This window comes from Streptomyces sp. NPDC031225 (assembly GCF_055570355.1).
Genome location: NZ_JBVIHJ010000029.1, coordinates 1 through 55,367 on the forward strand (window position 1 = coordinate 1; position 55,367 = coordinate 55,367).

Annotated in this window: 54 protein-coding genes and 2 pseudogenes (1 of these 56 running past the window's edge); 32 read left to right on the top strand and 24 right to left on the bottom strand. The window is 70.3% G+C overall.

Annotated elements, in window-relative coordinates; all coding sequences use genetic code 11:
* Nucleotides 1-144 precede the first annotated feature (144 nt).
* Nucleotides 145-558, bottom strand: coding sequence for a pyridoxamine 5'-phosphate oxidase family protein (locus tag ACZ48Z_RS37055; RefSeq protein ID WP_468740296.1), 414 nt, complete (start codon nt 556-558; stop codon nt 145-147).
* A gap of 117 nt (nt 559-675) precedes the next feature.
* Here ACZ48Z_RS37055 and clpB point away from each other — a divergent pair, with 117 nt between their 5' ends.
* Entirely contained in the window at nt 676-3,285 is a 2,610-nt protein-coding gene (gene clpB / locus ACZ48Z_RS37060) for an ATP-dependent chaperone ClpB (RefSeq protein WP_468740297.1), read from the top strand.
* A gap of 39 nt (nt 3,286-3,324) precedes the next feature.
* On the opposite strand, the gene ACZ48Z_RS37065 is transcribed toward clpB, so the two are convergent.
* Complete coding sequence (locus tag ACZ48Z_RS37065) at nt 3,325-3,813, bottom strand: hypothetical protein (protein ID WP_468740298.1); 489 nt, start codon at nt 3,811-3,813, stop codon at nt 3,325-3,327.
* Nucleotides 3,814-3,953: 140 nt separating this feature from the next.
* Between ACZ48Z_RS37065 and ACZ48Z_RS37070 the strand changes: the two genes are divergently transcribed.
* Nucleotides 3,954-4,478 carry a YbjN domain-containing protein gene (locus tag ACZ48Z_RS37070; RefSeq protein ID WP_468740299.1) on the top strand — a complete coding sequence of 175 codons (525 nt, stop codon included), beginning with the start codon at nt 3,954-3,956 and terminating at the stop codon, nt 4,476-4,478.
* Nucleotides 4,479-4,491: 13 nt separating this feature from the next.
* Here ACZ48Z_RS37070 and ACZ48Z_RS37075 read toward each other — a convergent pair whose 3' ends face one another.
* Together ACZ48Z_RS37075 and ACZ48Z_RS37080 are read right to left on the bottom strand one after the other, a co-directional pair.
* Nucleotides 4,492-5,685 (bottom strand): hypothetical protein, encoded by a 1,194-nt coding sequence (locus tag ACZ48Z_RS37075; protein WP_468740300.1) that lies wholly within the window; start codon nt 5,683-5,685, stop codon nt 4,492-4,494.
* Between the two features lie 99 nt (nt 5,686-5,784).
* Nucleotides 5,785-5,892: pseudogene (locus tag ACZ48Z_RS37080) on the bottom strand (ATP-binding protein); the annotation flags it as partial.
* Here ACZ48Z_RS37080 and ACZ48Z_RS37085 point away from each other — a divergent pair.
* The 4 genes and pseudogenes from ACZ48Z_RS37085 to ACZ48Z_RS37100 all read left to right on the top strand — a co-directional run.
* A pseudogene (locus tag ACZ48Z_RS37085) lies at nt 5,888-6,097 on the top strand (Scr1 family TA system antitoxin-like transcriptional regulator); the annotation flags it as partial. The pseudogenes ACZ48Z_RS37080 and ACZ48Z_RS37085 overlap by 5 nt on opposite strands.
* The gene (locus tag ACZ48Z_RS37090) at nt 6,043-6,225 is read left to right on the top strand and encodes a DUF397 domain-containing protein (protein ID WP_468740418.1); all 183 of its coding nucleotides are present in this window, start codon (nt 6,043-6,045) and stop codon (nt 6,223-6,225) included. The pseudogene ACZ48Z_RS37085 and the gene ACZ48Z_RS37090, both read left to right, overlap by 55 nt.
* Before the next feature lie 282 nt (nt 6,226-6,507).
* A complete protein-coding gene (locus tag ACZ48Z_RS37095) occupies nt 6,508-7,404 on the top strand; it encodes a hypothetical protein (RefSeq protein WP_468740301.1) in 897 nt (298 codons plus the stop codon).
* Nucleotides 7,405-7,795: 391 nt separating this feature from the next.
* Nucleotides 7,796-8,152 carry a hypothetical protein gene (locus tag ACZ48Z_RS37100; protein WP_468740302.1) on the top strand — a complete coding sequence of 119 codons (357 nt, stop codon included), beginning with the start codon at nt 7,796-7,798 and terminating at the stop codon, nt 8,150-8,152.
* Between the two features lie 163 nt (nt 8,153-8,315).
* Here ACZ48Z_RS37100 and ACZ48Z_RS37105 read toward each other — a convergent pair whose 3' ends face one another.
* The 11 genes from ACZ48Z_RS37105 to ACZ48Z_RS37155 form a co-directional block, all read right to left on the bottom strand.
* Nucleotides 8,316-9,272, bottom strand: coding sequence for an ATP-grasp domain-containing protein (locus tag ACZ48Z_RS37105; RefSeq protein WP_468740303.1), 957 nt, complete (start codon nt 9,270-9,272; stop codon nt 8,316-8,318).
* Nucleotides 9,273-9,284: 12 nt separating this feature from the next.
* Nucleotides 9,285-10,571: an MFS transporter gene (locus ACZ48Z_RS37110; protein ID WP_468740304.1), complete on the bottom strand. Its 1,287-nt coding sequence runs from the start codon at nt 10,569-10,571 to the stop codon at nt 9,285-9,287.
* Nucleotides 10,568-11,872 carry an ATP-grasp domain-containing protein gene (locus ACZ48Z_RS37115; protein ID WP_468740305.1) on the bottom strand — a complete coding sequence of 435 codons (1,305 nt, stop codon included), beginning with the start codon at nt 11,870-11,872 and terminating at the stop codon, nt 10,568-10,570. The genes ACZ48Z_RS37110 and ACZ48Z_RS37115 overlap by 4 nt, the downstream gene beginning before the upstream one ends.
* The gene (locus tag ACZ48Z_RS37120; protein WP_468740306.1) at nt 11,787-13,193 is read right to left on the bottom strand and encodes a diaminopimelate decarboxylase family protein; all 1,407 of its coding nucleotides are present in this window, start codon (nt 13,191-13,193) and stop codon (nt 11,787-11,789) included. Before ACZ48Z_RS37120 ends, ACZ48Z_RS37115 begins: the two co-directional genes overlap by 86 nt.
* Before the next feature lie 44 nt (nt 13,194-13,237).
* A complete protein-coding gene (locus tag ACZ48Z_RS37125; RefSeq protein WP_468740307.1) occupies nt 13,238-14,440 on the bottom strand; it encodes a hypothetical protein in 1,203 nt (400 codons plus the stop codon).
* Nucleotides 14,430-14,939: a hypothetical protein gene (locus tag ACZ48Z_RS37130; protein ID WP_468740308.1), complete on the bottom strand. Its 510-nt coding sequence runs from the start codon at nt 14,937-14,939 to the stop codon at nt 14,430-14,432. Before ACZ48Z_RS37130 ends, ACZ48Z_RS37125 begins: the two co-directional genes overlap by 11 nt.
* A complete protein-coding gene (locus tag ACZ48Z_RS37135) occupies nt 14,936-15,964 on the bottom strand; it encodes a S66 peptidase family protein (RefSeq protein ID WP_468740309.1) in 1,029 nt (342 codons plus the stop codon). Before ACZ48Z_RS37135 ends, ACZ48Z_RS37130 begins: the two co-directional genes overlap by 4 nt.
* Nucleotides 15,961-16,650: a GNAT family N-acetyltransferase gene (locus ACZ48Z_RS37140; RefSeq protein WP_468740310.1), complete on the bottom strand. Its 690-nt coding sequence runs from the start codon at nt 16,648-16,650 to the stop codon at nt 15,961-15,963. Before ACZ48Z_RS37140 ends, ACZ48Z_RS37135 begins: the two co-directional genes overlap by 4 nt.
* Nucleotides 16,647-17,510: a class I SAM-dependent methyltransferase gene (locus ACZ48Z_RS37145; RefSeq protein WP_468740311.1), complete on the bottom strand. Its 864-nt coding sequence runs from the start codon at nt 17,508-17,510 to the stop codon at nt 16,647-16,649. The genes ACZ48Z_RS37140 and ACZ48Z_RS37145 overlap by 4 nt, the downstream gene beginning before the upstream one ends.
* A gap of 65 nt (nt 17,511-17,575) precedes the next feature.
* Nucleotides 17,576-18,580: an asparagine synthetase A gene (locus ACZ48Z_RS37150; protein WP_468740312.1), complete on the bottom strand. Its 1,005-nt coding sequence runs from the start codon at nt 18,578-18,580 to the stop codon at nt 17,576-17,578.
* 360 nt (nt 18,581-18,940) lie between these two features.
* Entirely contained in the window at nt 18,941-19,273 is a 333-nt protein-coding gene (locus ACZ48Z_RS37155; protein ID WP_468740313.1) for a hypothetical protein, read from the bottom strand.
* Between the two features lie 188 nt (nt 19,274-19,461).
* On the opposite strand from ACZ48Z_RS37155, the gene leuS reads away from it, so the two are divergent.
* A complete protein-coding gene (gene leuS / locus ACZ48Z_RS37160) occupies nt 19,462-21,927 on the top strand; it encodes a leucine--tRNA ligase (RefSeq protein ID WP_468740314.1) in 2,466 nt (821 codons plus the stop codon).
* Between the two features lie 77 nt (nt 21,928-22,004).
* Here leuS and ACZ48Z_RS37165 read toward each other — a convergent pair whose 3' ends face one another.
* Together ACZ48Z_RS37165 and ACZ48Z_RS37170 are read right to left on the bottom strand one after the other, a co-directional pair.
* Nucleotides 22,005-22,931, bottom strand: coding sequence for a helix-turn-helix transcriptional regulator (locus tag ACZ48Z_RS37165; protein ID WP_468740315.1), 927 nt, complete (start codon nt 22,929-22,931; stop codon nt 22,005-22,007).
* A 291-nt stretch (nt 22,932-23,222) separates the two neighbouring features.
* Complete coding sequence (locus ACZ48Z_RS37170; protein ID WP_468740316.1) at nt 23,223-24,413, bottom strand: pyridoxal phosphate-dependent aminotransferase; 1,191 nt, start codon at nt 24,411-24,413, stop codon at nt 23,223-23,225.
* A 129-nt stretch (nt 24,414-24,542) separates the two neighbouring features.
* On the opposite strand from ACZ48Z_RS37170, the gene ACZ48Z_RS37175 reads away from it, so the two are divergent.
* The 8 genes from ACZ48Z_RS37175 (at nt 24,543) to ACZ48Z_RS37210 (ending at nt 32,567) form a co-directional block, all read left to right on the top strand.
* Nucleotides 24,543-24,893: a hypothetical protein gene (locus tag ACZ48Z_RS37175; RefSeq protein WP_468740317.1), complete on the top strand. Its 351-nt coding sequence runs from the start codon at nt 24,543-24,545 to the stop codon at nt 24,891-24,893.
* Nucleotides 24,894-25,310: 417 nt separating this feature from the next.
* A complete protein-coding gene (locus tag ACZ48Z_RS37180; protein ID WP_468740318.1) occupies nt 25,311-25,841 on the top strand; it encodes a DUF2617 family protein in 531 nt (176 codons plus the stop codon).
* A gap of 84 nt (nt 25,842-25,925) precedes the next feature.
* The gene (locus ACZ48Z_RS37185) at nt 25,926-27,566 is read left to right on the top strand and encodes a polyamine aminopropyltransferase (protein ID WP_468740319.1); all 1,641 of its coding nucleotides are present in this window, start codon (nt 25,926-25,928) and stop codon (nt 27,564-27,566) included.
* A 70-nt stretch (nt 27,567-27,636) separates the two neighbouring features.
* Nucleotides 27,637-28,455, top strand: a complete 819-nt coding sequence (locus ACZ48Z_RS37190; RefSeq protein ID WP_468740320.1) for an SRPBCC domain-containing protein — start codon at nt 27,637-27,639, stop codon at nt 28,453-28,455.
* Between the two features lie 62 nt (nt 28,456-28,517).
* Nucleotides 28,518-29,309 (top strand): aldose epimerase family protein, encoded by a 792-nt coding sequence (locus tag ACZ48Z_RS37195; RefSeq protein ID WP_468740321.1) that lies wholly within the window; start codon nt 28,518-28,520, stop codon nt 29,307-29,309.
* Between the two features lie 10 nt (nt 29,310-29,319).
* Nucleotides 29,320-29,868 carry an orotate phosphoribosyltransferase gene (gene pyrE / locus ACZ48Z_RS37200; RefSeq protein WP_468740322.1) on the top strand — a complete coding sequence of 183 codons (549 nt, stop codon included), beginning with the start codon at nt 29,320-29,322 and terminating at the stop codon, nt 29,866-29,868.
* Nucleotides 29,869-30,007: 139 nt separating this feature from the next.
* Entirely contained in the window at nt 30,008-31,039 is a 1,032-nt protein-coding gene (gene fbaA / locus ACZ48Z_RS37205) for a class II fructose-bisphosphate aldolase (RefSeq protein ID WP_468740323.1), read from the top strand.
* Between the two features lie 58 nt (nt 31,040-31,097).
* Nucleotides 31,098-32,567 (top strand): MFS transporter, encoded by a 1,470-nt coding sequence (locus ACZ48Z_RS37210; RefSeq protein ID WP_468740324.1) that lies wholly within the window; start codon nt 31,098-31,100, stop codon nt 32,565-32,567.
* Nucleotides 32,568-32,723: 156 nt separating this feature from the next.
* Here ACZ48Z_RS37210 and ACZ48Z_RS37215 read toward each other — a convergent pair whose 3' ends face one another.
* Together ACZ48Z_RS37215 and ACZ48Z_RS37220 are read right to left on the bottom strand one after the other, a co-directional pair.
* The gene (locus ACZ48Z_RS37215; RefSeq protein ID WP_468740325.1) at nt 32,724-33,143 is read right to left on the bottom strand and encodes a DUF3151 domain-containing protein; all 420 of its coding nucleotides are present in this window, start codon (nt 33,141-33,143) and stop codon (nt 32,724-32,726) included.
* A 557-nt stretch (nt 33,144-33,700) separates the two neighbouring features.
* Nucleotides 33,701-34,120, bottom strand: a complete 420-nt coding sequence (locus ACZ48Z_RS37220; protein WP_468740326.1) for an STAS domain-containing protein — start codon at nt 34,118-34,120, stop codon at nt 33,701-33,703.
* Nucleotides 34,121-34,414: 294 nt separating this feature from the next.
* Here ACZ48Z_RS37220 and ACZ48Z_RS37225 point away from each other — a divergent pair, with 294 nt between their 5' ends.
* The 6 genes from ACZ48Z_RS37225 to kynU all read left to right on the top strand — a co-directional run bounded on the left by ACZ48Z_RS37225 (nt 34,415) and on the right by kynU (nt 40,735).
* Nucleotides 34,415-35,011, top strand: a complete 597-nt coding sequence (locus ACZ48Z_RS37225) for a chemotaxis protein CheB (RefSeq protein WP_468740327.1) — start codon at nt 34,415-34,417, stop codon at nt 35,009-35,011.
* Nucleotides 35,011-36,876 (top strand): CheR family methyltransferase, encoded by a 1,866-nt coding sequence (locus ACZ48Z_RS37230; RefSeq protein WP_468740328.1) that lies wholly within the window; start codon nt 35,011-35,013, stop codon nt 36,874-36,876. The genes ACZ48Z_RS37225 and ACZ48Z_RS37230 overlap by 1 nt, the downstream gene beginning before the upstream one ends.
* A gap of 25 nt (nt 36,877-36,901) precedes the next feature.
* A complete protein-coding gene (locus ACZ48Z_RS37235) occupies nt 36,902-37,756 on the top strand; it encodes a GAF and ANTAR domain-containing protein (RefSeq protein WP_468740329.1) in 855 nt (284 codons plus the stop codon).
* A 12-nt stretch (nt 37,757-37,768) separates the two neighbouring features.
* Entirely contained in the window at nt 37,769-38,503 is a 735-nt protein-coding gene (locus ACZ48Z_RS37240; RefSeq protein ID WP_468740330.1) for a GAF and ANTAR domain-containing protein, read from the top strand.
* A 182-nt stretch (nt 38,504-38,685) separates the two neighbouring features.
* Nucleotides 38,686-39,528 (top strand): tryptophan 2,3-dioxygenase family protein, encoded by an 843-nt coding sequence (locus ACZ48Z_RS37245; protein WP_468740331.1) that lies wholly within the window; start codon nt 38,686-38,688, stop codon nt 39,526-39,528.
* Entirely contained in the window at nt 39,521-40,735 is a 1,215-nt protein-coding gene (gene kynU / locus ACZ48Z_RS37250) for a kynureninase (protein WP_468740332.1), read from the top strand. The genes ACZ48Z_RS37245 and kynU overlap by 8 nt, the downstream gene beginning before the upstream one ends.
* A gap of 24 nt (nt 40,736-40,759) precedes the next feature.
* Here the strand turns inward: kynU and ACZ48Z_RS37255 are convergent, their stop codons facing one another.
* Nucleotides 40,760-41,368, bottom strand: a complete 609-nt coding sequence (locus ACZ48Z_RS37255; RefSeq protein ID WP_468740333.1) for a TetR/AcrR family transcriptional regulator — start codon at nt 41,366-41,368, stop codon at nt 40,760-40,762.
* Nucleotides 41,369-41,575: 207 nt separating this feature from the next.
* On the opposite strand from ACZ48Z_RS37255, the gene ACZ48Z_RS37260 reads away from it, so the two are divergent.
* From ACZ48Z_RS37260 to ACZ48Z_RS37290, 7 genes are all read left to right on the top strand, one after another.
* Nucleotides 41,576-42,517: an alpha/beta hydrolase gene (locus tag ACZ48Z_RS37260; protein WP_468740334.1), complete on the top strand. Its 942-nt coding sequence runs from the start codon at nt 41,576-41,578 to the stop codon at nt 42,515-42,517.
* Nucleotides 42,518-42,949: 432 nt separating this feature from the next.
* Nucleotides 42,950-43,855: an alpha/beta hydrolase gene (locus ACZ48Z_RS37265; protein WP_468740335.1), complete on the top strand. Its 906-nt coding sequence runs from the start codon at nt 42,950-42,952 to the stop codon at nt 43,853-43,855.
* A gap of 1 nt (nt 43,856) precedes the next feature.
* The gene (locus tag ACZ48Z_RS37270; RefSeq protein ID WP_468740419.1) at nt 43,857-45,095 is read left to right on the top strand and encodes an acyltransferase family protein; all 1,239 of its coding nucleotides are present in this window, start codon (nt 43,857-43,859) and stop codon (nt 45,093-45,095) included.
* A gap of 10 nt (nt 45,096-45,105) precedes the next feature.
* Entirely contained in the window at nt 45,106-46,458 is a 1,353-nt protein-coding gene (locus ACZ48Z_RS37275) for a sensor histidine kinase (protein ID WP_468740336.1), read from the top strand.
* Entirely contained in the window at nt 46,455-47,129 is a 675-nt protein-coding gene (locus ACZ48Z_RS37280) for a response regulator (RefSeq protein ID WP_468740337.1), read from the top strand. The genes ACZ48Z_RS37275 and ACZ48Z_RS37280 overlap by 4 nt, the downstream gene beginning before the upstream one ends.
* Nucleotides 47,130-47,220: 91 nt before the next feature.
* Nucleotides 47,221-48,591 (top strand): histidine kinase, encoded by a 1,371-nt coding sequence (locus tag ACZ48Z_RS37285; RefSeq protein ID WP_468740338.1) that lies wholly within the window; start codon nt 47,221-47,223, stop codon nt 48,589-48,591.
* Nucleotides 48,588-49,253, top strand: a complete 666-nt coding sequence (locus ACZ48Z_RS37290; RefSeq protein ID WP_468740339.1) for a response regulator transcription factor — start codon at nt 48,588-48,590, stop codon at nt 49,251-49,253. Before ACZ48Z_RS37285 ends, ACZ48Z_RS37290 begins: the two co-directional genes overlap by 4 nt.
* Nucleotides 49,254-49,405: 152 nt before the next feature.
* On the opposite strand, the gene ACZ48Z_RS37295 is transcribed toward ACZ48Z_RS37290, so the two are convergent.
* The gene (locus tag ACZ48Z_RS37295; protein WP_468740340.1) at nt 49,406-49,810 is read right to left on the bottom strand and encodes an ATP-binding protein; all 405 of its coding nucleotides are present in this window, start codon (nt 49,808-49,810) and stop codon (nt 49,406-49,408) included.
* A gap of 218 nt (nt 49,811-50,028) precedes the next feature.
* Here ACZ48Z_RS37295 and ACZ48Z_RS37300 point away from each other — a divergent pair, with 218 nt between their 5' ends.
* The 4 genes from ACZ48Z_RS37300 (at nt 50,029) to ACZ48Z_RS37315 (ending at nt 52,913) form a co-directional block, all read left to right on the top strand.
* Nucleotides 50,029-50,880, top strand: coding sequence for a helix-turn-helix domain-containing protein (locus ACZ48Z_RS37300; protein WP_468740341.1), 852 nt, complete (start codon nt 50,029-50,031; stop codon nt 50,878-50,880).
* The gene (locus tag ACZ48Z_RS37305; protein WP_468740342.1) at nt 50,880-51,080 is read left to right on the top strand and encodes a DUF397 domain-containing protein; all 201 of its coding nucleotides are present in this window, start codon (nt 50,880-50,882) and stop codon (nt 51,078-51,080) included. The genes ACZ48Z_RS37300 and ACZ48Z_RS37305 overlap by 1 nt, the downstream gene beginning before the upstream one ends.
* Before the next feature lie 9 nt (nt 51,081-51,089).
* The gene (locus ACZ48Z_RS37310) at nt 51,090-52,304 is read left to right on the top strand and encodes a cytochrome P450 (protein ID WP_468740343.1); all 1,215 of its coding nucleotides are present in this window, start codon (nt 51,090-51,092) and stop codon (nt 52,302-52,304) included.
* Between the two features lie 156 nt (nt 52,305-52,460).
* A complete protein-coding gene (locus ACZ48Z_RS37315; protein WP_468740344.1) occupies nt 52,461-52,913 on the top strand; it encodes a DUF5707 domain-containing protein in 453 nt (150 codons plus the stop codon).
* Nucleotides 52,914-52,935: 22 nt separating this feature from the next.
* On the opposite strand, the gene ACZ48Z_RS37320 is transcribed toward ACZ48Z_RS37315, so the two are convergent.
* The 3 genes in view from ACZ48Z_RS37320 to ACZ48Z_RS37330 are tightly spaced (at most 33 nt apart) and all read right to left on the bottom strand, a layout consistent with a single transcriptional unit that may run on beyond the window.
* Nucleotides 52,936-53,193, bottom strand: coding sequence for a hypothetical protein (locus tag ACZ48Z_RS37320; RefSeq protein WP_468740345.1), 258 nt, complete (start codon nt 53,191-53,193; stop codon nt 52,936-52,938).
* Between the two features lie 33 nt (nt 53,194-53,226).
* Complete coding sequence (locus ACZ48Z_RS37325) at nt 53,227-54,825, bottom strand: ABC transporter permease (protein WP_468740346.1); 1,599 nt, start codon at nt 54,823-54,825, stop codon at nt 53,227-53,229.
* Nucleotides 54,822-55,367, bottom strand: the 3' portion of a protein-coding gene (locus ACZ48Z_RS37330; RefSeq protein ID WP_468740347.1) for an ABC transporter ATP-binding protein. The gene runs 351 nt beyond the window's last position; 546 of the gene's 897 nt are visible here — the last part of the coding sequence; the start codon falls outside the window, past its right edge; its stop codon occupies nt 54,822-54,824. Before ACZ48Z_RS37330 ends, ACZ48Z_RS37325 begins: the two co-directional genes overlap by 4 nt.

Sequence of the window (55,367 nt, forward strand, 5' to 3'; positions counted from 1 at the left end):
CCCCCTCCCCCCCCCCCCCCCCCCCCCCCCCCCCCCCCCCCCCCCCCCCCCCCCCCCCCCCCCCCCCCCCCCCCCCCCCCCCCCCCCCCCCCCCCGCTGCAGTTTTGGGCGACATTTACGGCTATCGGGCGATCGCGGCGCGGCTCAGAAGCGTCCCATCGCCCCGGTCAGCGAGATCTCGATGACCACCCGCAACGGGTTCGGCGACGGCGTCCGCTCGTAGCGCTCTGCGTACCGCCGCACCGCCTCCGCGACCCGCTCCGGTTCGTCGCGGACGTGGGCCCGCCCCTCCAGCGTCGCCCACCGCGGCCCCGCCACCTGGCACACCGCCACCGCCGCCCCGCTCTCGCCGGCCGCCAGCACGTGCCGTACCTTCGCGCTCGTCCGGCTCGCGATCACCCGGGCGAGACGGGCCTCGGGGTCGTAGGTCACCCCGACGGGCACCATGTGCGGGCTGCCGTCCGGGCGGGGTGTGGTCAGTGTGCACAGATGCCGTTCCCGCCAGAAGCTGAGGAACGTCGGGTCCGGGGCACCCGGATCCTGGGCGTAGGAGGTCATGCCGGGAAGCTAGTCCCTCATCCCTCCCGAAGACTGCCTTGAGTGGAATAGACTCAACTTTGTATACGCTGACTGAGTCAGACAGGGCGAGCCGAGACCGAGGAGGAGTACGCGAACGTGGATGCCGAGCTGACCAACCGGAGCCGGGACGCGATCAACGCGGCCAGCAACCGTGCCGTGACCGGGGGGCACGCCGATCTCACCCCCGCCCACCTGCTCCTCGCTCTGCTTCAGGGGCAAGGCCAGCGGCAGGACAATGCGAACATCACCGACCTGCTCGCCGCTGTCGACGCCGACCAGGCGGCCGTGCGCGCCGGGGCCGAGAAGGCGCTCGCCGGGCTGCCCAGCGTCACCGGCTCCACCGTCGCGCCCCCGCAGCCCAACCGCGACCTGCTCTCCGTCATCGCGGACGCGCAGGCCCGCGCCCGGGACCTGGGTGACGAGTACCTCTCCACCGAGCACCTGCTCATCGGCATCGCCGCCAAGGGCGGGCCGGCGGCGGACGTGCTGACACAGCAGGGCGCCACCGCGAAGAAGCTGGTGGACGCCTTCCAGAAGGCCCGAGGAGGACGCAGGGTGACCACCGCCGACCCCGAGGGGCAGTACAAGGCGCTGGAGAAGTTCGGCACCGACTTCACCGCCGCCGCGCGCGACGGCAAGCTGGACCCCGTCATCGGCCGGGACCAGGAGATCCGCCGCGTCGTACAGGTCCTCAGCCGCCGTACGAAGAACAACCCCGTCCTCATCGGTGAGCCCGGCGTCGGCAAGACCGCCGTCGTGGAGGGGCTCGCCCAGCGGATCGTCAAGGGGGACGTGCCCGAGTCGCTCAAGGACAAGCGGCTCGTATCGCTCGACCTGAGTGCCATGGTGGCCGGCGCCAAGTACCGCGGTGAGTTCGAGGAGCGGCTGAAGACCGTCCTCGCCGAGATCAAGGACTCCGACGGGCAGATCATCACCTTCATCGACGAGCTCCACACGGTCGTGGGCGCGGGCGCCGGCGGGGACTCCTCCATGGACGCCGGCAACATGCTCAAGCCCATGCTGGCCCGCGGTGAGCTGCGCATGGTCGGCGCGACGACCCTCGACGAGTACCGCGAGCGGATCGAGAAGGACCCCGCCCTGGAGCGCCGCTTCCAGCAGGTGCTGGTCGCCGAGCCGACCGTCGAGGACACCATCGCCATCCTGCGCGGGCTCAAGGGCCGCTACGAGGCCCACCACAAGGTCCAGATCGCCGACAGCGCGCTGGTGGCCGCGGCGGCCCTCTCCGACCGGTACATCACCTCCCGCTTCCTGCCCGACAAGGCCATCGACCTCGTCGACGAGGCGGCCTCCCGCCTCCGCATGGAGATCGACTCCTCACCCGTCGAGATCGACGAACTCCAGCGCGGGGTCGACCGGTTGAAGATGGAGGAGCTCGCGCTGGTCAAGGAGACCGACCCCGCCTCCCGCGAGCGCCTGGAGCGGCTGCGCCGTGACCTCGCCGACAAGGAGGAGGAGCTGCGGGGCCTGACCGCCCGCTGGGAGAAGGAGAAGCAGTCCCTCAACCGGGTCGGTGAACTGAAGGAGAAGCTGGACGAGTTGCGCGGCCAGGCCGAACGCGCCCAGCGCGACGGCGACTTCGACACCGCCAGCAAGCTGCTCTACGGCGAGATCCCCACCCTGGAACGGGACCTGGAGGCCGCGTCCGAGGCCGAGGAGGAGGTCTCCAAGGACACCATGGTCAAGGAGGAGGTCGGCGCCGACGACATCGCCGACACCGTCGCCGCCTGGACCGGCATCCCGGCCGGCCGCCTCCTGGAGGGCGAGACGCAGAAACTCCTGCGCATGGAGGAGGAGTTGGGCAAGCGGCTCATCGGCCAGGGCGAGGCCGTGCGGGCCGTCTCCGACGCCGTGCGGCGCACCCGGGCCGGCATCGCCGACCCCGACCGGCCCACCGGCTCCTTCCTCTTCCTCGGCCCGACAGGCGTCGGCAAGACCGAACTCGCCAAGGCGCTCGCCGACTTCCTCTTCGACGACGAGCGGGCGATGGTCCGCATCGACATGAGCGAGTACGGCGAGAAGCACACCGTCTCCCGGCTCGTCGGCGCGCCTCCCGGCTATGTCGGCTACGAGGAGGGCGGCCAGCTGACCGAGGCGGTGCGCAGGCGGCCGTACAGCGTGGTGCTCCTCGACGAGGTGGAGAAGGCCCACCCGGAGGTCTTCGACATCCTGCTCCAGGTGCTGGACGACGGGCGGCTGACGGACGGTCAGGGCCGTACGGTCGACTTCCGCAACACGATCCTGGTGCTGACCTCCAACCTGGGCAGCCAGTTCCTCGTCGACCCGATCACCAGCGAGGCGGAGAAGAAGGAGCAGGTCCTGGAGGTCGTGCGGGCCTCCTTCAAGCCGGAGTTCCTCAACCGGCTCGACGACCTGGTCGTCTTCTCGGCCCTGAACAAGGACGAACTGGGCCGGATCGCCCGCCTCCAGATCGACCGGCTCGCCAAGCGCCTCGCCGAGCGCAGGCTCACCCTGGAGATCAGCGACGAGGCCCTTGCCTGGCTCGCCGACGAGGGCAACGACCCGGCCTACGGCGCGCGTCCGCTGCGCCGCCTCGTCCAGACCGCCATCGGCGACCGGCTCGCCAAGGAGATCCTGTCCGGCGAGGTCAAGGACGGCGACACGGTCCGGGTGGACGCCTTCGGGGACGGCCTGATCGTGGGACCGGCCACCGGCAAGACGCTCTGAGCGGCGCGGCGGGGGCTGGTCGGGCCCCCGCCGCTCCTCTCACGGCGTGAACGCCACGAACCGCACCTCGGACCACGTGCGGCTGTCGTGGGTGATCTCGATCTGCACGGAGGCCCGCTCTCCCGCGACCGGGCCCGCGTCCAGGCACGCGTCGACCTGGGCGTCGCCGCAGTGCGTGGTCCGCAGTTCCGGCCCCTTCGGGAAGCCGGCCGCCACCCAGGCGTCGATCTCGGCGCGCGGCATCCGGAAGCGCGCGGTGTAGCGGGGTTCGGGCCCGGCATCGAGCCCGCACCAGGCGTCGCGCGTCCCCGTCGGCATCTTCACCCCGCCGAAGGCCAGGGCCTCTGCGCACGAGGTCTTCTTCACGTCCGAGGCGACCGAGTCGTCCGTGAACAACCAGGCGACCAGGAGCGTGATCAGAGCCGCCACCACCAGCGTCGGCACGGCCAGGATCGCCAGGAAGACCCCCCATCTGGTTTTGCCCGGCACGGCCGCTTCCGCCACGGTTTCGGTGTCCGTCTGCGTCATGTGTTCCCCCAATGGTCGACGTCAGTTCTACCTGGGCTGTCCGGATCATGTCAGCCCTGGGAGGACAGGGCGGCCGGGGCTTGCCACCCCCCTCCCCGGATGGGGGAGTATGGCGGAATCCGTACGAAGGGAAATTCACGGTGACCATCGACCCGTCCTCGATTCCGAACTTCGGGGGCCAGCCCGAGCCGCAGCAAGGACCGGCGGGCCCCGTCGTCCCGGATCAGGATCTTGTGAAGCAGCTCCTCGACCAGATGGAGCTGAAGTACGTCGTCGACGACGAGGGTGACCTCGCGGCGCCGTGGGAGCAGTTCCGTACGTATTTCATGTTCCGTGGCGAGGGCGACCAGCAGGTCTTCTCGGTGCGGACGTTCTACGACCGGCCCCACAAGATCGACGAGAAGCCTCTGCTGCTGGAGTCCATCGACGACTGGAACCGGCGCACCCTGTGGCCCAAGGTCTACAGCCACACCCACGACGACGGCACCGTCCGCCTGATCGGTGAGGCGCAGATGCTGATCGGCACCGGCGTCAGCCTGGAGCACTTCGTCTCCTCGACCGTCAGCTGGGTGCGGGCCGCCATCGAGTTCGACAAGTGGCTCGTCGAGCAGCTCGGCATCGAGGAGGAAGTCAACGACGCCGAGCAGCCCGAGGGCGACGAGTAGGCGGCAGGACCCGCTACAGGGGCGTGTCGGCGATCACGACCAGATACGCCCCGTAGGCGAACGAGAGCCCGGCCAGGGCACCGGCCACCAAGGCCGCGTGCCAGGGCCGGGCTCTCGCCGTCCGCACCAGCGCCCGCGCGAGCGGCAGCAGCAGCGGGAAGGCGGGCAGCAGGAAGCGGGGCTTGGAGGCGAAGAACCCCGAGCCGCCGAGCGCGACCAGCAGCAGGACCCCGCTGTAGACCAGCAGGGGGAGCGGGGCACGGTCGGCGATCAGCAGGGCGTACAGGAGTACGGCGGCGGCGACCAGCAGTAACGCCATCGGGAAGACGAGACGGTCGCCCCGCAGCACCAGATGCCGGACGAAACCCAGCGAGCCCCGGCCGAGGTCGAAGCGGGAGCCCCACCGGCGCTGCACCGCGAAGTAGCCGCCCAGCAGGTCGCCCTTGCGGTGACCGACCCACAGCACGTACCCGAGCCAGCCGAGCGGGGCGAGCGCCGCGCCCGTCCACAGCCTGTGGGTAACTTTTCCGCGCCGCCTCACGATCTCGACGGCCGCCGTGACGAGGACCGCCGCCGCGACCGCGAAGCCGTTGGGCCGGGACAGCCCGGCGAGGGCGGCCAGCGTCCCCGCCCACACCCAGCGGCTGCTCAACACCGCGTACAACGACCAGGCGGCGAAGGCGGTCAGCACCGGTTCCGTGTACGCCAGCGACAGCACCACCGAGTGCGGCAGCAGACCCCACAGGAGGACCACGGCGACGGCCACGGCCCGTCCGTGCAGGCGCAGGGCCACGGCGTGGATGCCGGCGGCGGCCACCGCGGCCGCGGTCCACGACACCAGCAGGCCCGCCGCGCCCCCGCCGAGCGGGGTCAGCGCGGTCACGGCCCGGACCAGCGCCGGGTACAGCGGGAAGAACGCCAGATCGTCGAAGACGAGACCCGGCCGGACGTGCACCGTACGGACGTAACCGTGAGCGGCGATCCCCAGGTACCACCGGGAGTCCCAGGACCGCCCGAGCAGCGTGAGCGGCCCGTGGCCGGTGGCCCAGGCGGTCATCGCGAGCACGGCGAGCCCGGTGAGCCGGGCGGCGGCGAAGAGGCCGAGCGCCACCGCCAGGGGGTACCGGACCGTGGCGCCGGGCCGCACGACGGCGGGCGACGCGAGAGCGCCGGTGCGGGGGCGGGTCTGTGTGCTGACGTGGGTCACATCAGCACATTGCATAAGAAACCAGTCATAAGCGAGCATCGCGCGCCCGGTGTCTGTTCTGTCCTCGACACCTGGTTCCCGTCCGGCCTGTGACCCGGCTCAGACGATGGACACTTCCGCCCACACCGTCCTGCCCAGCGGGTGACGCGGCGCCGAACCCCAGCGCACGGCCAGGGTGTCCACCAGGAGCAGCCCTCGGCCCGACTCGGTCCTCGACGAGGCGGTGCTCCGGCGCCCGGTCGGCGGCCAGGCGGTGATGCGCGAGCAGTCGGAACGCCTGCTGGAAACCCTGAGGGATCGTCACATCACCGTGCAGGTAATGCCGTTCGATCAAGGCGAGCACGACGTGATGGGCGGATCGCTCACCGTTCTCACCATGCCGGACGACTCGGAGGTCGCCTATACCGAGGGGACCGATCCCAGGAGGCCGCCGTCCCCGTGCGTGACAGCAAGGTCCCGCATGGTCCGGCGCTGTGCTTCGAGGCCGCCTCATGGTCGGCTTTCATAGGCGGGTTGAAGGCCGGAGACCACCGTCACTGAGTTGGCCGGGCCCTAGCCACCGTCCACGTCCCGGGCTCACCGGACCCCTGTCCGCGAGGTCCCGGCACGCCGCTGGCCTCCTTGAAGAACCGGGGGAAAGAACTCCCCGCCCACCCACCCTCCCCGGCCGCACGGCTCGCGTCACTCGTCCGGGTGACCGGCTTGCAGGCGCGGGATACGGACGGTTACGTTCGCCGCGACAACAGCACACAGACTTCGGCCCCCGCCGGGACTGCAATCCCGAACGAGGGCCTGACCGATCAGGAAGAGAACCACTTCCCGATGGCTGACTCGCAGTCTAACGCGCCCTCGCGCGCCGACGCCGGAGCTCCGACGTCCGGCGTGATCCATGTCCGCACCCGCCTCACGGCCGACTTCACGGTGATCTCCAACGCCCTCGCCCAGCGACGCGGCAGCGCTGTCACGGTCGGCGTCGCGGCGTACATCTCCTCACTGCCCGACGGCACCCGCGTGACCATCCCGGCCCTGTGCAAGCACTTCAGCGAGGGCGAGATCCTGATCTCACGGGCGCTCAGGGAGCTGGAAGCGGCCGGTTACCTGGAGCGCCGCCGCGAGCGGACGCCCACCGGGCACGTCCGTACCCGCACGTACTTCTACGACGTCCCAGGCGGCGGCGGTCCGGACACAGACCCGGACTCGGACGGACCTCCCGAGCCTCCGAAGCCGCGCAGAGCCCGAAAGCAGGGCGTCGCCGCTGCGGCCACACCCGCGTCCGCGCCCGTGGCCGAAACGGTGGCCGCGCCCGCACCAGCCGAGGCGGAGGCACCGGTCCCGCTCGCCGACGCCGACCCCCGAGCCGTCGCCGTACTCACCGCCCTGCGCCGGGTCGACCCCCGCCTCATCCTGTCCGCGCAGGAAACCGCCCGCCTCGCCCCCGCCGTCACCCGGTGGCTCGCGGCGGGCCTTCTGCCCACGCACATCACGGACCACCTCACCGCACGGTTGCCGGACTACTTCCTCACCCGCCCGGTCGGCATCCTCGCCTACCGGCTCAAGGAGACTCCCCTGCCGGCACCGGCCAGAGGCGCAGAACCCCCCGCACGTCAGGTGGTTGTGCCCATGCAGAACTGCGACGGCTGCAACCGGGGATTCCGTTCGGCGAAACCCGGCCGCTGCCGGGACTGCCGGGCCGAGGCCCAACTCCGTGCGGCCTGCTGAGCCGCTGACGCCCGCGGAGACCGCCTCCTACCTTAAGATCCCGCAGTCGACCCTCACCTCGTGGCTGAAGGGCAAGGCCGCCGGAGCAGCGTCGACAACAACATGACCGTGGGCCAGAAGAACTCGGGTTCATGCGTGATCTCCGGTGACCTCCGGAGGCCCTGTCTGCACCGTGAAGTCGAACGGCCACGGACATCGCGTCGGCGGAGAAGGCACTCCGGGGAGGGGGCAAGAAATGGTGACGATGACTCGGGTGACGAGACCGCGCGTTCTTGTCGGCGTCTCCACGCTGCTCATGATGGTTTCCGCCTGCGGCTCGTCCCAGGCGTGTGGCGGCGTAGGAGTCGTTGCAGGGGTTGGTGTGTACTTCGCGCAAGAGGGTTACGGAGACTTGGCCGGAGCCTCCATACGCCTGTGTGCGAACGGCAAGTGTGTCGAGCACAGGTTGCGGAACGAGGCCGTCTCCAGCGTCACCTTGCGGCTGCCGGACGACCTCGGGCCCGATCTCGGCACGGTCCGCTTCGAGGTCACCCGCAACGGCGGCAACGGGCCCCTCATCGACGCGTCCGCCGAGAAGAAGCTTTCCTTCCAGTCCGACGAGTGCGGTGGGGGTGTCCACAACGGGGAGCTCGCCTTCACCAAGGAAAAGGGCCTGACGGCCAAGATCCCGAAGAGTGTTTCGGCGGCCTGGCACAAGCAGGTCATGGAGCGGGCCACAGCGGAACCCGCCCCCTCCGAATCGCAGTGACACGGGCGCCCCTCCACAGCCGACAGCCGGCTGGGGGGGGGCGCCGATCACATCAGCACCGTGGTCAGCGCCGTCATGGCTGACAGCGCATCCACCCCCGACCTCGACGAACTCCCGCGCCCGGAGCACGAGGCGGGAGACGGGCTCCTCTGTCTTGCCGTGATCAACCGGCGATGCCGGGCGATCGACCGGACGACTGGCTCCGCCGCTGGATCGCGTCCGCCACGCGTTCGTGGAAGATCACCCGGTCCGCCTCGGGCATGGAGTAGATACCGGGGATGGTATTGATCTCGTTCAGAACCAGACCGTGGTCCGAACCGAACCAGTCGATGGCGGCGAGATCCCAGGTGAAGCCCTCCAGCAGCTGCTCACAGGAGCTGATCAACTCGCGAGCCTCGGGCAGTTCGGTCGCCATCCGGGACACCGACACCTCGCTCTCCTGGCCGGCCCGCGGTGTCGCCACTCCGATGAACTTGTCGGAGTGGCGTCGGCGGTCGTAGATGCCCAGCAGTTCGCCACCCGCGTAGAAGCATCTGACCTCGCGTCCGCCGGACTCGATGAATTCCTGAATCAGGCAGGACATTCCGGAGCTCGAGTAGAGCTGGAGTGCCGAAACCAGGAGGTCGCTGTCGGTGACCTTGATGACGCCGAACCCCTTCATGGTTCCTCGCGGTTTGATGACCAGAGGGTATGAAAGCTCGTTCTCGACCGTCGAGACGATGGCCGGGACATTCGTCCCGGTGGGCTTGGCCAGCAGTGTCTTCGGCGTGGGGATGCCAAGACCGCGAGCCCGCTCCAGGGCGAAGTACTTGTCGCCGCACGTCCACGTGAACTCGAAGCTGTTGAGAACCGGATACCCCTCCTGCTCCAGCGCGCGTGCGAGAGACAGCAGATGGGTGTCGAGCGGATCACCGCTCAGCCCGAAGTGGATCAGGAACGAGTCGGCGCAGTCCCGCAGGTCCCGCTTCCCGTAGTCGAACCTTCCTGAAGTCCCTGACCAGATCACGTCCTCGGCGACTATGTGCTCATTGGTGTAGGGGCCTTCGTCGACCACGCCGGTTTCCGAACGGGCGTATTTGGACAGCGACACGATCCCCAGGTGGGGCTTACGAGGTGACATGGAAAATCCATTTCAATGTGTCACAGGTTCGGGCGGGGGGAATTCCGCGCCGTCGGCGGCGGCGGAGGCCGGGGCGAAACGTGGTCTGCCGGCCAGCAGCGCGGCAGCGGCCGTCAGCAGGGCCGATGCGCCCGCCATGGCGACCAGAGTGCCTCCCGCCCCGGCCATCGCCGCCACCGGTCCCAGGACCGCCAGTCCGAGAGGCCGGAGTCCGAAGGACACGAATCCGTCGAAGGAGATGACTCGGGACAGGCGGTCCAGAGGCACGTTGGACTGCACCACCGTGGACCAGAGGGTGTCCCCCACGCTCAGCGTCGTTCCGTAGAGCACGAGCAGGGGCGCCAGCGACCAGAAGGGGAGGACAGCCGCCAGAGCGAGGAGGGCGGGGGCCGTGCCGAGGACGACGACGTATGCGGCGCGAAGGGGATTCCCCGGCTTCCAGCGGGTGGCCACCAGGCCGCCGAGGAGATGACCGACGGACATGCAGGCCAGCAGGACGGCCCATGCGCGGTCGCCACCGTAGTGGTCCTGTGCCATCACGGGCCCGAGGACGGCCACGGCTCCGACGACGAGCACCTGGAACCCGGCGGCATGGGCCAGCCCCAGCAGCAGCCAGCGGGAGCCGACGACCTCCTGGAACCCCGTCGCCAGTTCCCGTCGCCACGACATGCTCTTCTTCGTCGTTGCCCTGGCGGCGGTCCGGGTCACCTCCGGCAGGTCGGTAATACGCCCCAGAAGCACGGCACCGATGAGAAACGACGTGGCGTCGAGGGCCAGGGCGGAGGCCGGACTGGTGAAGGTGAGCAGGATGCCCGCCAGCAGGGGACCGACAATGGCCGCGGCGCTGAAGACCGACGATATCGAGGCGTTGGCGCTTTGCAGCTGGTCCTTGCGAAGCGCCCGGGGAAGGACGCTTCTGGAAGCCGGAAAGACGAATGCCGAGGCCGCACCTTGTATCGCCTGCAAGAAAGCCAGAGCCGCTATGGAGGCGTGCCCGGTGAACAGCAGCCCCGCAGTCAGGCTCTGTACCGAGAAGCGCACGATGTTCGCCAGAAAGAGAATGCGCTGCGGACGCATCATGTCGCCCACGACTCCGGCCGGGAGCATCAGGAGTGCGTACGGCAGTGCGCGGGCCGCGAGGACCAGGCCGATGGCGGTTGCGCTGTCCGACATGTCCAGGATCGCGAAGGGAAGCGCCGCCTGGGTGAGTGTGTCCCCTGTGGCGGATATTCCGGTCGCGGTGAAGACCCGCCTGAACGAGGGGTCCCTGAATATCTGTGCCCGAGGTTTCCCGTTCATCGGCCGACAGTCACAGGTGCGTCGGTTCCCGAGGGTTCGGGTTCTGTTTCGATGCGGAACCGGTCGGACACTTCATGGCACAGACGGTCGTACTCCTCCTGCGTCTCGGCGCCCAGGACGACGAACAGATACCAGTCGGACGGGTGGCCCAGCCGTGCCTTTCCGCCGACCTTCCTCAGCCGCTGCCAGTCCAGCACACCGGGGAATTCCGCCAGTTCCTCGTCCTCCGGCACGCTGGTGATGATTCCGGGGCGCTCGGGGCTCAGATGCACGGCACCGATGTAAGGGTGCAGAGGCTTGGGGTCCGGACAGGTTCCGGTGAGCTCCGCCTCCGCGATCGCCGCCCATACCGGATATCCGAGATGGGAGCTGAGCATGCGCGGCACCCAGGCTCCGCCGATACGTGTTCCGATCTCGGAGAACACGACATCGCCGTCGGGCTGGACGAAAGCCTCCAGGTGTGTGGCACCGTCCCGGATGCCCAGCCCTTGATTGACCCGGTCATGCAGTTCTCGCAGACGGCGGTGGAGAACGGGATGGTCTTCTTCCGGAAGGATCTGTGAGCCGTCGAGCGGGCGCTCCGGAGCACCTCTGTCCGCCAGCTTGATCCTGTTCGCGTAGTACTGGTGCACGATGAAGGTCAACGCTTGGCCGTCGGCCCACAGGGCGTCGACACACAGCTCGGTGCCCTTGACGAACTCCTCCACGATGAGCTGCTTGCTGCGGAGCAACGGCTCGAAGGTGAGCTCTTCGACGACGGCGGGGAGGGCGTCCGGAAGGTCGACGCGTACGGTGCTCATCGTGCCGAACCCGGAAGCCGGCTTCACCACCACGGGGAAGGCGAGTCGTGCCGCCGCGTGTTCCACGGCCTGTGTGTCGCTCGCGTCGGGCACGGACTGGAAGTTCGCCGCGCGTGCCCCTGCCCCCGCCACCCGCTGCTTCATCAACCGCTTGTCCCTGAAGGCGACATGGTGCATCGGGTCCTGGCCGTTGCCGAGCATCAGGTCGAGATAGCCGGCGCCGTACTGGCTCAACTCCGCGTGGCTGATGACCTTGGCGCCTTCGGCGCCACGGAGGCGGAGGTCCACGGCGACGGCGGCCAGCTCTTCGATCGAGTCGAAGTGGCTCACCCGGTAGACCTGGCGCATCCTCGCGAGAACGTCCGCGTCCGGCCGGTGGACCTCCACGTCATAGTCGTCGAGGACGAGGTAGAGATCAGTTGTCAGGGTCAGCAGGGCGGTTATCAGCTGAGGCTGCCACTTGCACAGGACCACCGTGCGCGCGGTCTTCGGGGTGGGCATTTCTTGTCGACTCTCCTATCTGGTACAGGGCGTTGAACATGTCCGATTCCTGTTTCGGACCGAAGATCTCCCGCAACCGGCCGTTCTCGTACACGCCGATGTGCGGCAGGGGAAAGGCCCAGAGTTCCGCGTAGACACTGGTGTAGGCACCGCAGTTCAGTACGGCGATCCCGTCCTGGACCACGGAGACGGGCAGGTCCGCCGACCGGCACAGGTGCGAGGGCGCGCAGGTGCCGTCGGCGACATGCGCCTGTTCCCACGTCACGTCCGGGGAGAGCCGGAGCGGTACCGGGTGGTAGGCGAGATCGGGCAGCGGAATGAGGATGTTGGAGGACAGGTCGGAGATCAGCCAGGTCTGACCCGAGTTCACCTTCCTTCCGATCACGCTGCTGAAGCCGATGGCCGCGTCGCCGACCACGTAACGGCCGGGCTCCAGGACCACCGAGGGAAGCGTCGGCAGGATGTCCATCGCGTCCCGCGCGGCATCGGCGAAGACCTGGGCGCTCGTGCCCGCACGCTCCAGCAGGAAGCGTGACTCCAGCCCGCCGCCCAGGTTGAGGACCTGGACGGGCCGGTCGGGCGGCATGGTTTCCGCGGCGAACTCGGCCAGCCCCCGAACCATGCGGTGGAACATCTCGGCATCGGTGCAGTGCTTCAACTGGTGTGCGTGCAGGGCTCCGACCGAGCACCAGCGCGAGGCCAGAGCCTTCTCGACGAGTTCGGCGGCACCGTCGAGGTCCGCGCCCAGCTTCGAACCGGCGGAGAAGAACGCACCAGGTTCGTCCAGTGTGTTCGCGCGCACGGCGATGCGGGCCACCCTGCCCTGGGAACGTGCCTCGTGCTCCACCCGATCCAGCTCTTCGACGCTGTCCACGCCGATGAGTCCGGCGCCCTCGCTGACCAGCTCACGCCTGTGCCGGGCCGTACGCGCGGGACTGTTGGCCACGATCTGCGCCGGATCGAAGCCGAGTTGTCGCGCCAGATTCCACTCCAGGGCGCTCATCACCTCGACGCCGTGTCCGTCCTCCCGGAGTGCGGAGACGACGGCGGGGACGTAGCAGCTCTTGAGCGGAAAGTGCAGGGACACCTCGAAGTGGCGTCCGAAGGCGGACCGCAGTGAGCGCGCGTTGTCACGTGCGCGGCCGGGCAGGTAGACCAGCCAGGGATCCTCCGCATCCCAGAGCCCGTGAAAAGGAGCGCCCTCGATGGCCAGGACCCCGTCTTGGTGATCGAGCCAGGGAACAAGGGTGCTTATGTCCTCCAGTTCGGCCCGGCGCAGGCCGACCAGGTTTCCCGGGGGGTGTATCGGATCTCTTGCCACAGATGTTCTTTCTCGTCGTGGGAGCGAGGACGGCTCGACGGTCATCAGCCGAGAACGCGAGGATCGAGCCGGACGCCGGAGCGGATTCCCGAAAGGCCGGCGAGAACGGTGCCCGGGGGGACCGGGCCGCTGTCCACGACCGACGTGTCGTCAGCAAGCGCGTCGCCGAGATGCTTTTCGACCAGGGCCTCCTGCTCGGCCCGTAGCCGCCGGTCGGCCAGCGACAGGACGTCCACGAGCGGCCGGTCGCAGGGGTGCTCGACCCGGTAGTCCTCCAGGAGAAGCCGGTAGGTGTCGCGCCCGGGGTGGTACAGGACGGGAGCCAGTCCGTCGATCGTCGAGGGCCGCGCCGGGCGACTGCTCGTGGTGATCAGACTGGTGCGCAGGCCGACGGTGCGGGAACGTGCCCGCTCTTGTGGTCCGCCATCACCTGCCTCGGCCGTGCGCAGATCGACCGCGACCTGGGAAGGGGCCACCCTGCTGCCGAAGACGGCCGCACGTGTGGTCTGCAGATGTGCGGCAAAGGCCAGGACCCTGCTGGTGATCCCGATCTCGAACACGCTGACGCCCGGACGCCCGAGGTACGTCTCGAACTCGGGCCCGAGTTCGTACGCCAGCATCCACGGCTCCAGACCACCCTGCGGCGACGGCAGTACGGCGGCGACGGCGCGGTGCGCGTAGTGGGCCGGAGCCTTGCGCTCGGTCAGGAGACCTGGCACACCCGCGGCGTGGGCGACTTCCGCGACCAGGTCCAGTACACCGCGCCAGATCTCGTCGCGTCCGGTGGCCGGCGCGGCGATGTGGATGCCGAGGGACGGGGCGATGAACTCGTCCCGGATCAGGGCGCGTACGTCGGCCACGGGCCGGTAGACACCGTCGTTGGACGCGACGGCCAGGGGCAGAGCCGGATCGGTCATGCGCGCGCGCAGCCAGTCCAGATGCGCCAGGTTGGTGTCGAACCAGAGGTATTCGTCGGCCGCCAGCTCATAGCAGTCGAAGGTCGCCGACATGTTCTTCGCGAACTGCCAGGTCGCTTCGGACCGGCAGAGGGGAGGATGGGCTACCAGCTCCAGGTCCCAGCGGCGGCCCGCGCCTTCCAGCATGGTGTCGATGACGCGGTCGGCGAGATCGAGACCGGCGCCGGTGAGGTTGGTGACACCGCGCGCCAGCCGGAACCGGCTCATCAGGCCGGCGGTGACAAGGCGGCGCTGGTACGGAAGGAAACCCTTTCCCACGTCAGTCAGCATGGCGGGGCTCCCATGCGGCCAGCCGGAACCGGACGAGTGCGTGGTCGACCGCCTCGATGCGGTGGTCGAGGCGCTGGAAGTGCCTGCTCAGCACGTTCCTGGCGGGGTCCGGGTCGAAGTCACGGGCACGCACCCATGCCTCGCCGAGAAACACGTCAGGGATCAGGCTGTCACCGTGCAGCGCGTGTGCCAGGGAGTACAGCCGCTGATCCACCCCGGCCCTGCGCAACCGGGTACGGCCCACGAGCTCGAAGTCCAGGTCCAGTGTGCGCAGCGTGAAGGTCCTCGACCCCATGGCGGAGGTCGCCCGGCGTTCGGTGCTGAAGGCCACGCCCGGTGGCACCGGCACACCCCGGTAGTCGGCCTCGGCGCCGCTCACCGGCAGAGCGAACATCGCCGGCATGCGCTCCCATCCGATCCCGGCGAGGGTGTCGAACAGGGACCGACGCCAGACGAGTTCTCTCGGGGCCACGCGTTGCAGTGGGACTTCCCGGGTCACGGAACCATCTCCCTTGTCTCCCCGCCGCTTGTCCGGTGCCGCCCGACCGGGTCCGCCTCCACGAGCACCCGCAGGGGGTCGGTGTCGATCCGCACCGCCGTGCCCAGGGGCAACGACAGGCGCGGTTCGGTGTGGCCGAAGTCGACATCGGCGACAACGGGGATGTCGATGTCTCCCAGCAGGTGCAACAGAGCGTCGTCGAAGTCCGCGTAGCCGCCCGGGGCCGCGACCGCCCGGCTGCGTCGGCCCAGCACAAGGCCGGCCAGCCGACGCAGCCGGCCCGAGTTCCGCCACTGGGCCAACAGCGACAGGAACCGGTCCGGGGCCATGCCGAAGTCCTCGAGGAACAGGACCCGCCCCTCGGTCGGAGGCATGTACGGCGTGCCGAACAGTCCGGTCACGGCCGGCAGACACCCGGCCAGCAGCGGCCCGTGAGCGTGTCCGTGCCGCAGCACCCGCCACGGCGTGGCCGGCTCGGTCACCAACGCGCGCTCGTCGTCCCGGTCCCACCAGGGGTTGTCCTCCGTCCACCGCGCAGGTGGACGCAGCACGCCGCCGGTGCCCGAGAGCGCGTTCCGCAGTCCGGCGAGTGTGTAGGCGAACGGCCCCTCGAAGTGCCCGAACTCCGACACCAGCATCGGGCCATGGACGGCCGGGACCCCGTGGGCCGCGTAGGCCCACAGCAGCACTGACACATCGCTGTAGCCGATCAGCGGCACCTGGGCCTCGCGCAGCATCCCGAAATCCAGGTGGGGGAGTACCAGAGAGGCTGTCCATCCCCCCGCCGAGGCGAGCACGGCGTCGACTCCGCTGTCCGTCAGCGCGTGCAACTCATCGGCCAGGGCCTGCGGTTCGGCGGCGCCGGCCCTGCTGATCCCCGCGAAGGACGTCGAGGCACGCACGGTGAAACCAGCCCGTCGCAGGGCTTCCACCGCCCGTGCGGTACGGCGGGGGAACAACGCCGGGGCGGGGGAGGACGGGGTCCACAGACCGAGCGTCGTGCCAGGTCGCGCGACCGTGGTCATGCTGTCTCTCCAGGCCGTGCGAACATCTCCGCGCAGGCTTCGAGCCCCTCGACCTCGATGCCGGTGTCCCGCGGCCCGCCCAGCCAGTCCTCGGCCGCCAGGCGGAAGCGAAGCCAGCGGGCGGGGTGGCCGCGTCGTGTCCGCAGCTCGAAACCGTCCTCCTGATACCCGTGGTGGCGGTTCACGGAGATCGACGCCGGGTTGTCCGCGAAGACCTGGCTGGTGGCCCAGTGGGCGCCGAGGCAGGTGAAGGCGAGGTGGAGCACCGCGGCTCGCATCTCCTTGCCGTATCCCTGCCCCTGGGAGTCCCGCCCGAGCCATGAGCCGGTCGAGACCTCACCGAGCGCGCCGAAGTCCTTGGCCCACAGTGCCTTCATCCCGATCGGCCGGCCGTCACGGTAGACGGCGAACTCGAGGTGCCAGTCGTCCGGTGACCACGCTGAGCGCGTGCCCCACAGGAACTGGAAGGCGTTGCGCCGCAACTGGTCCGGTGGCGCGTCGGTCCAGTCCACGGCGAAGGGCGTCGTCGTGGGGTCGTGAATGCCGCGCACGGCGACATCGCACACCGCCTGGTACTCGGTATCCGTGGGCACCCGCAGCTCCAGCCGAGGAGTGTGGATCACCAGCCCGAACAGTGGCCAGTGCGCGAGACCGGCGGATGGAGCAGCCTCCGATGCCGTTGTCATCGGTGCAGCACCGTGCCCGGGACCGGCGCGGAGGCGTGCAGGATGGGGAACTGGGTCGGCCCGCTCTTGCGGTACAGCAGGATCGCGTAGCGGCAGTACCCGAGGTTCTCGTTGAACAGCGTGTAGAAGTAGTTGAGCCGCTTGCCCGCCGCCTGCCTCAGTTCGTCGGACATGCCGTCGTTGCACGGTTGCGCCAGCACGGCGGTGACATAGTCGTCGATCTGCTCCGGGCTCAGGTCCAGGTATTCGTACTCTTCGGAGAAGAAGAGCTCGGACCCGGGGCGACCGAACATGCCTTCCCAGTCCTCGCGGCTGAACCGCGGCAGCGGAGCGCCGATCGCTCGCTCGACCTCCTCCAGCAGCCGGGCCGAGGGACGCCGGTGGTAGAAGATCGGTACCGCGGCGAGGACACCGAAACGGTTCAGCACCCGGTAGTACTCGTCGATGGCGCGCTGCCTGTCCGGGATGAACGACGTCACGTTGCTGGCGAACAGCATGTCGAAGTGCCCGTCGGGGAAATCGATCCGCGTGCCGTCGCCGACGGAGAAGTGCGCGTTGTCCAGATCCAGGGCGGCTGCCTTGTTCCGGGAGAACTGGACGGACGACTCCTCGATGTCGATGCCGAAGACGTCGCAGGGGGTGGCGCTGGCCATCTCCAGTACGGAGAAGCCGGTGTTGCTGCCGACCTCGAGGATCCGGTTGCCGGCACCGAGACCGGGGACCTCCCGGAGCACGGACCGGATGGTGGCGGCGCCGCCGGAGCACATGTTCGGCTCGTTCACCAGACCGACGGTCTGGGAGAAGTTGAGGTGCCGGACGTCGGCCGGGTCGAGGGTCCGGTGGGGTGCGGCCGTGGCCATGGAGACTCCTGTGGGATGTGCGGAAACGGGTGTACGTCGATCGCGCGCGCCAGGACGCGGAGGGGTCAGGGCACGATGGTGTGGCCGTTGCGGCGCGGCAGCAGCTGCATGTCGCGGATGTCCCCGTGGTCGAGCACCCACATGAGGAACCGCTCGATACCGAGACCGAAGCCCGATGTACGCACCGGCTGGAAGTCCCGCATCTCCAGGTACCAGGCGTACGCCTCCGGGGCGACCTCATGCAGTTCGAGCGCCTGCTTCACCTGCTCGGCGGTGACGTGCCGTTCGCCCGCTCCCACGACCTCGCCCATCCCGAAGAGCAGGTCCGCGTTGAGCGCGGTACGGCCTTCGGAATCGCCGAACGCCTGGTAGAAGGGGACTGCCAGGTGGTCCCAGTGGGTCACCCAGACGAACTCGCCGAGCTTGTCCATCAGCAGCCGCTCGCCGTCACGGGTGAGGGTCCGCCAGCCGCCGTGGTCCTCGATGCCCGTCCCGCCGAGAACAGCGTCGGCCTCGTCGAAGGTGATGCGCTTGAACGGCCGTCCTGAGGCGAGTTGTTCGAGCCTGTCGACCTTCCCGCCGCACTCGGCGATGACCTCGGCCTCGCGCTCCAGCAGCCCCTTGGCCAGATGGCGGAGGTACTCCTCCACGGTCGCCATCATCTCGTCGAGGCCACCGACGATCTCGGCCTCGCTGTGGAAGAACTGGCACAGGTGGGTGGCGTCGGCGTCCTCGCCGCGGAAGGACGGCATGACGTAGTAGGTGTCGGTGCCGGTCAGGCGACAGCCGAACTCCAGCATGAACTGCATCGAGTCGGCGAGGTAGGTGGGAGCGCCCATGAGGTCGACGTGCACCGGAAGCGAGTCGCTGCCGCGGCCCATCGGGCTGGAGATCGATCCGGTGGTGACGGGCAGATGCAGCGTCTGGCCACCGCGTGCTCTCCAGAAGTCGACGGTGAGCTCGCTGACGCTGTTCTGCAGCCGGGCCACCGCGCGGTACCAGGGGTTGCGGAGGACTTCCAGGTAGTAGCCCTCGGTGTTCTTCCAGACCTGAGACGGAACGGTGGTCATAATGGAACTCCAGTTTTATTCTTCGGCGTCAGGGTGATCAGGCACTCGGAGGGGTGTGACGTCGCTCAGTCCCAGCCCCAGCTGTCCGCGGAGTCGGCGCGCACCACGGTGTGCGTCTCGGTTCCCCTGTGGTCGCTCGCCCCGAAGAATGCGACACATATCGCGGTACACGGAATTACGAAAAAGAGAAGCGTTCGGCGCATGTCATTCCTGCCTGAATCTTTCGCATACTCATCGAATGAGCGCGGAAATTCTCCGGCGGTTTCCCCCGCTCGGCTGGTGAACAACAAACTGTCATCCGGTGTGCGGCGAAACAAGCGTGATCAGTGGCACCAAGGTGCGCTGGCCAGAAGTGGCCACTCAGGGCCCCGGCAAGGCTGGATGAACGGCGATCACTCCATGGCATATGCCGTGTCTGCCGCCGCTTTCTGGAAGCTGGAGTTCCGCGCGGCGCTTGTCATGAGCCTCATTCAACGCCTTGCGCACCGCCTTGAGTACGCCTGCGCCGGCGGCCGGGATGGACGGCGCCGACACGAAGACGACGCCGATCCGCTGCGGATGCGACTGGCTCGACGCGGAAACATGTTCCACCCGGCAGTCCGACACTTGGGGTATCAGTTCGGCCAAGGTGTCCAGATTTACGCGGTGATATCTGGGTTGGTGGCAGTGATCCTCAATGTGAATGGCGTACATGGCCCTGAGAATCCCAGCCGTCGAGGGGCATTCCGACCGGGTGCTTCGGCAGCTTTGTGCCATGGCAGCAAAGTGCCGCGGGGTGGGGGATAGAATCCACGCTGAGATTCAAATGCCGGAAGCCTGGCGAGACCCCCACACCGAAGGGCCGCCACGGTCACCGTTTCTTCACGCGAGGGCAGTGCGAGATGAGTGAGAATACGGCGGACTCCGCCGCGTCGATACAGAGCAAGTGGCGCGCGGTCTGGGAGAGGTCGGACGTCTTCGCAGCTGACGGCGACGCGGACCGGAACCGGGCCTATGTCCTCGACATGTTCGCCTACCCGTCCGGTGACCTCCACATGGGCCACGGCGAGGCGTTCGCGATCGGCGATGCCGTCGCCCGCTACCGGATGCAGCGCGGCTACGACGTCCTGCACCCCGTGGGCTGGGACTCCTTCGGTCTTCCCGCCGAGAACGCGGCCATCAAACGCGATCTGCACCCCGCGGACTGGACCTACAGCAACATCGACACACAGGCGGAGTCCTTCCGGCGTTACGGCGTCTCCTTCGACTGGTCGACCCGGCTGCACACCTCGGACCCGGAGTACTACCGCTGGACCCAGTGGCTCTTCCTGCGCTTCCGCGACAAGGGTCTCGCCTACCGGCAGAAGTCATCCGTCAACTGGTGCCCCAAGGACCAGACGGTGCTCGCCAACGAGCAGGTGGTGCAGGGAGCCTGCGAGCGCTGCGGCACCCAGGTCACCAAGCGTGACCTCACCCAGTGGTTCTTCCGCATCACCGAGTACGCCGACCGGCTGCTGGACGACATGGAGCTGCTGCGCGACGGCTGGCCCGAGCGCGTACTGACCATGCAGCGCAACTGGATCGGCCGCTCGACGGGCGCTCACATCGAGTTCCCGGTGAAGGGCCGTGACGAGCCCATCGCCGTCTTCACCACCCGCCCCGACACCGTCTACGGCGCCACGTTCCTTGTGGTGGCGGTCGACTCCCCGCTGGCCGCCGAACTGTGCGCGCCGGAACAGCGAGCGGACTTCGACGCCTACCTGGAGCGGACCCGCAAGCTGTCCGACATCGACCGCCTCACGGCCGGCACGGCCAAGACAGGCGTGCCGCTCGGCCGTACGGCGGTGCACCCCCTCACCGGGGAGGCGATGGCCGTCTGGGCTTCCGACTACGTCCTCGCCGGGTACGGCAGCGGCGCCGTCATGGCCGTACCCGCGCACGATCAGCGTGACCTCGACTTCGCCCGTGCGTACGGCCTGCCCGTCCGCCCGGTCGTCGCCACCGAGGAAGACCCTGCCACGACGGGCACCGCGATCGACGCGTACGGCCCGTACACGGGGTCCGGCCCGCTCGACGGCCTTCTCCGCGAAGAGGCCACCGAGCAGATCCTGGCTGCCCTGGAGCGCGGAGGCTGTGGGTCCGCCGGGGTGCAGTACCGTCTGCGCGACTGGCTCGTCTCCCGCCAGCGGTTCTGGGGCTGTCCCATCCCGATCGTCCACTGCGGTTCCTGCGGTGAAGTACCGGTACCCGATGAGCAGTTGCCCGTCCGGCTCCCCGACCTGCGGGGCGCCGACCTCGCGCCCGCGGGCGTGTCACCGCTCGCGGCCGCCGAGGACTGGGTCAACGTCCCCTGCCCGAGCTGCGGTGCTCCGGCCCAGCGGGACACCGACACCATGGACACGTTCGTCGACTCCTCCTGGTACTTCCTGCGCTACTGCTCCCCCGACTACACCGACGGCCCCTTCGATCCCGAGGCCGTGCGCCGCTGGATGCCGGTCACCCAGTATGTGGGCGGCGTCGAGCACGCGATCCTGCACCTCCTGTACGCCCGTTTCTTCACCAAGGTTCTCCAGGACCTGGGGCTGGTCGATTTCCCCGAGCCCTTCCTGGCTCTCCTCAACCAGGGCCAGGTGCTGCTCAACGGCTCCGCGATGTCGAAGTCCAAGGGCAACATGGTGGATCTCGGCGGCCAGATCGCCGAGTTCGGCGTGGACGCGGTCCGTCTGACGATGGTGTTCGCCGGTCCGCCCGAGGACGACGTCGACTGGGCCGACGTCTCGCCCGCAGGCTCGGCCCGTTTCCTGGCACGAGCCCTGCGTCTGGCCGACGACATCGAGTCCGCGCCGGGCACGGCGCCGGAGAGCGGTGTCGTCGATCTGCGCCGCATCGTCCACCGCACGGTCGACCAGGCGACCCACCTGGTGGAGAACCACCGCTTCAACGTGGCCGTCGCCAGGATCATGGAACTGGTCAACGTCCTGCGCAAACACATCGACGCCGGCCATGCGGCGGACCCCGCCGCACGGGAGGGGGTGGAGGCCGTAGCCGTCCTGCTGTCCCTCTTCGCTCCCTACACCGCCGAGGAGATGTGGGAACGCCTCGGCCACCGCCCGAGCGTCGCCCGTGCGGGCTGGCCCACGGTCGACCCACGGTTGGTCAAGGAGGACGACGTGGTCTGCGTGGTCCAGATCAACGGCAGGATGCAGGGACGCATCGAGGTCGGTGCCGACATCACCGAGGAGGATCTGGTGGGCCTGGCCCGGGACAGGGCCGCCGCGGGTCTCGCCGATCAGGAGGTCACCCGGGTCGTGGTGCGTGCGCCACGGCTGGTCAACTTCGTCACGGCGGAAGGCCGGGGGAAGAAGTAGCGTCCCGGCGCCCGGCTGAGCGGCGAACTCGTGTCACAGGTGGCCGGCCATGAACGGTCGGCCACCACCGGCCGCGGTCACAGCCACCCGGCCTGCGCGGCGAGGACTCCTGCCTCGAAGCGACTTCGTGCGCCCAGTTTCACCGTGATACTCGCCATCAGGCGCCGGGTGGTGCGCAGCGAGAGGCCGAGCTTCCGCGCGGCCACCTCGTCGGTATGGCCTTGGGCCAGCAGCTTCAACAGAGTGATCTCCTGCGGGACGGGTTCGTCCTCGGACGAGCTCGGCCGCTCCGCTCCGAACGGCGTCGCCTGCTCCCACACCAGGTCGAACAGGACCAGGAGTGCGGTGACCACACCAGGGGCCTGCATGACGACGGCGCCCGCCCTGGTGTCCTCGGGATCGATCGGCAGCAGTGCCACCGACCGGTCGGCGATCAGCATGCGCAACGGCAATGACGGAACGGTACGTACCTGACCCCCGCGTTCGGAGAGCCAGCGGGCGTACTCGGTCGTGGCCCGGTCGTTGCGCACACTGTCCAGGTACAGCGTTCGCAGCGTCACGCCCGCGGCGAGACTCTCCTCGTCCAGGGGGCGGCTGGCGTCCAGTGCCTCCTGACTCTGGGCGCCACCGGGCATGAAGGCGAGCAACTCGCGGGAGGCGTCCCGGGCCAGCTCGGAGAGCCGGACACGTACCTCGTCAACGCTTTCGAGACGTTCCAGGCTCATGGTGCCGTGCTGCGCCCGCCGTGCCGCGTAAGCCGCCGCGAGCTCGGCGGTGGCCGCCTGGACGGAAGCCAGCTCCACCTGCTGAGCGTGGATCTCCATCTCACGCCGGTGGATGTAGCCCGCGAGGCCTACCTCGGGGTGGATGGCCGCGACACCCAGCGACTCTCCGGTCGGGTACAGCATCGAAAGCTCCGCCAGTTTGTCCAGCGCCCCGCCTATCTCCGACTGCCCGGCTCGCAGCTCCTGCGCGATCTCGGCCACGCCCCAGCGTGGGTGCATGATGAGCAACCGATAGACCTCGACACACAATTCGTCCTGCCCGATGAGCGACGCCAGTGACGAGTTTTTCAGGCCTGATGAGGCATATCCTGAGGAATGGCCGACCGGACGGTTCACAACTTACTCCCCGCGTAAAGTTGCCTGCCAAGCAGCATGATCGCCAAATCCTATTTCACATGCTGTTGGCTGAACTACCTGCGGTGTTCGGTCGGTTGTGGGTTCGAGTGCCGCACGGTCCATTCACCAAGAGAGTCTTTACCGTAATCTTGGGAATTCTTTACGGCCCGGGTGTCAGCCCGTCAGGCTCTGCAGGCGGTCTGCTGCGTCTTGGAGGACTTCGTCCTTCTTGCAGAAGGCGAAGCGAACCTGGCTGCGGCCTGCCTCGGGGTCGTCGTAGAAGACGGAGTTGGGGATGGCCACGACGCCGCAGCGTTCGGGGAGGGCGCGGCAGAAGGCGTAGGCGTCCTTCTCGCCGAGGGGGCGGATGTCGGTGGTGATGAAGTAGGTGCCCAGCGGCTGGTAGACCTCGAACCCGGCTGCGCGCAGGCCGTCGCCGAGCAGGTCGCGCTTGCGCTGGTGGGCCGCGCGGAAGGCGTCGAAGTACGAGTCCGGCAGGCCAAGGGCTTCCGCGACCGCGTACTGGAACGGCCCCGACGACACATACGTCAGGAACTGCTTCGCCGAGCGCACCGCCGAGACCAGTCCGGGTGCCGCCGTGATCCAGCCGACCTTCCAGCCGGTGAAGGAGAAGGTCTTGCCGGCGGAACCGATCGAGACCGTGCGCTCCCGCATCCCCGGGAAGGTCGCGAGGGGGATGTGCTCGGCGTCGTCGAAGACCAGGTGCTCGTACACCTCGTCGGTGATCACCAGCAGGTCCCGCTCCACGGCCAGCTCGGCGATCGCGGTCAGCTCCGCGCGGGTGAGGACCGTGCCGGTCGGGTTGTGCGGGGTGTTGATGAGGAGGAGCCGGGTCCGGTCGGTGACGGCGGCGCGCAGCTCGTCGAGGTCCAGGCGGAACGAGCCCTCGTGCGGGCGCAGGGTCACGGGGACCCTGGTGCCGCCCGCCATCGCGATGCAGGCCGCGTAGGAGTCGTAGTACGGCTCGAACGCGACGACCTCGTCACCGGGCTCGACCAGGGCGAGCAGCGCGGCGGCGATGGCCTCCGTGGCGCCCGCCGTGACCAGGACCTCGGCGTCGGGGTCGTAGGACAGGCCGTAACGGCGCTCCTGGTGCGCGGCGACCGCCGTGCGCAGCTCCGGAACGCCCGGACCGGGCGGGTACTGGTTGCCGCGCCCGTCGCGCAACGCCCGCACGGCCGCCTCCCTGACCTCCTCGGGTCCGTCGGTGTCGGGAAAACCCTGGCCCAGGTTGATCGAACCGGTCTGCAGGGCCAGGGCCGACATCTCGGCGAAGATCGTCGTCCCGAACTCGGCGAGACGGCGGTTGAGCAGGGGACGCGCACTGGAGGTCATGCCGGTCATCCTGCGCCCAAGCTCTGGAGTTCCTCAACTCTGCTTTGGCCCGTGAGACGGAAGGGCATCTCCAGCTCACGCAACCGGCGAGGCGCCCACGGGGGGTCGCTTCGGGGGACTTGGAAGGAGGGTGGCGCCATGGTTATCGGCATCATCCTGGCTCTGGCCGTAATCGTCGTTCTGATCGTGGTGGGACTCGTGGCCGCCGGCCGCAACGCCCACAGGTCCGTCAGGGCGAACGGCGTGCGGCGCGCCCGCGTGGGAGGCGGCAGCAGCAGCGGTAGCGGTGGCAACGACAGCTGGTGGGTCGCCGGGACGGCCGGGCCCGTCTCCTCGTGCAGCACCTCCAGCGGGGACTCCGGCGGACATCACGGCGGCCACTCGCACTCCTGCGGTGGCGGTGGCGGGCACTCCTGCGGCGGTGGGTCGTCCTGCGGTGGCGGGTCGTCCTGCGGCGGTGGGGGCGGCGGATGCGGGGGAGGCAGCTGACACGGGGCAGCTGAGCTCCATCAGGGGGAACCGCATCCGCCGACGGGGGCGCGGGGAGCGGGGGAACGCGGGGGCGTGGGTCCGGGCCGAGGGCCGGGATCCGCGCCCCCGCTTGTCGCTTTTTCACTCCGGTGTTCCGGTGCTCCGGCGTGCGCTCCGCCCGCCGCGGCGTGCGCCGTTGTTGAACAGTTGAGCTGGGGAGCCCACGGAGGGATGGAAACCCCACGAACTTGGGTAAAAACGCTGTGGTGGCGCCACTGTTCATGATTCCCTCTAAATCACCAACACAGCCCCTCGGACGTCCTACGGACACCTCCTGACCTCCCGACTGGGCTGACCGGGCTGATCCCCCCACAGTCGCCCGGGCGTGCTGGAACCCCACACCACCCTTTCTTTGCGTGCTAGCGGAGCCGATCCATGCTCACGACCCTGAACACCTCGTACACCGACACGCGCGCGGCCGACCTCGCCTGGGCCCTGGGGCGCGAGCCGCTGCCCGCCCTCGCCACGCTCGACCTCGAACTCGGCAGGGCCAAGCTTCAGTTGAGACTCCTCGGCGCGTCCCACCAGGTGCTCCTGGAGGAGGAGCGGGGAACATGCTCGGAGACGGTGGCGTGCATCGCAGGCAGCAGCACACCGCTGCCCCTGGGCGTGGCCAAGCGGGTGGGCGACTGGGAGTACGAGTTCGCCGCACGCGTGGAGGCCCTGTCACCGGGCCAGTTCGCCGGGCGGGCACAGGAGTTGCTGGCGCTCGTCTGTGATCATCCGAACGGGCTGGCCGGAGTCTTCCCCGGCAGCCCGCACGCGTTCACGGCGATGCTGGCGCAGCGGTACGACGGCCAGGTGCACTGGCGGACCTGGCACGCGTATCCGCAGGACGGCCACTTGGTGGCGACCCGGACGAGGGTCGGCGCCCGGGTTCCGGCGGGGGCGCCATCGGTCTGTTGAGGTAAACCAGTGGGGCGCGGTTGACCCGGAGTTCCACACGTGTGGGTGACGAAGGGTGACTCTTCAGTGACGTAACGTCGCAGCGTGATCGAGCCGCACGCCCCCGCCCCGCCCGGCGCTCCGCCGTCCTGGGCCGGGCCTGCGCGGCTGCCCGTCCGCCCCGGCACGGGCCGGTTCCTCGTCCTCGCCTGCGTCTTCGTCTGCGCGGCCTGCGGACTGGTGTACGAACTCGAACTGGTCGCCCTCGCCTCGTACCTGATCGGCGACTCCGTCACCCAGGCCTCCGTCGTGCTGTCCGTCATGGTCTTCGCGATGGGCATCGGCTCACTCGCCGCCAAGCGGCTGCGCGGGCGGGCGGCGGCCGCGTTCGGCGTGCTGGAGGCGCTGCTCGCCCTGGTCGGCGGATGCAGCGCGATGGTGCTGTACGCCGTCTTCGCGTGGACCGGCGACTGGGGAGGTCCGTGGGCGAGCGGCCCGCGCTGGCTCCTGGTCGCCTTCTCCCTCGCCATCGGCCTGCTCATCGGCGCCGAAGTCCCCCTGCTGATGGAGCTGATCCAGCGCATCCGCCGCCAGGACGCCGGCGGCGCGGTGGCCGACCTGTTCGCCGCGGACTACGTCGGCGCGCTCGTCGGCGGCCTGGCCTTCCCCTTCCTGCTGCTGCCCCGGTTCGGCCAGCTGACCGGCGCGCTGCTCACCGGCGCGGTCAACGTGGCCGCGGGCACCGCCCTCGTCCTCGGCCTGTTCCGCCGCGACCTGACCCGCCGCGCCCGCCTGCTGCTGCTGTGCGCCAACCTCGCCGTGCTCGGCGTCCTCGCCACCGCCGCCGTCCTCGTCGACGACTTCGAACGGGCCGCGCGGGAGGAGGTCTACGGCACCGACGTGCGCGTCGCCCTCCAGACCGGCGTCCAGGAAGTGGTCCTCACGGGCGGCACCCACGGCCGTCCCCTCGGCCTCTTCCTCGACGGCCGCCTGCGGGTCAGCGGCCGCGACGAACGCCGCTACCACGAGGCACTGGTCCACCCCGCGATGAACGGCCCCCACGCGCGCGTGCTCGTCCTCGGCGGCGGCGACGGCCTCGCCGCCCGCGAAGTGCTGCGGTACCCCGGGGTACGGCGGGTCGACGTCGTCGAGCTCGACCCCGCGCTGGTGGACCTGGCCCGCAGCGACCCGGCACTGTCCCGGCTCAACGGCCATGTCCTCGGTGACGCCCGCGTCCACGTGACCACGGCCGACGCGTTCCGCCGACTGTGGACGGCGCCCCCCGTCCCGTCGTACGACGTGGTGATCGCCGATCTCCCCGACCCCGGCATCACGGCGAGCACCAAGCTGTACTCGCAGGAGTTCTACGGCCTCGTCCGCCGCGTCCTGGCCCCCGACGGCCGCGTCGTCGTGCACGCGGGGCCGGTCTCCTCCCGGCCCCGGGCCTTCTGGACCGTGGAGTCGACGATGCGTGCGGCGGGCCTGCTCACCACGCCCTACCGTGTCGGCGGTCGCGACTCCGGATTCGCCGCGGGCCCCGACCGCACGGCCGGTGCGTCCCGCGCCCCGGACGACTGGGGCTTCGTCCTGGCGTCCGAGTCGGCGCGCCCGGCACTCGGCCTCGACGCCCGGGAGCCGCGGCCGACGACCCTGACGGAGGAATCCCTGCGGGCGGCGCGGAGCGCGGCGCAGGCGACGAGGATCAGGGGTCTGGTGGCCTCGACGTTGGTGCATCCGCGCTACTGACGCCGAAGGGCGCGGTCACTTTCCACCAACGGGGGTGCACGACCGTCGCCCCTGGGTAGGCTCGGCAACCATGGAGCATGAGGTGTTCGTTCCGGTTCCGGTCGAGCGGCTGAGGGAGGCCCTGGGAGATCCCGCCAGGGTCGTCCGGGCGGTTCCCGGGTTCCAGCAGGATGCCGGTGCCGAACCCGGCACCGGGCGCCTGAAGGTGCGGGTCGGCAGCCACTCCATCACCTACCGGGGCGCGGTCCGCGTCCTGGGCCAGGACGACGGCTCCTACGCCGTCGAGGGAGACGCCACCGAGGCCCGCGGCACCGGCTCCGTCAAACTCACCCTCACCCTCCGACCGCGCGACACCGACGGCGGCACGACCCTGGCCTTCCACGCCACGGCGACGGCGGACGGTCGCGTCACGGAACTCCCCCAGGACGCGGTGGGCTCCGCGGTCGTACGCCTGCTGAACCGTTTCGCGGAGGCGCTGGCCGAGGGGGAGGAAAAGACACCGGAGGCTTCGGGGACGGCTTCGGAGACTCCTGAGGCTGTGGAGACCCCCGAGACCGTGGAGTCTGCTGAGGCCGTGGAGACTCCCGAAGCCGTCCCTGAAGCCGTGGAAACCCCTGAGGAACCCCCGGTACCAGAGCCCCCGGCCCCCGACGTTCAGGACTTCACCGAACCGGTCGGCCCCCCGGCCGAGGCGGCCCATGCCCGGCGCACGATGATCGGCCGCAGCGCGGAAGAGGTCGACCACGCGCCCCCCAGGGGCCGCTACGCCCCCGTCCCCGCCCCCCAGACGGCGGCCTCGGGAGCGACCCTGCGCTGGGCGGCCCCGGCGGCGGCCGTGGTGCTGGCCTCGGCGATCGTGGTGGGAAGGGCCCTGCGCAGACGCCGTTGAGAGGCACCACCTGTTCTCAGGGACGCGGAGTTGTCCGCGCGATGACGGCATAGGGTCGTCCCGTGAGCCATGAACACATCACCCTGACCGCGGGCACCGCGGAAGTCACCGTGCAGCCGGAGAACGGCGGACGAATCGGCGGCCTCAAGGTCGACGGCACCCAACTCCTGCGCCAGGGCGACCGTTTCGGCTGCTTCCCGATGGTCCCCTGGTGCGGCCGTACCCGGGACGGCCGCTTCCGCGACGGCGCGACGGTACGTCAGATGCCCCTCAACTCCCCGCCGCACGCCATCCACGGCACGGCACGCGACGGCGCGTGGACCGTCGCCCGCAGCGGGAGCGACTCCGCGGTCATCACGTACGACCTCGTCGACCCCTGGCCCTACCCCGGCCGCGTCACCCAGGTCGTCGCCCTCACCGAGGACGCCCTGACGCTCACGATGTCCGTGGAGACGTACGACTCCTCCTTCCCGGCCCAGATCGGCTGGCACCCGTGGTTCAACCGCACCCTCGACGGCGGCGAACCCGTGCGGCTCGACTTCACCGCCGCCTGGCAGGAGGAGCGCGGCGACGACCACCTGCCCACCGGCCACCGGATCGCCCCCGGGCCCGGCCCCTGGGACGACTGCTTCGGCATGCCGGGCGGCGTCGACGTCACGCTCACCTGGCCCGGCCGGCTGGAGCTGAAGGTCGCCAGCCGTGAGGAGTGGGTCGTGGTGTACGACGAGCAGGAGGCCGCCGTCTGCGTGGAGCCGCAGACCGGCCCGCCCAACGGCCTGAACACGCTCCCGCGCCTGGTCACCCCGCTGGAGCCGCTGGAAGCCGCCACCACGTGGACCTGGCGCCGGCTCTAAGCTGAGGGTCATGACGGACGTACGCGGCGAGCTGCTGCAGCAGATCAAGGACAAGGCCGTGGTGCACGGCAAGGTGACCCTGTCGTCGGGCCTGGAGGCCGACTACTACGTCGACCTGCGCCGCGTCACCCTCGACGGTGCGGCGGCCCCGCTGGTCGGGCAGGTGCTCCTGGACCTGACCGCCGACCTGGAGTTCGACGCGGTGGGCGGCCTGACCATGGGCGCCGACCCGGTCGCCGGCGCCATGCTGCACGCGGCCGCCGCGCGCGGACAGCACCTGGACGCCTTCGTCGTCCGCAAGGCCGCCAAGGCGCACGGCATGCAGCGGCGCGTGGAGGGCCCCGACATCGCGGGCCGCCGGGTCGTGGTCGTCGAGGACACCTCCACCACCGGGGGCTCCCCGCTCGAAGCGGTCGCGGCCGTGCGCGAGGCCGGCGCCGAGGTCGTCGCCGTCGCGACGATCGTCGACCGCGCGACCGGCGCCGCGGAGAAGATCGAACAGGGTGCGGGAGTGCCGTACCGCTTCGCGTACTCCAAGGACGAGCTGGGCCTGGACTGACCACGGACCGGTCGCGGGATGGACCATCCGGCCGAGTCTGGAAAGATGGGGCCGACGATGACGTCGAACCCCCACACAAGGTCTAGGTCAGGGCCGTAAGCACGCAGTACGCCAACCCGCAGATACAAGGAGCGGACACATGCCGATCGCAACCCCCGAGGTCTACAACGAGATGCTCGACCGGGCGAAGGCAGGCAAGTTCGCCTACCCGGCCATCAACGTGACCTCGACCCAGACCCTGCACGCTGCGCTGCGCGGCTTCGCGGAGGCCGAGAGCGACGGCATCATCCAGATCTCGACCGGCGGCGCCGAGTTCCTGGGCGGCCAGTACAGCAAGGAGATGGTCACGGGTTCCGTGGCCCTCGCCGAGTTCGCGCACATCGTCGCCCAGAAGTACCCGGTCACGGTCGCCCTGCACACCGACCACTGCCCCAAGGACAAGCTCGACGGGTACGTACGCCCGCTGATCGCCGTGTCCGAGGAGCGGGTGAAGGCCGGCGGCAACCCGCTGTTCCAGTCCCACATGTGGGACGGCTCGGCGGAGACCCTCGCCGACAACCTCGCCATCGGCCAGGAGCTCCTGGAGCGCGCCCGCGCCGCGAAGATCATCCTCGAGGTCGAGATCACCCCGACCGGCGGCGAGGAGGACGGCGTCACGCACGAGATCAACGACTCCCTGTACACGACGGTCGACGACGCCATCCGTACCGCGGAGGCGCTCGGTCTCGGTGAGAAGGGCCGCTACCTGCTGGCCGCCTCCTTCGGCAACGTCCACGGTGTGTACAAGCCGGGCAACGTCGTCCTGCGCCCCGACCTGCTGAAGGAGCTGAACGACGGCGTGGCCGCCAAGTTCGGCAAGCCGGCCGGCGCCCAGCCGTTCGACTTCGTCTTCCACGGCGGCTCCGGCTCCACGGAGGAGGAGATCCGCACCGCGCTGGAGAACGGCGTGGTCAAGATGAACATCGACACCGACACGCAGTACGCCTTCACGCGTCCGGTCGCCGACCACATGTTCCGCAACTACGACGGCGTCCTGAAGGTCGACGGCGAGGTCGGCTCGAAGAAGACCTACGACCCGCGCACCTGGGGCAAGCTCGGGGAGGCCTCGATGGCCGCCCGTGTCGTCGAGGCCACGCAGAACCTGCGTTCGGCGGGTACGAGGATCAAGTAGTTCCCGCGTTTTCAGCGAGCCCGGTGCTACGGCACCGGGCTCGCTGTATATCTGGGGCATGCCCGACGTCCGGTTGGCCTCACCGCAAGGCAAGTGGATTCTCCTCACCACCGTCCTCGGCTCCAGCATGGCCCTGCTGGACTCGACCGTCGTCAACGTCGCCCTGCCGCGCATCGGCCGTGATCTGGACGCGGACCTCGGCGCGCTGCAGTGGACGGTCAACGCCTACATGCTGACGCTGGCCGGGCTGATCCTGCTCGGCGGTTCCCTCGGCGACCGGTACGGGCGTCGCAAGGTCTTCGTGATCGGGGTCGTGTGGTTCGCGGCGGCCTCCCTGCTGTGCGGCCTCGCCCCGAACGCCGGTGTCCTCGTCGCCGCCCGCGCCCTCCAGGGGGTCGGCGGCGCCCTGCTCACACCGGGGTCGCTGGCGCTGATCCAGGCCTCCTTCCACCCCGACGACCGGGGCCGTGCCGTCGGCCTGTGGTCCGGGTTCGGCGGCATCGGGGCGGCCGTCGGCCCCTTCGTGGGCGGCTGGCTGGTGGACGGGCCGGGCTGGCGGTGGGTGTTCCTCCTCAACGTCCCGCTGGCGCTGCTGTGCGTGCCGGTCGCCCTGCGGCATGTGCCGGAGTCTGCGGACGGGCGCGCGGACCACGGGCGTTTCGACGTGCTCGGCGCGGTCCTGGGCGCGCTGGCGCTCGCCCTGGTGACGTACGCGCTGATCGAGGCCCGTTCCGGTTCCCTTCTCGTCGCCGTCACGGCGGTCGCGGGCGTGACCGCCGGGGTGGCCTTCGTGGCCGTGGAGAAGCGGCGGCCCGATCCGTTGATGCCGCCCGCGATCTTCGCGTCCCGGCAGTTCACGGCGGTCAACGTCGTCACGCTGTGCGTGTACGCGGCCTTCGGCGGCTTCTTCTTCCTCGCCGCGCTCCAGCTCCAGGTCGTCGTCGGCTACTCGGCGCTCCAGGCCGGTACGGCCCTGTTGCCGACGACCGTGCTGATGCTGCTGTTCTCCGCCCGCTCGGGCGCGCTGGCCGACCGGATCGGCCCCCGGATCCCGCTCACCGTCGGGCCGCTGCTGTCCGCCGCCGGGATGCTGCTCATGCTGCGGGTCGGACCGGGGGCGTCGTACGTCGTCGACATCGTGCCCGCGCTGCTGGTCCTCGGGGCGGGCATGGTCACGCTGGTCGCGCCGCTGACGGCGACCGTGCTGGGGTCGGTGGACGCCTCGCGGGCGGGGCTGGCGAGCGGGATCAACAACGCGGCGGCGCGGGCGGCGGGCCTGATCGCGGTGGCCGCGTTGCCGCTGGTCACGGGGATGGGCGAGGAGGCGTACCGGTCGGCGTCGGCTTTCGACGACGCCTTCGGGCGGGCGATGACGGTGTGCGCGGGGGTGCTGGTGGTGGGGGCGGCGGTGGCCTTCGCGACCGTACGGCCGCTGCCGCCGGGATGCCGTCGGCCGGAGTGCCGTACGCACGGGGCGGTGATGGCGCCGCCGCTGGAGGGGGCGCCGGTGCGGAAGCGGCTGTCGTAGGGCGACCGCGGGCCGGTGGGGGCTGGTCGCGCTCCGCGGCGGAGCCGCATATCGATACAGCCCCGCGCCCCTGGGTGGGTGGGGCGCGGGGCCGTGTCGTGGAGGCGTACGCCCATGCCCGTACGGGCCGCCGTCACTGTCCGACTGCGGTGATGGTTACCGCTTGAGCTCGGTGTACGCCTCGGCGCTGCTGTCCTTGAGGAACTGCCAGCAACGCTCGGTCTCGTCCTTCTCGTCGATCTCGCCGGCGGCGCGGGCGAGGGCGGCGAGGCAGCGCAGGAACCCGCGATTGGCCCGGTGCTCCCAGGGGATGGGGCCGTGCCCCTTCCATCCGGCCCGGCGCAGCGAGTCCAGGCCGCGGTGATAGCCGGTGCGCGCGTACGCGTACGACTCGACCACTCGCCCCGCCTCGAAGGCGTCGTCGGCGAGCATCGCCCAGGCGAGCGAGAAGGTGGGGTACTTCGCCGCAACCTCGGCCGGCGACTGGGACTCCTCGCCCAGCAGGCGGTACGCCGTTTCGTTCTCGGGAAGGTAGGTCGGGTCCGGGCCGCCGAGCAGGTTCTTGTGCGTCGTCATGCGAGCAGTCTGCCACTTGGGCCAAGTCGACCCGACAGCGCGCGTATCGGCCCGGGCAACCGGGTTTCGAGGTCCCGGGAGAGGGATGCGCGGTCCCGGGAGAGGGATGCGTGGTCGCGTCGAGCCTGGGGTGCCCTTGGGGGCACCGGGCATGGCTCTGCCGACGGCTCTCCCCCAAGGGAGCCGTCGGCAGAACCGGGAACCCCTGACCCACACTCAGTGGCGTGGCCCCCAACCAGCCAGGGGTGGCCTCTGGGACGGCGTGACCTCGTAGGGCCTGGTCCCGGGCCATGGCATGTGGCAGCCGACGTGAGGAGCCGAAGACCGGCCCAGCCGCAGGGCGAGCGTCGCAGGGATGGATCTCCCGGGCTCCGAGTCGGTGCGCGGGAGATCGGGGAAACCGGTCTCGCCGGTGATTCGCTGCATGGAGCGCCTTCCCCGGGTCACGTGTGTCGCACACACGCCGAATGTCCGCTGCCGGGGTCAGGGGCGGCTCTCTCTGTTGAGAGTAGGTGCCTTTCGAGGAGTTGACCAGGGTGGCCCGGCCGGTGCCCGTCTCAGGGGGACCGGACGCTCGTGATCCGGGCCCGGGCTCCGCCACGGCGTGCGAGCGCGGCATGTGCCTCGTCCAGGGTGGGCGACAGGTCGAAGGCCTCGGTGAGTCCCACGATCCTGAGGAGCTTGAGGATCAGGGGATGAGGGCAGACGAGCAGCAGCTGTCCGCCCCGGGCCTGGGCTCGTCGACGGGCACGGCACAGCAGCGTCAGGCCGAAGCAGTCCAGGAACTCGACGGGGCCGAGGTCGATCACGACCGCGGGGGCCGGACCGTCCGTCGCCGCGTCCAGTTCCGGAGTGATGTGAACGGCGGCGGCGATGTCTATCTCGCCGTGGAGTTCGACGACCGTGTGTCCGTGGGCCCGATAGGCGCGGACGTGGTGGGGTGGCGGTGTGGTTGGCGGTGTGGTGTCCCGGAGCATGACTGCATCACCGTGCGTTCGACGTATTGCCCGCCGCGGATTTGACGGGCGGGCGACGACAGAGACCGACGGTCACCGGGAGCAGGGGTGACGAAGTAAGGCGATCCTATGCGGGAGTCAAGTCACCCACATGGGGGGAAACCGCTCTCATAGGACAAGGTACATCCTTTGGGGTGACTTACTTCTAAAATGCTTGACATTCGGGAATTGGTTACCTCGCACGGCTCGCCACCTGCCCACCCGGCTCCGCGTGCCCTCACCACCCGGCCCCGGTTCCGCTAGGGTCGTGTTGTGATGGCAGATCAGTCTTCCGAGGACCACTACGCCATCGTCGCTGTCGCGGCATCCGCCGGTGGCGTCCAGGGGCTGATCGCGCTGCTGGGGAGCCTGGGCCCGGATCTGCCGGTGCCGGTGCTGGTCGTCCAGCACCTCGACCCCCGGCATCGGACCGTGCTCGCCGATGTTCTCTCCCGCCGCACCGAACTCCAGGTCAAGCTCGCCGAGGAAGGCGAGCGCGTACTGCCCGGCACGGTCTATATCGCCCCTCCGGACCGGCATCTCCTCGTCGGCCCCGACGGCGTCCTGGCCCTGTCGCGCACCGAGCTCGTCCATTTCGTACGCCCCTCCGCCGACCTCCTCTTCGAATCCGTCGCCGCCTCGTACGGACCGCGGGCGATCGCCTGTGTACTCACCGGCACGGGCAGCGACGGCGCCATGGGACTGGACGCGGTCAAGTCGCGCGGCGGCACCGTGATCGCCCAGGACCCGCTGACGGCGGAGTTCAAGGGGATGCCGCAGGCCGCGGTGGACACGGTGACCGTCGACTTCGTGGTGCCCCTTGAGGAGATCCCCGCGGTCATCCGTGGGCTGGTCGAGGCCAAGAGGCAGTGATGAACGCATCGCAGGACATCGAGACCGACGTGGCGCTGGAGGAACTGCTCGTCTTCCTCAGGGATGCCCGCGGCTTCGACTTCACGGGGTACAAGCGGTCCACCCTGAGCAGGCGCATCCACAAACGCATGACCGACATGAACGTGCGCTCCTACGCGGACTACCAGGACCTCCTGGAGACCAGCGCCGATGAATTCGGCGCCCTCTTCAACACGATCCTGATCAATGTCACGTCCTTCTTCCGCGACCCGGACGCCTGGGCCTTCCTCCAGAAGGAAGTCGTCCCCGAACTCCTCGCGGACATCCCGCCGGACCAGGAGATCCGAGTGTGGAGCGCGGGCTGCTCCAGCGGCGAGGAGGCGTACTCGCTGGTCATCATGTTCGCGGAGGCGCTCGGCATCGAGGAGTGCCTGCGCCGGGTCAAGATCTACGCCACCGACATCGACGAGGAGGCGCTGCGCGAGGCCCGCTCGGGGCTGTATCCGGCGAAGTCCCTGGAACGGCTCACCGTCGAGCTGCGCGACAAGTACTTCGAGCAGAACGGCGTGCTGTTCGGCTTCCGCGCGGATCTGCGGCGCCGGGTGATCTTCGGGCGTCACGACATCACCCAGGACGCCCCGATCTCCCGGCTCGACCTGCTGGTCTGCCGCAACGCGCTCATGTACTTCAACGTCGAGGCCCAGACCCAGATCATCGACCGTTTCCACTTCGCCCTGCGTCAGGGCGCCTTCCTCTTCCTCGGCAAGGCCGAGATGCTGTTGAACGACGCCGACCGCTTCGAGGTCCAGAGCATGCGGCAGCGGATCTTCCGGCGCAGCGCGGGTGACACGGGGCTGCCCTACCACCCGGCTCCCGCGAAGAGCAGGGGCGGCCGAGGCGTCGAACTGCACTCGGTCACACGCACCCGTCACCTGCGCGACCTGGTCCTCGACGCCGGCCCCACCTCGTCGATCGCCGTCGACAGCGACGGGACCGTCGTGGTGGTCAACAGCCAGGCGAGGAGCCAGTTCGGCCTGACCGCCGCCGCCATCGGCCGTCCCTTCCAGGACCTGGAGATCTCCTACCGGCCGGTCGAACTCCGCTCGCTGATCGACCAGTCCACACACGAGCGCCGGACCCTGCGGGTCAACAGGGCCGAACGGAGGACGGGTGAGGACATCCAGTACTACGACATCCTCATCCAGCCGCTCGCCTCGCCCAGCGGGCTGCATGTCGCCACCCTGATCTCCTTCACCGACGTCACGGTGGCCACCCAGTTGAAGTCCGAGGTCAAACGGGTGCGCGAGGATCTGGAGACGGCCTACGAGGAACTCCAGTCGACCAACGAGGAGCTGGAGACGACCAACGAGGAACTCCAGTCCAGCATCGAGGAGCTGGAGACCACCAACGAGGAACTCCAGTCGACCAACGAGGAGCTGGAGACCACCAACGAGGAACTCCAGTCCGGCAACGAGGAACTGGAGACCATGAATGACGAGATGCGCATCCGCACGGAGGAACTGGACGAGGCCAGGGCCTTCCTGGACGCCGTGCTGACCAGCATCGCGGCGGGTGTGGTGGTCCTGGACCGCGGCCTGAAGGTCAGAAGCTGGAACCGGGGCGCCGTCGACATGTGGGGGCTGCGCTCGGACGAGGTGATCGACGAGCAGTTCTTCGAGCTGGACTTCGGCCTGCCCACCGATGTGCTGCGGCCCCTTGTGCAGACGTGCCTGGAGACCCGCAAGCGCTCCGGGCCGGTCGGCGTCGAGGCCCTGAGCCGTATCGGCCGCCCCCTCACCTGTGACGTGTTCTGTTCCCCGTTCGACAGCCACAACGGAGGCGTCGTCCTGATGATGGAGGAAAGCCGGAACGACGACTCCGGCTGACCCGGCGGCGGCGTACGCTTCGAGCATGAACCCGCAGGGGCGCGAGGAAGCCCTCGACCTGGCGGCGGCCGCACGGAGCCGTGCCGCCCAGGCGGGAGAGCGCGCGGACCGGGCGGACGCGGCCGCCGAGCGACACGAACGGCTGGCGGGGGAACCGGGGCGTCAGTTCCACGAGCACATCGCGGCCACACACCGCAGGTCGGCCGCGTGCCATCGCTCCTCGGCCCGGCTCCAGGAGGCGTTCGCCCGCCGTACCGAGGAATGGGCCGCAGGTCAGGGCGTTCGGCCTCGGTTCATGACCGGTGTCGCGGAGGCGTGCGGGACGGGCAGCGCGGCGCTCACCCTGGTCGACTCCCGTCACAACCAGCTCGCGGTCGCCGTCTCCGACGAACGGTCCCGGGCCGCCCAGGACCTGGAGTACATCCTCGGCGAAGGGCCGGCCCTGGACGCCGTGTCGGACCACTCCCTGATCCTCGCCTCGGGGTCGGTGATCAGGACCCGCTGGCCCGCCTACGGTCCCGCTCTGGCCCCGCTGGGTATCGACTCGGTGGCCGCTGTGCCCCTGGGCACGGACGGCGGCTGCATCGGGGCCCTGACGGTGTTCGGCCCGCGCCCCGGCCTCGTGGGCTCCGACGACCTCGCCGAGGTCGCCGCCGCCCTCACCAGGATCGTGCTCCTCGGCCCGGACGCCGACCCGGAGCTCTACGGTGGTACCGATCACCGGGACCTGGTGCACCAGGCGGCGGGTGTGCTCTCCGTCCGGGACAGCTGCCCCGCCGCCGACGCCCTGGACCTCATCAAGGCCCGAGCATTCGCGGAGGAGGTGTCCACCGAGGTGATCGCCCGGCGGATCGTGCACGGCGACCCGAACGTCAGCTGAGGGAGAAGTGCCATGACGCCGCAACAGCGGCTTGCCGACGCGTTCGTCGCACTGGCCGGCGGCACAGGAGACGACCCTGTGGACGTTCCCCGCACTCTCGCGGTCCTCGCCGCCCGCAGCCCCTCCCTGCTCGGTGCCCATGCCGCAGGCGTGGTGTTCGCTCCCGAAGAGCGCTCGGAACTCCGGGTCGCAGGGTCCGACCCGGAGGTGTCCCGCATGGAACACGAAGCGGCCGGTCTGCGCGAAGGCCCCGGCCACGACTGCCACCGCGGCCGGCTGCCTCCGGTCCAGGCCGCCCTCGACGGCAGTCCGGCCAGGCAGCGCTGGCCCCACTACGCCCCACGCGCACTGAAACTGGGCTACACGCGTGTGGCCGCTCTTCCCCTGCGGGGCCCCGCCAGGACCACCGGGGCGCTGGTCCTGCTCTCCGGTCGGCGGACCCCGTTTTCCCCGGAGGCGCTGACGCTCGCCCAGTCGTTGGCCGACTTCACCGCCGTCACTCTGGAACGGGCCGGCGAGGCACACCGCAGCCGGATTCTGACCGCACAGCTGGAGAACGCCCTGGCCAGCCGCGTCGTCATCGAGCAGGCCAAGGGCATTCTCGCCACCCACCTGTCCCTGACCATGGTCGACGCCTTCGCCCTGCTGCGCGCCCACGCGCGCTCGCACCAAAAGCCGGTGCACGACGTGGCCCGCGAGATCGTCGAAGGGCGTGCCGATCCCGGGCTCATCGAGCCCACGCGGTGACGAGGACGCCGATCGCCCCGGTCGCCCCGGTCGTGAGGCCGTGATGTGAGGTCCGTCCGATGTGACCGGGCGGGCCTTGCGTTTTCGCGGGACCATCGAAGAGGATTTGCCGCGGGGACCGGGGCGTCCTGTCGACAACGGCAGGTGCGGACCGCTACCCGGAGTAATAACAGGAGACAGCGATGTCGTCCCATGAGGCTCACGAATCGCAGGAGCCCGAGACCCCGCATCTCGACTTCCAAGGCACGACGCCGTACGAGGACTACGTCAAGGCGGACGTGCTCACCCACCTCCAGCACACCCTCTCCGACGATCCCGGAGAGATGGTCTTCCTGGTCACGACCCAGGTGATGGAGTTGTGGTTCACCGTCATCGTGCACGAGTGGGAGACCGCGGCGGGTGCGCTGCGCTCCGACGACGTGCCGACCGCGGTCGCCGCGCTGAAGCGTTCCGTGCGGGAACTGGAGGCGCTGACCGCCTCCTGGAAGCCGCTCGGCCAGCTGACCCCGGCGCAGTTCAACTCGTACCGCAGCGCCCTCGGCGAGGGATCCGGCTTCCAGTCGGCGATGTACCGCCGCATGGAGTTCCTGCTCGGCGACAAGTCCGCGTCCATGCTCGTCCCGCACCGGGGCGCGCCCCGCGTGCACGCCGAGCTGGAGAAGGCGCTGCACGAGCCGAGCCTGTACGACGAGGTGCTGCGGCTGCTCGCGCGGCGCGGGCACGCGGTCCCCTCCTCGGTCCTGGACCGGGACGTCTCGCGGCGTTACGAGCCGTCGGAGGAGGTGGAAGCCGTGTGGACGGCTCTCTACTCCGGCCCCGAGAACGACGAACTCGCCCGCCTGGGTGAGGCGTTGACCGATGTCGGCGAGCTGGTGTGGCGCTGGCGCAACGACCATCTCGTCGCCACGCGCAGGGCCATGGGCTCCAAGGCCGGCACGGGCGGCTCCGCCGGGGTGGCCTGGCTGGAGAAGCGCGCGCAGAAGAGCGTGTTCCCCGAGCTGTGGACGGCGCGCTCTCATGTCTGAACTCGCCTCCAAGGCACAGGAGTTGGACGCCGGTGACGAACTGGCGCGCATACGCTCGCAGTTCGTCCTCGACGAGGTCGTCTACCTGGACGGCAACTCGCTCGGCGCGCTTCCCGCCGCCGTCCCCGGGTGCGTCGAGGACGTCGTGCGCCGTCAGTGGGGTTCGCTCAGGATCCGGTCCTGGGACGAGAGCGGCTGGTGGACCGCGCCCGAGCGGATCGGCGACCGGATCGCTCCGCTCGTCGGGGCGGCGGCCGGGCAGATCGTGGTCGGTGACTCGACAAGTGTCAACGTCTTCAAGGCACTTGTGGGTGCGGTACGGCTCGCGGGCGGTCCCGAATCCGGTCGTGACGAGGTGGTCGTCGACGCGACCACCTTCCCCACGGACGGGTACATCGCGCAGTCCGCGGCCCGGATGACGGGCTGCACACTGCGTGCGGTGACCCCGGCGGAGGTGCCGGACGTGCTGAGCGGCCGTACGGCGGCCGTCCTGCTCAACCACGTCGACTACCGCACCGGGCGCCTGCACGACCTGCCCGGACTCACGGCCGCCGTGCACGAGGCCGGAGCGGTCTCGGTCTGGGACCTGTGCCACAGCGCGGGCGCCCTGCCGGTCGGGCTCGACGCGCACGGCGTCGACCTCGCCGTCGGCTGCACCTACAAGTACCTGAACGGCGGCCCGGGTTCACCGGCGTACCTCTATGTGCGCCGCGAGCTCCAGGACCGTTTCGACTCCCCGCTGCCGGGCTGGAACTCCCATGCGGAGCCCTTCGGGATGCGGCCGTCGTACGAACCGGCGCCGGGCGCGCTGCGCGGTCGCGTCGGCACGCCGGACATCCTGTCCATGCTCGCCCTTGAGGCGGCCCTGGAGGTCTGGGACGGGGTGCCGGTCGAGGCGGTGCGCGCCAAGTCCCTCGCCCTGACGGACTTCTTCCTGGAGTGCGTCTCGTCGTACGTCGGTGAGGGGCGCGTCGAGTGCGTGACCCCGCTGGCGCACGGGGAGCGGGGCAGCCAGGTCGCGCTGCGCTGTGAGGACGCCGGTGAGGTGATGAAGCGGCTCATCGAGCGCGGTGTGGTGGGCGACTTCCGGCACCCGGACGTGCTGCGGTTCGGATTCACGCCGCTGTACGTCGGCTTCGCGGACGTGGAGCGGGCGGCGGGGGTGCTGGGGGAGATCCTCGACGAGAGCGCAGGCGGGCGCGGCTGATCGGCTGACCGGCTGCCGGTGGTGTCAGGCCGGGGTGACGTACACCCCGGCCTTCGCCGCGGCCAGCGCCGCGTCCGCCGCGCGGTCGGCGGCGGCGGGGTCGGGGGTGGTTCCGGCGGTGAGGAGGCCGTAGTAGAGGGGGGCCGAGACCGCCCGTACGACGTTCGCGGGGTCCGTGCCGGCGGGGAGCTCCCCGCGCGCGACGCCCTCCGTCACGCACGGGGCCCACTCGGCGATCCGTACGTCGTAGAAGTGCCGCAACGCCTCGGCCGTACGCGTGTCGCAGGCCGCCGCGGCGATGACCGCGCGGAACAGCGCGCCCTGCCGGGGGTCGGCGAGCGTCCGCTGGACGAGGGAGGCGTTGGCCCGCAGGTCGTCCCGGACCGATCCGGTGCGGGTGCGGGGCAGCGACTGTTCGGCCATGTCCGCGAGCAGGTCGGCCACCAGCGCGGTGACCGTCCCCCACCGCCGGTACACGGTCGTCTTGCCGACCTCCGCGCGGCGGGCGACCTCCGCGAGATCGAGGCGGTCCAGACCCTGCTCCGCGAGCACGTCTCCGGCCGCGCGCAGCACGGCGGTACGGACACGTGCGGTACGCCCTCCGGGACGGACGGTGCCGGGTTCGGCGGACATATCGGCCTCCTCGGTACGCTCCGGATCCGCGGGTGCGGACACCTCGCCAGCGTAACGAAACAGCAGAACCGTTTAACCCTCACCGAGCGTGACATCCCCGTGTCCGCGCACGTCATCGGGCTGATACCGTCCCGGCCAACGGCCGAATTCTCTTCCAGGACGGTTTGCCGGTCCGTCAAATCCGTTTGATCGCTGAGAGGTTGGAGCATGTCGGACGACGCCGCAGCCCGTGCCGCCGCAGAAGCCCGCGCCGCGGCCGAGGAGGAGTCGGCCTTCTCGCACCCGGCGGTCGACCCCGACGTCACCGTCGCGTACGGCGACGACCCCGATCAGGTGATCGACTTCTACGCCCCGCGCGAGGAGCGAGTGCCGGGTGGGATCCTCGCTCCCCTGGTCGTCGTCCTGCACGGCGGGGCGTGGCGGGCACCGTACGACCGCCGTCATGTGACGCCGTTCGCGGACTTCCTGGCCCGGCGGGGGTTCGCGGTGGCCAATGTGGAGTACCGGCGGGGCGGGGTGTCGATTCCGGCTCCGATTCCGATTCCGGGGCAGGGTACGGCGGCTGGTGGGGGTGCGGGCGGGCCGGTTGCCGGGCGCTGGCCGGAGACCTTCGACGACGTGGCCGCCGCGATGGACGCGCTGCCCGGGTTCGTACGGGAACACCTTCCGCAGGCGGACCCGCGCCGCATGGTGGTCACCGGCCACTCCGCGGGCGGCCACCTGGCGCTGTGGGCCTCGGCGCGGCACCTCCTGCCCACCGACGCAGCCTGGCGCACCGACCGACCGGCACCCCTGCGCGGTGTCGTCGCCCTCGCCCCGATCGCCGACTTCACGGTCGCCGACAAGCTGGACGTGTGCGGTGGGGCGTGCCACCAACTCCTGGGCGGGGCGGAGGAGTTCGCCGCGCGCATGCCGTACGCCGACCCGGCGCTCCTGCTCCCCACCGGCATCGCGACCACCCTCGTGCAGGGCCGCGCCGACACGGTCGTCCCTCAGGCGGTCGCCGAGGCGTACGCGGACGCGGCGGCCAAGGCGGGCGAGGTGGTGGGGCTGACGCTGCTGGAGGACGTCGGTCACTTCCCCCTGATCGACCCGGCGGCGGACGCGTGCGCGGTGGTGGCGGAGGAGATCGCACAGCTGGCGTGGTGAGACGGGCCAGGTGCGGTGGGTGCGGTGGGTGTGCGGGTGCGGCGGGTCGGCTGCCTGAGCCGGCGTCCCGGCCCGCGCCCGTCGCGACGTACGCTCCGAGGCTTCCCGCGCCCGTCGCGACATAGCCTCAGAGGCGTCTCGCGGCGCACGTTGCAGCCCCTCCCGGTGATACCCGTAGTACCTGAGAGCTACGACTCAGAAGAGCTCCCCGGCGTGACGCGGACGACAGGCGCTGCTCCGTAACTTCCTTTCCAGACACGCCCGATGGCCGGGCGGACAGGGAGGGGCGACGACGTGGGGAGCATCCGGAGGGGCCGGCGCGAGGGGCGCGGGGACGCGCGGGACCACGCGTGGGAGGAGCGAGGGGAACGCCCACGCCGCCGGACCCACAGATGGCGCCGAGCCCTTCTCGCGAGCCTCATCGTCACCGCGGTGGTGGCCCCTCTCTCCGCCGCGGCCGACCCGGAGATCCCCGCCCCGAAGCCTGCCGCCCTCCCGGCGGTCACCGCCTCCACCCTCACCGGTGTCTACGCCGCCAACAGGGCCAACGCCGCCGAGGCCGCCGACATGGCCGCGGCCCACGGCGACGCCCACCGTGCCGAGGCGGACCGGGAGATGGCCGAGCCCGCCCGGCACCTCCTCACCTTCGACGGCCGGGGCCCCGGCCGGGCGAGCGAGGTCTTCGGTGACCTCGCCGACGCCGACCACGTGGCCGTCCTGGTCCCCGGCTCCGACACGTCCCTGGACACCTACCCCCGCTTCCTGGCGGCCGCGGAGGCCCTCCACCGCCACCTCACAAGGACGGCCCCTCAGGGCACCCGCACCGCGGTGGTCGCCTGGCTCGGCTACCGCACCCCGGACACGATCAGCACCACGGTCCTCACCACGGACCGGGCCGACGAAGCAGCCCCCCGGCTGCGGGAGTTCATACGCGCACTGCACGGCATCGTCGGCCCCCGGGCGACCGTCTCCCTCCTGTGCCACTCCTACGGCACCGTCGTCTGCGCCCGAGCCGCAGCCCACCTGGACATCGACGACCTGGCCCTGGTCGGCAGCCCCGGCACCGGCACGGACACCGTGACCGGGCTGCACACCCCGGCCCGGGTCTGGGCGGCCAGAGGCAAGGACGACTGGGTCGCGGAGGTACCGCACGTCAGGACCGACGTCTTCGGCGTCACCGTCGGCTTCGGCACCGACCCGGTCTCCCCGGCCTTCGGCGCGCGCGTCTTCGCCGCCGGCGAGGGCGGTCACAGCGACTACTTCACCCCGGGCTCGGTCTCCCTGACCAACCTCGCCCGGATCGTCCTCGGAGACACCGCGGAGGTGACCCGTGCCTGAGATCGAGACCCACCACCCCCGGGGCGGCGTGCGCGACGCCATACGCCGGAGCGCGGACGGCATACGCCGGGCCGTCGCCCGGATCGACACGGCGACACCCGGAGGGCGGGACCGTGCCGTGGACGCCCTGCGCGCCTTCGCGATCCTCGGCGTGGTCCTCGGCCACTGGCTGGTGACGGCCCTGGTCGCCGACGGCGGTGCCCTGCACGCCGCGAGCCCGTTGCAGCACATGCCGTGGCTGGCCCCGATCTCCTGGGCCTTCCAGACACTGGCCGTGTTCTTCCTGGTGGGCGGCCATGTGGCGACACGCGGCTACACCTCGGCACGCGCGCGTGGGACGACCTACGGGCAGTGGCTGAAGGGGCGCATGGTGCGGCTGTTCAAGCCGGTAGCCGCAGTCCTGGCGCTGTGGACGGTGGCCGCGGCGGCCCTGCTGCTGAACGGCGTCCCGTTCGGCACGGTCCGCACCCTGGTCAAGCTCGCCCTGTCCCCGATGTGGTTTCTTCTGGTCTTCGCCGCGCTGACGGCGGCGACCCCGCTGCTGCGGCGGCTCCACCCGCTGTGGCCGCTGGCCGTCGTCCTGCACGTGGACATCGTGCGCTTCGGGCTCGGCGGCCCGGACTGGCTCGGCTGGGTGAACCTGGCGGCCGGCTGGCTGGTGCCGTACACCCTGGGCGCGGCCTGGACACGGGGCGAGCTGGAGGGGCGGCGCGCGGGATGGCTGCTGCTCGGCGGCGGTGCGGTGGTGACCGCGGTGCTCGTCGCGTGGGCGGGGTATCCGGCGTCGATGGTCGGGGTGCCGGGCACCCAGGTCTCCAACCTGAACCCGCCGACGCTGGCCGCGGTCACCTTCGGCCTGGCTCAGTGCGGCCTCGCCCTGCTGCTGCGCGACCGGCTGCGCCGCGGCATGCGGCGCCCGCTGGCCTGGGCGGCGGTGGCGCTGGTCAACCTCTCCGCGATGACGGTCTTCCTGTGGCACCAGACCGCGCTGATGGCCACCACGGCCACCGGCCTCGCTGTGGGCCGTCTTCCCGGTCTGCACACCGTGCCCGACGGCCTGGGCTGGGTGGCGGCCCGGCTGGCCTGGCTCCCGGTGTTCGCTGTCGTCCTGACGGTCTGCTGGGCGGCCTTCCGGTCCTTTGAGCAGGGGCCGCGCAGGATCGCGGGCCGAGCGTCACGGGTGATCCGGGTCCACCGGCGTACCGATCAGGCCCCGGCGAAGGAGGCGCGTCGTGCCTAGGGTGGGCGGCGTGACGGAGACGAGGATCCAGCGGGTGGTGGCCGACCGCGTCCGGCGGTGGCTGCACGTGCTGCGCGAGGACCTGTGCACACTCCGGGCCGATCCGTTGCCCCCTTCGGTGTGGCTGCGCTGGCTGCCGCACGGCGTGGTGTGCCTGGTGGCGGTGGTCATCACGGTGAGCGGCATGGCGGAGCTCTATGACAACGGGCACCTGGGCTTCACACTTGCCTTCCTGATCGGCGTCGCCCATGGCGCTGCCGTCGCGCTCGCGCTGTGGCGGCCGATTCCCGCATGGTGGCTGTCGATCGGTGCCACCGTGTCCGGAGCCATCGCACTGCACGGCCGACTGGCCATGGAGCCGGGGATCACCTTCACCTGGCCCTGGACCACGGCCGGGATCATCGCGCACCTCTTCGTCCTGTTGCTCGTCGGGCTGCGGGTACCCACTCGGGTGTCCGCCGAGGTGCTGACGATCACCGTGCTGGTCACCTACGTCCTCCAGGGCGTGTGGGGTGCGTCGAACTACCAGTCCACCGGGGTCGTCGCCCTCTGCCTCTCCGCGGTCGTCGTGGTCCTCGGCACAGCCCTGCGAGGCCGCCGCGAGGCCCGCGCGGAGCTCGGCCGGCAGACCACGCTCACCGCGGAGGAGCGGGCCCGCCGCACCCTCCTGGAGGAGCGCAGCCGTATCGCGCGCGAGCTGCACGACGTCGTCGCCCACCACATGTCCGTCATCTCGATCCAGGCGCAGGTGGCCCCGCACCTCGTCGAGAACCCGTCCGAGGAGCTCCGGGAGAACCTCGCCGGCATCAGGGAGAACGCGCTGGAGGCACTGACCGAGCTGCGCCGGGTGCTGGGCGTGCTGCGCTCCGAGGACCCCGACGCCCCGGACCCCGTGGACCGGCCGGGCACCGGGACCGCCCCGCACACCCCGCAGCCCACCCTCGACCGGCTCGACGCGCTGGTGGAGAACATCCGGGCGGCCGGACTGAGCGTCCAGGTCGACGTACAGGGCACACGGCGGCCGTTGCCGTCCGGTGTGGAGCTGTCGGCGTACCGGATCGTGCAGGAGGCCCTGAGCAACGTCCTGCGTCACGCGCCCGGCGCGACCGCCTCCGTCAGGCTCGTGCACTATCTGCACGGGGTGGACGTGCGGATCGCCAACTCCCGCCCCCTGCGCAGCGTCGCGGCCTCACCGGGCGCGGGGCACGGACTGCTCGGCATGCGGGAGCGGGCCGCGATGCTCGGCGGCACCCTGCGTGCGGGCCCCCTGCCCGACGGCGGCTACGAGGTGGCCGCGTATCTTCCGACGTCGCCCCCGGGCGGCCCCGACCAGGCCAGTGACTCCAAGGACGGCACCGTATGACGAGCAGCCCCATCCGTGTACTGATCGCCGACGACCAGCAGATGGTCCGGCAGGGCTTCAGCGTGCTGCTGGGTGCCCAGCCCGGCATCGAGGTGGTCGGGCAGGCGGTCGACGGCCTGGACGCCATCGCCAAGGTCGCCGAACTCGTCCCGGACGTGGTCCTCATGGACATCCGCATGCCCGAGCTGGGCGGCATCGAGGCAACCCGCCGCATCACGGGCGAGCGCCCGGAGATAAGGGTCCTCGTGCTGACCACGTTCGACCTCGACGAGTACGTCTACGAGGCGTTGCGGGCGGGTGCGTCCGGGTTCCTGCTGAAGGATGCCTCCGCGGAGCAGCTCGCGGAGGCGGTGCGGGTCGTGGCGGCCGGGGACGCGCTGCTCGCGCCCGGCATCACCCGCCGGCTGATCGCCGAGTTCTCCCGCCTCGACGACCGGCCCCGGGCCCCCCTCAAGAGCCGGGTGGGCGAGCTGACCGAGCGGGAGACGGAGGTCCTCGCCCTGATCGCGCAGGGACTGTCGAACGCGGAGATCGCCTCTCGCCTCGTGGTGGCCGAGCAGACGGTGAAGACCCACGTCGGCCGCATCCTGGTGAAGCTCGGCCTCAGGGACCGGACACAGGCGGCGGTGTTCGCGTACGAGTCGGGGCTGGTGCGGCCCTCGGGGTACTGACCCGCTGTACCCGTAGTACTTGAGGGGGAGGCGGAAGGACCCCTCTCACTGGTGACGACGTGGACCCCGGCTCACACCTACCGTTTTGAACGTGACCGAGACGACCGAGACTCATATGACACTTCCGCAGTACGGCAGCGGGGAGTACGACGCGGACGAGCCCCGCAGCCCGGAGCTCAGGGTCGCCGTGAAAGCCCTGCGCGGGCTGCGGCACGACCTGGTCGGCGAGGCCTTCGCCTACCGGCCGCTGCTCCCCAGCCGCCTCGACAAGGGGCTCTCCCGCCAGCTGTCCGGCCGGCTGCGGGAGTACGCGGCCTGGACACCCCATGCGCTGATCACCGCGGCCGGGCTGCTCTCGATGCTCATCGCCTCGGACAACTGGGGGCAGGACGCGGTCACCAACTTCTTCGTCGGTGTGCTCGCCGTCGTTCCGGTCCTGCTGACCATGGTGCGGCCGGTGCTCGCCTTCTGGCTGTCGTTCGGCGGGACCGCGCTCACCTACCAACTGCTGAACGGCGCGAGCGACGAGTGGCCGTGGATGGCCGGCAGTTTCGCCAGCCACCTCGTGGTGCTCACGGTGGTGGCCATCCGTACCCGCCCGCGCACCGCGGCCTGGATGTGGCTGCTGACCGGGGTGTACGGCCTGCTCTGGGAAAGCCTCCCCAACGGGGTGCACTACTACCGCTCCAACACCATGGAGCTGCTGTTCGTGTCGGCCCTGCCGCTGCTCGCCATCACCGTCTGGCACATACGCCGGGACGCCGAGCAGACGGTGACCGCCCAGCAGACGGTGACCGCGCACGAGCGTTCCCGCCGCACGCTCCTGGAGGAGCGCACGACCATCGCGCGCGAGCTGCACGACGTGGTGGCTCACCACATGTCGGTCGTCGCCATCCAGGCGGAGGCCGCGCCCTACCGGGTGGAGAACCCGCCCCCGGAGCTGGAGAAGGCGTTCGCCACCATCCGGGAGAACGCGGTGGCGGCCCTCACCGAGCTGCGCCGAGTCCTGGGAGTGGTCCGCGCCGAGGACTACGAGGCGCCCGACGCCCCACAGCCCACCCTGGCCGACCTGGACGCGCTGCTCGCCAATGTGCGGGAAGCCGGTCTGATCGTCGACAAGGCGCTGACCGGAGCGGTGCGCGAACTCCCGCAGGGCGTCGAGCTGTCGGCGTACCGGATCGTCCAGGAGGCCCTGAGCAACACCCTGCGTCACGCCCCCGGGGCGAGCGCGCGGGTCGAGATCGGGTACGTTCTCGGCGGCCTGGGCCTGCGCATAGTCAACGGCCCGCTGCCCTGGTCGTCGCTGGTGAAGCCCTCGCCCGGAGCGGGGCACGGCATCACCGGCATGCGGGAGCGGGTCTCCATGCTGAACGGCGAGATGACGGCGGGCCCCACGGACGAGGGAGGGTACGAGGTGACGGTGTTCCTGCCGGTGCCGTTCAGTGACGGGGACGCGGCATGACGATCCGGGTCCTGGTCGCGGACGACCAGATGATGGTCCGCGAGGGCTTCTCGGTGCTGTTGAACGCGATGCCGGGTATCGAGGTGGTCGGCGAGGCCGTCAACGGCCGGGAGGCGGTGGACCGGGTCCGTGAACTCGCCCCCGACGTGGTGCTGATGGACATCCGTATGCCCGAGCTGAACGGCATCGAGGCGACGAGGGAGATCGTCGCGGCGGACGGCTCGGCGAAGGTTCTGGTCCTGACGACCTTCGACCTCGACGAGTACGTCTATCAGGCGCTGCGCGCGGGAGCCTCGGGCTTCCTCCTGAAGGACGCCTCGGCCCGTCAACTCGCCGACGGAGTAAGGGTGGTGGCCTCCGGCGAGGCACTCCTCGCGCCCTCGGTCACCCGGCGCCTGATCACGGAGTTCGCCAAACTCTCCGAGTCCCCCCGCCTCGTCCCCTCGGCCCACACGGCCTACGGCGACCTGACCGACCGCGAGACGGAGGTACTGATCCTCATCGCCCAGGGCCTGTCGAACTCCGAGATGGCCGAGCGCCTGATGGTCGCGGAGTCGACGATCAAGACCCACGTCAGCCGAGTTCTGGTCAAGCTGGGTCTCAGGGACCGGACCCAGGCGGCGGTGTTCGCGTACGAGGCTCGGCTGGTGACGCCGGGCTGACGACCCGACCCGGTGAGGACGGGCGCACGGTGACGCTCAAGGTGGCGATTGGAGCTTTTGGGCCAGGTTTGGGGGTTGCTGCCAGGCCTTATGGGGGCCGTGGGTGTCCCCAACCCTCCAGTCCCCACGACGGCCTGGGCAGTCCGGCCGACTCAGGCGGCGGCCAGTTCGCACCAGACGTACTTGCCTCGGTTGCCGTTTCTGGACGACGGCTGCCAGCCCCACAGGTCGGCGCAGGCGCGGACCAGGGCGAGGCCGCGGCCGTTCTCGGCGTCGGTGAGGTGGGCCAGCGGGCCCGGTGGCTCGGGCGGCCCGGGGTCCGCGTCCCACGCGCCGAGGCGGAGGGTGCCGGGAGGCGACCAGCGGATCCGTAGGGCGGCGGGGCCCTTGGTGTGGAGCACGGCGTTGGAGACCAGCTCGGTGGCGAGGAGCTCCGCCGTGTCGACCAGGGTGATCAGGCCGTGCATGGTCAGGATCAGGCGGAGGGTGCGGCGGCAGACGGTGACGGCTCGGGGGTCGTTGGGGATGTGGAGCACGTACTCCCAGGGTTCGGGCATGCGGCAACTCCGTTCGGGTGGTGGGGGGTTGCGGTCGGCCGGCGGTGGCAGTGTCGCGCCCGTCGTGGCAGGACGGGGCGGTGCGCTTCCGGTACCCCGGGGTTCCGCAGTGTGTGCGTCGCGTCACCGACGGTAGAGCAACAATTGTTCCTGGGGTAAGTGATTGGCTACCCTGACGCTCCAAAGAGGCATGGCGACAGGGCCGTTGAGGAGGGTGCATGGCGCCGAGGAGTCACGCCACGGCACGGCAGCTACGACTGGGTGCAGAGCTGCGTCGACTGCGGGAGGCGGCGGGCCTGAAGGCGCGTGAGGTGGCTGGGTTGCTGAACTCGACCTCAACACAGATAAGCCAGGTGGAGCTGGGCTTCGCAGGCGTCAGCGAGGAGCGGGTCCGGCGCCTCGCGGCTCACTACGCCTGCACCGACGAGGCGTTGATCGATGCCCTCGTGGCCATGGCAACCGACCGTACGCGTGGTTGGTGGGAGGAGTACCGGGGGGTGCTGCCTTCGGTGTTCCAGGACACCGCCGAGGCCGAGCATCATGCGACCTTCCTGCGGGAGGTCGTGATCACGTACGTTCCAGGGTTGCTACAGACCGCCGACTACGCCCGGGCGGTCTACACGTACGTGCATCCCGGTCTGCCCGAGAGCGAGTTGACGCCTCGGGTGGAGCACCGGATCAGGCGGCGCGCTGTCATCGAGGGTGACGATCCGACGCCGTACGAGACGCTCATCCACGAGTTCGCGCTCCGTACCCGTGTGGCGGACCGCAGCGTCTGTCGTGCTCAACTGGAGCAGATCCTCGATCAGATCGAGCAGGGATATGCCACCGTGCGGGTCATTCCGATCGACCAGGACGGCTTTGGCGGTGCCGGGATCTCGATGATGTACGTCGGTGGCCCCGTGCCCCGATTGGACACCGGCCTTCGGGACGCTCCCACCGGAGTCGCGTTCATCGACGCGGAGGCTCAGCTGAAACAGCTTCGAACACTCTTCCTTAAGATGCAGGCAGCGTCGCTGGAACCCGTTGCGTCGCGGGACTTCATCCACCGCCTGAAAAAGGAGCTGTGATGCACTGGCGTAAGTCCACGCACTCGGGTGGCGGCGACGGCGACACCTGCGTCGAGATCGCCACCCTCCTCGCCCGAATAGCCGTTCGCGACTCCAAGGCCCCCTCCCGTGGCTCGCTCTCCTTCCCGGAGGCGTCGTTCACCGCCCTGATCGACCACCTGAAGGAACACCCCTGGTCAGACGCCCCCATCAGCGGCTAGCGTCCCCGCATGACCGCCTTCGATCCCTGGGACCCGGCCTTCCTCGCCGACCCGTACCCCGCCTACGCCGAGCTGCGTGCCAAGGGCCGGGTGCAGTACTTCGAGCCGACGAACCAGTGGCTCGTCCCGCACCACGCGGACGTCTCCGCGCTGCTCAGGGACCGCAGGCTCGGGCGGACGTATCAGCACCGGTTCACGCACGAGGACTTCGGGCGGACCGCGCCGCCCGCCGCGCACGAGCCGTTCCACACGCTCAACGACCACGGGATGCTCGACCTGGAGCCGCCGGATCACACCCGGATCCGGCGACTGGTGTCGAAGGCGTTCACGCCGCGTACGGTCGAGCAGCTCAAGCCGTACGTGACGAAGCTGGCCGGCGAGCTGGTGGACCGGCTCGTCGCGGAGGGCGGCGGCGATCTGCTCACCGATGTGGCCGAGCCGCTCCCCGTCGCGGTGATCGCCGAGATGCTGGGCATCCCGGAGTCGGACCGGGCGCCGCTTCGGCCCTGGTCGGCCGACATCTGCGGGATGTACGAGCTGAGCCCGGCGGAGGACGTGGCGGCGAGGGCGGTGCGGGCGTCGGTCGAGTTCTCCGAGTACCTGCGGGAGCTGATCGCCGAGCGGCGCGAGGAACCCGGGGACGATCTGATCTCGGGGCTCATCGCCGCCCACGACGAGGGTGACCGGCTCACCGAGCAGGAGATGATCTCCACCTGCGTCCTGCTGCTCAACGCGGGCCACGAGGCCACCGTGAACGCCACGGTCAACGGCTGGTACGCCCTGTTCCGCAACCCGCAGCAACTGGCCGTCCTGCGCGCGGACCACTCCCTGGTCCCGCGGGCCGTCGAGGAGCTCATGCGCTACGACACCCCGCTCCAGCTCTTCGAACGCTGGGTGCTGGACGACATCGAGGTCGACGGGACGACGATCCCGAGGGGCGCCGAGATCGCCATGCTCTTCGGCGCCGCCAACCACGACCCCGCGGTGTTCCAGAACCCCGAGCACCTCGACCTCACCCGCTCGGACAACCCGCACATCTCCTTCAGCGCCGGTATCCACTACTGCATCGGCGCCCCCCTGGCCCGTATCGAACTGGCGGCCTCCATGACGGCCCTGCTGGAGAAGGCCCCGACGCTGACCCTGGCGGCGGAGCCGCAGCGCAAGCCGAACTTCGTGATCCGCGGACTGGAGGGGCTGCGCGTCGACACCGCGTCCCGCGGCTGACCGGGCGAAGTGATTCCTCAGGCTGCAACGGCCGTTACTCAGGCTGCAGTTGAGTACGCGTGCTCATACCCGGCGCTCGCTGCGCGACCAGTATTGGACGCACGGCGCCGCCAAGAGCGCCGATGGGATCCAACTGAACCTGCGGGGGAATTTCTCATGTCGCGTCGTATCGCTGTTTCCGTTGCTGCCGGTGTCGTCGTCCTCGGTGGTGCCGGTGCCTTCGCCTTCGCCTACGCCGGGGACCAGTCGCCGGCGCTGGCGCACAGCACGGCCCGCTACACGGCTCCCGCGGCCGACCGTGACGGTTCGTTGAGCTTCACCACCGATGTCACGGCGTCCTCCGACGTCAAGAGCGTGAAGGTGCTGGCGTGGCCCGCGAACTCGTCCTTCGCGAAGAAGGGGCTGACGGCCAAGGACATGGCCAATGTCGAGTCGGCCGTCTGCAAGCCCTCGGGCGGCGACAGCGAGCGGTGCACCTACAAGGCCGCCGTCACCCGCGCCGACGCCGAGGACTCCCCGCGCGGTCTGTGGCACGTGGCCGTCCTGGTCACCGCCAAGGACGGCGCCACGACCCTGGACACCAAGGCCGCCGACTTCACGGTGGCCTGATGGCGCGGGCAAAGCTGCCCGGTCAGTCCTCGCGGGGCCGTCGTCGGCCCACCAGCCGCACCAGCAGGGTGAGGACCAGAAGCGGCAGGAAGGCTCCGGCCAACACCATGAACGGCAGTTCCGTGAGCAGGACCGTGGGATCCATGCCCTCGTTCTCGAAGCTGCCGCCCAGGCGGCGTTGGGTGCGGGGTGTGGACAGCCACAGCGCCGGGGCCGTGATCGCCCCCGCCGCCGACAGCGCGCAGCCCCCGCAGGTCAGGCCGTCCGCATTCCACTTCATGACGGGAGGGACGCGCGGGCCCGGGCCTGCGGTTCAGGTCGTCAGGTCCCGTCGTCGCAGTCCCGCGAGGCCTCCTGCCACCAGCACCGCCGCGAGCGCGAGCAGCACCAGCACCGGTCCCCACTCCATCCCGCCGCCCGGCAGCTTCGGCAGGTGGCCGAAGGGGGAGAGGTCCAGGACCGGTTGGGGGACGTCCAGGGCTGGGCCCACCCAGCCGATCAGCAGCACCGCCCCGGCGACTCCCCAGGAAAGGGGAGCCAGCCGTGGGGCCAGGCCGTACAGCAGGACCGCCAGTCCGCCGACCACCCACACCGCGGCCACCTGCACCAGGCACGCGCCCAGGACCGGGCCGACCTCCTTGCCGTAGCCCACGGCGAGGCCGAGGCCCGCGAGCAGCATGATGAGCACCGCGCCGCCGAAGGCGATCACAAGGTGCCCCAGAGCCCACCTCAGCCGCCCCACCGCGTTCGCCAGCAGTGGTTCCGCCCGCATCGAGGTCTCCTCGCCGTGCAGTCGCAGTACCGACGCGACGACGTACAGCGCGGCCACCAGCCCCAGCATCCCGGTCATCGAGGCGAGGAAGGCATCCGTGATGCCGGACTGCCCGCCCATCCGCTCGAAGATCTCGCGGGCCTTCTCGTTGTCGCCGACCAGGCCGGCCACGCCGTCGGTGAGGCCGCCGTAGACCACCCCGGCGAGGAAGAAGCCGATCGACCAGCCGAGCACACTGCCCCGCTGGAGCCGCCAGGCCAGGGCGCCCGCCGTGCCCAGCCGGCCGAAGGGTGGTCCCGGGCGCGTCGCCACGAAGCTCATGCCCGCGTCCCTGCGGCCCGCCAGCACATAGGCCAGCACGCCCTGTGCCGCGATCGCCGCTGCGAACAGCCCCAGTACCCACCAGCGTTCGCCCGCGAAGGCACGCAGCTGCGACAGCCACCCGAGAGGCGACAGCCAGGTCAGGACGGACGAGCCTCCCCCAGAGCCGAAAGCCTGGGAGGTGCCCCCAACCGACGCCGAGTCGCCCGCCGCCCGCAGTGCGAAGGCCGTGCCCAGCACGCCAGCGGTCAGCCCCCTCGCCAGCCGCGCGCTCTCCGTCAGCTGCGCCACGATCGCGGCCATGGTGGCGAAGAGCATCCCCACGGCTCCGAGGCCGAGACCGAACGCGACTGCTCCCGCGGTGCCTTGGCCCGCCAGACCCGCAGTCACCAGCAGCGCCAGCACCCCGCTCGCCACGGCCGCCGCCAGCAGCGCCGCCGTCAGCGAGGCACGGCGGCCCACCGCCCCCGAGGCGATCAGCTCGTGCCGGCCACTCTCCTCCTCGTCACGGGTGTGGCGTACGACGACCAGGAGACCGGTGACGGCGGCGAGCGCGCCCGCGTAGACGCCGACGCGCCAGGCGGTGAGGGCGCCGAGGGAGTCGTCGAAGACGGGGCCGATCAGCGCGCGCAAGGAGGAGTTGGTGGCTACCTGGTGGAGCAGGTCGGTGCGCTCGGCCTCGGTGCCGTACAGGCCCCTGAGGGTGTTCGGCATGGACAGGACCATGAGGGCGTTCACCGCCACCCACACCGGGATCATCAGCCGGTCGCGGCGGAGGTTGAAGCGCAGCAGCACTCCCGTGCCCGCGAGGGAGGTCATGACGCGGCCCCCTCCTCCTGGTAGTGACGGAGGAACAGTTCCTCCAGCGTCGGAGGTGTCGACGTCAGCGAGCGCACGCCCGAGTCGGTCAACTGCCGTAGCACCGGGTCGAGTTTGTCCGTGTCCACCTGCAGCCGGACCCGATTGCCCTGTACGTCGAGGTCGTGGACGCCCGGCAGCCGCGCCAACCCGTTGGGGGCGCCCGCGAGTTCGGCCGTGATGCTGGTCCGGGTGAGGTGGCGCAGCTCGGCCAGTGAACCCGACTCCACCGTGCGGCCGCGCCGGATGATGCTGACGCGGTCGCAGAGTTCCTCGACCTCGCTGAGGATGTGCGACGACAGCAGGACGGTACGGCCGCGGTCGCGCTCCTCCTCGACGCAGCGCCGGAAGACCGCCTCCATCAGCGGATCCAGGCCCGACGTCGGCTCGTCCAGGATCAGCAGGTCCACGTCCGAGGCGAACGCGGCGACCAGGGCGACCTTCTGGCGGTTGCCCTTCGAGTAGGTGCGGCCCTTCTTCGTGGGGTCCAGCTCGAAGCGTTC

What these genes read in the sequence shown, in the direction of transcription:
- ACZ48Z_RS37055 (WP_468740296.1), bottom strand. Translation starts at nt 558, where the DNA reads ATGACCTCCTACGCCCAGGATCCGGGTGCCCCGGACCCGACGTTCCTC.
- ACZ48Z_RS37095 (WP_468740301.1), top strand. Translation starts at nt 6,508, where the DNA reads ATGGCTGACTCGCAGTCTAACGCGCCCTCGCGCGCCGACGCCGGAGCT.
- ACZ48Z_RS37320 (WP_468740345.1), bottom strand. Translation starts at nt 53,193, where the DNA reads ATGAAGTGGAATGCGGACGGCCTGACCTGCGGGGGCTGCGCGCTGTCG.
- ACZ48Z_RS37290 (WP_468740339.1), top strand. Translation starts at nt 48,588, where the DNA reads ATGACGATCCGGGTCCTGGTCGCGGACGACCAGATGATGGTCCGCGAG.
- ACZ48Z_RS37115 (WP_468740305.1), bottom strand. Translation starts at nt 11,872, where the DNA reads ATGCCCACCCCGAAGACCGCGCGCACGGTGGTCCTGTGCAAGTGGCAG.
- ACZ48Z_RS37180 (WP_468740318.1), top strand. Translation starts at nt 25,311, where the DNA reads ATGCTCACGACCCTGAACACCTCGTACACCGACACGCGCGCGGCCGAC.
- ACZ48Z_RS37210 (WP_468740324.1), top strand. Translation starts at nt 31,098, where the DNA reads ATGCCCGACGTCCGGTTGGCCTCACCGCAAGGCAAGTGGATTCTCCTC.
- ACZ48Z_RS37215 (WP_468740325.1), bottom strand. Translation starts at nt 33,143, where the DNA reads ATGACGACGCACAAGAACCTGCTCGGCGGCCCGGACCCGACCTACCTT.
- ACZ48Z_RS37240 (WP_468740330.1), top strand. Translation starts at nt 37,769, where the DNA reads ATGACGCCGCAACAGCGGCTTGCCGACGCGTTCGTCGCACTGGCCGGC.
- ACZ48Z_RS37190 (WP_468740320.1), top strand. Translation starts at nt 27,637, where the DNA reads ATGGAGCATGAGGTGTTCGTTCCGGTTCCGGTCGAGCGGCTGAGGGAG.
- ACZ48Z_RS37140 (WP_468740310.1), bottom strand. Translation starts at nt 16,650, where the DNA reads ATGACAACGGCATCGGAGGCTGCTCCATCCGCCGGTCTCGCGCACTGG.
- ACZ48Z_RS37305 (WP_468740342.1), top strand. Translation starts at nt 50,880, where the DNA reads ATGCACTGGCGTAAGTCCACGCACTCGGGTGGCGGCGACGGCGACACC.
- ACZ48Z_RS37125 (WP_468740307.1), bottom strand. Translation starts at nt 14,440, where the DNA reads ATGCTGACTGACGTGGGAAAGGGTTTCCTTCCGTACCAGCGCCGCCTT.
- ACZ48Z_RS37245 (WP_468740331.1), top strand. Translation starts at nt 38,686, where the DNA reads ATGTCGTCCCATGAGGCTCACGAATCGCAGGAGCCCGAGACCCCGCAT.
- ACZ48Z_RS37105 (WP_468740303.1), bottom strand. Translation starts at nt 9,272, where the DNA reads ATGTCACCTCGTAAGCCCCACCTGGGGATCGTGTCGCTGTCCAAATAC.
- ACZ48Z_RS37150 (WP_468740312.1), bottom strand. Translation starts at nt 18,580, where the DNA reads ATGACCACCGTTCCGTCTCAGGTCTGGAAGAACACCGAGGGCTACTAC.
- ACZ48Z_RS37295 (WP_468740340.1), bottom strand. Translation starts at nt 49,810, where the DNA reads ATGCCCGAACCCTGGGAGTACGTGCTCCACATCCCCAACGACCCCCGA.
- ACZ48Z_RS37310 (WP_468740343.1), top strand. Translation starts at nt 51,090, where the DNA reads ATGACCGCCTTCGATCCCTGGGACCCGGCCTTCCTCGCCGACCCGTAC.
- ACZ48Z_RS37170 (WP_468740316.1), bottom strand. Translation starts at nt 24,413, where the DNA reads ATGACCGGCATGACCTCCAGTGCGCGTCCCCTGCTCAACCGCCGTCTC.
- ACZ48Z_RS37280 (WP_468740337.1), top strand. Translation starts at nt 46,455, where the DNA reads ATGACGAGCAGCCCCATCCGTGTACTGATCGCCGACGACCAGCAGATG.
- ACZ48Z_RS37220 (WP_468740326.1), bottom strand. Translation starts at nt 34,120, where the DNA reads ATGCTCCGGGACACCACACCGCCAACCACACCGCCACCCCACCACGTC.
- ACZ48Z_RS37315 (WP_468740344.1), top strand. Translation starts at nt 52,461, where the DNA reads ATGTCGCGTCGTATCGCTGTTTCCGTTGCTGCCGGTGTCGTCGTCCTC.
- pyrE (WP_468740322.1), top strand. Translation starts at nt 29,320, where the DNA reads ATGACGGACGTACGCGGCGAGCTGCTGCAGCAGATCAAGGACAAGGCC.
- ACZ48Z_RS37230 (WP_468740328.1), top strand. Translation starts at nt 35,011, where the DNA reads ATGAACGCATCGCAGGACATCGAGACCGACGTGGCGCTGGAGGAACTG.
- leuS (WP_468740314.1), top strand. Translation starts at nt 19,462, where the DNA reads ATGAGTGAGAATACGGCGGACTCCGCCGCGTCGATACAGAGCAAGTGG.
- kynU (WP_468740332.1), top strand. Translation starts at nt 39,521, where the DNA reads ATGTCTGAACTCGCCTCCAAGGCACAGGAGTTGGACGCCGGTGACGAA.
- ACZ48Z_RS37165 (WP_468740315.1), bottom strand. Translation starts at nt 22,931, where the DNA reads ATGCACCCACGCTGGGGCGTGGCCGAGATCGCGCAGGAGCTGCGAGCC.
- ACZ48Z_RS37255 (WP_468740333.1), bottom strand. Translation starts at nt 41,368, where the DNA reads ATGTCCGCCGAACCCGGCACCGTCCGTCCCGGAGGGCGTACCGCACGT.
- ACZ48Z_RS37145 (WP_468740311.1), bottom strand. Translation starts at nt 17,510, where the DNA reads ATGGCCACGGCCGCACCCCACCGGACCCTCGACCCGGCCGACGTCCGG.
- ACZ48Z_RS37065 (WP_468740298.1), bottom strand. Translation starts at nt 3,813, where the DNA reads ATGACGCAGACGGACACCGAAACCGTGGCGGAAGCGGCCGTGCCGGGC.
- ACZ48Z_RS37155 (WP_468740313.1), bottom strand. Translation starts at nt 19,273, where the DNA reads ATGTACGCCATTCACATTGAGGATCACTGCCACCAACCCAGATATCAC.
- ACZ48Z_RS37135 (WP_468740309.1), bottom strand. Translation starts at nt 15,964, where the DNA reads ATGACCACGGTCGCGCGACCTGGCACGACGCTCGGTCTGTGGACCCCG.
- ACZ48Z_RS37325 (WP_468740346.1), bottom strand. Translation starts at nt 54,825, where the DNA reads ATGACCTCCCTCGCGGGCACGGGAGTGCTGCTGCGCTTCAACCTCCGC.
- ACZ48Z_RS37235 (WP_468740329.1), top strand. Translation starts at nt 36,902, where the DNA reads ATGAACCCGCAGGGGCGCGAGGAAGCCCTCGACCTGGCGGCGGCCGCA.
- ACZ48Z_RS37225 (WP_468740327.1), top strand. Translation starts at nt 34,415, where the DNA reads ATGGCAGATCAGTCTTCCGAGGACCACTACGCCATCGTCGCTGTCGCG.
- ACZ48Z_RS37110 (WP_468740304.1), bottom strand. Translation starts at nt 10,571, where the DNA reads ATGAACGGGAAACCTCGGGCACAGATATTCAGGGACCCCTCGTTCAGG.
- ACZ48Z_RS37175 (WP_468740317.1), top strand. Translation starts at nt 24,543, where the DNA reads ATGGTTATCGGCATCATCCTGGCTCTGGCCGTAATCGTCGTTCTGATC.
- fbaA (WP_468740323.1), top strand. Translation starts at nt 30,008, where the DNA reads ATGCCGATCGCAACCCCCGAGGTCTACAACGAGATGCTCGACCGGGCG.
- ACZ48Z_RS37300 (WP_468740341.1), top strand. Translation starts at nt 50,029, where the DNA reads ATGGCGCCGAGGAGTCACGCCACGGCACGGCAGCTACGACTGGGTGCA.
- ACZ48Z_RS37260 (WP_468740334.1), top strand. Translation starts at nt 41,576, where the DNA reads ATGTCGGACGACGCCGCAGCCCGTGCCGCCGCAGAAGCCCGCGCCGCG.